This is a genomic window from Embleya sp. NPDC008237, from assembly GCF_042956465.1.
In the GTDB taxonomy this organism is placed as follows: Bacteria; Actinomycetota; Actinomycetes; order Streptomycetales; family Streptomycetaceae; genus Embleya.
Map to the genome: position 1 here is coordinate 208340 of NZ_JBIBGL010000005.1, position 57049 is coordinate 265388.

At 72.7% G+C, this 57049-nt stretch carries 47 protein-coding genes and 1 pseudogene (2 of these 48 cut by a window edge); 20 read left to right on the plus strand and 28 right to left on the minus strand.

Annotation, left to right across the window (positions count from 1 at the left end; genetic code table 11):
- Positions 1–1111: the 5' portion of a C4-dicarboxylate transporter DctA gene (gene dctA / locus ACFZBU_RS14755; RefSeq protein ID WP_391583928.1), read on the minus strand. Its footprint begins 377 nt before the window's first position; the window shows 1111 of its 1488 coding nt (coding positions 1–1111); its start codon is at positions 1109–1111; its stop codon lies off the left edge, out of view.
- Positions 1112–1410: 299 nt separating this feature from the next.
- Between dctA and ACFZBU_RS14760 the strand changes: the two genes are divergently transcribed.
- Both ACFZBU_RS14760 and ACFZBU_RS14765 read left to right on the plus strand, forming a co-directional pair.
- Positions 1411–3045, plus strand: a complete 1635-nt coding sequence (locus ACFZBU_RS14760) for an ATP-binding protein (RefSeq protein WP_391583929.1) — start codon at positions 1411–1413, stop codon at positions 3043–3045.
- Positions 3042–3761 carry a response regulator gene (locus tag ACFZBU_RS14765; protein ID WP_391583930.1) on the plus strand — a complete coding sequence of 240 codons (720 nt, stop codon included), beginning with the start codon at positions 3042–3044 and terminating at the stop codon, positions 3759–3761. The genes ACFZBU_RS14760 and ACFZBU_RS14765 overlap by 4 nt, the downstream gene beginning before the upstream one ends.
- Positions 3762–3876: 115 nt before the next feature.
- Here the strand turns inward: ACFZBU_RS14765 and ACFZBU_RS14770 are convergent, their stop codons facing one another.
- Positions 3877–4812 carry a polysaccharide deacetylase family protein gene (locus tag ACFZBU_RS14770; RefSeq protein ID WP_391583931.1) on the minus strand — a complete coding sequence of 312 codons (936 nt, stop codon included), beginning with the start codon at positions 4810–4812 and terminating at the stop codon, positions 3877–3879.
- Between the two features lie 140 nt (positions 4813–4952).
- Here ACFZBU_RS14770 and ACFZBU_RS14775 point away from each other — a divergent pair, with 140 nt between their 5' ends.
- Positions 4953–5393 (plus strand): VOC family protein, encoded by a 441-nt coding sequence (locus ACFZBU_RS14775; RefSeq protein ID WP_391583932.1) that lies wholly within the window; start codon positions 4953–4955, stop codon positions 5391–5393.
- A gap of 205 nt (positions 5394–5598) precedes the next feature.
- Positions 5599–8466, plus strand: a complete 2868-nt coding sequence (locus ACFZBU_RS14780; RefSeq protein WP_391583933.1) for a LuxR C-terminal-related transcriptional regulator — start codon at positions 5599–5601, stop codon at positions 8464–8466.
- On the opposite strand, the gene ACFZBU_RS14785 is transcribed toward ACFZBU_RS14780, so the two are convergent.
- The 4 genes from ACFZBU_RS14785 to ACFZBU_RS14800 all read right to left on the minus strand — a co-directional run bounded on the left by ACFZBU_RS14785 (position 8383) and on the right by ACFZBU_RS14800 (position 13717).
- A complete protein-coding gene (locus tag ACFZBU_RS14785) occupies positions 8383–10575 on the minus strand; it encodes an acyl-CoA dehydrogenase family protein (protein ID WP_391583934.1) in 2193 nt (730 codons plus the stop codon). The two genes, ACFZBU_RS14780 and ACFZBU_RS14785, sit on opposite strands and share 84 nt — an antisense overlap.
- Positions 10576–10872: 297 nt before the next feature.
- Entirely contained in the window at positions 10873–11445 is a 573-nt protein-coding gene (locus ACFZBU_RS14790) for a hypothetical protein (RefSeq protein WP_391583935.1), read from the minus strand.
- Positions 11446–11564: 119 nt separating this feature from the next.
- Positions 11565–13040, minus strand: coding sequence for an ATP-binding protein (locus ACFZBU_RS14795; RefSeq protein ID WP_391583936.1), 1476 nt, complete (start codon positions 13038–13040; stop codon positions 11565–11567).
- Positions 13037–13717 (minus strand): response regulator, encoded by a 681-nt coding sequence (locus ACFZBU_RS14800; RefSeq protein ID WP_391583937.1) that lies wholly within the window; start codon positions 13715–13717, stop codon positions 13037–13039. Before ACFZBU_RS14800 ends, ACFZBU_RS14795 begins: the two co-directional genes overlap by 4 nt.
- Positions 13718–13839: 122 nt before the next feature.
- Here ACFZBU_RS14800 and ACFZBU_RS14805 point away from each other — a divergent pair, with 122 nt between their 5' ends.
- Both ACFZBU_RS14805 and ACFZBU_RS14810 read left to right on the plus strand, forming a co-directional pair.
- Complete coding sequence (locus tag ACFZBU_RS14805) at positions 13840–14799, plus strand: D-alanyl-D-alanine carboxypeptidase family protein (protein WP_391583938.1); 960 nt, start codon at positions 13840–13842, stop codon at positions 14797–14799.
- Between the two features lie 463 nt (positions 14800–15262).
- A pseudogene (locus ACFZBU_RS14810) lies at positions 15263–15516 on the plus strand (lyase family protein); the annotation flags it as partial.
- 214 nt (positions 15517–15730) lie between these two features.
- Here the strand turns inward: ACFZBU_RS14810 and ACFZBU_RS14815 are convergent.
- Entirely contained in the window at positions 15731–17197 is a 1467-nt protein-coding gene (locus ACFZBU_RS14815; protein WP_391583939.1) for an acyl-CoA carboxylase subunit beta, read from the minus strand.
- Positions 17198–17752: 555 nt separating this feature from the next.
- On the opposite strand from ACFZBU_RS14815, the gene ACFZBU_RS14820 reads away from it, so the two are divergent.
- The gene (locus ACFZBU_RS14820; protein WP_391583940.1) at positions 17753–18994 is read left to right on the plus strand and encodes a cytochrome P450; all 1242 of its coding nucleotides are present in this window, start codon (positions 17753–17755) and stop codon (positions 18992–18994) included.
- Positions 18995–19121: 127 nt separating this feature from the next.
- Here the strand turns inward: ACFZBU_RS14820 and ACFZBU_RS14825 are convergent, their stop codons facing one another.
- The 4 genes from ACFZBU_RS14825 to ACFZBU_RS14840 form a co-directional block, all read right to left on the minus strand.
- On the minus strand, positions 19122–20117 hold the full coding sequence (locus ACFZBU_RS14825) for an ABC transporter ATP-binding protein (RefSeq protein WP_391583941.1): 996 nt from the start codon (positions 20115–20117) through the stop codon (positions 19122–19124).
- Complete coding sequence (locus tag ACFZBU_RS14830; RefSeq protein WP_391583942.1) at positions 20114–21220, minus strand: FecCD family ABC transporter permease; 1107 nt, start codon at positions 21218–21220, stop codon at positions 20114–20116. The genes ACFZBU_RS14825 and ACFZBU_RS14830 overlap by 4 nt, the downstream gene beginning before the upstream one ends.
- A gap of 5 nt (positions 21221–21225) precedes the next feature.
- Positions 21226–22314: an ABC transporter substrate-binding protein gene (locus ACFZBU_RS14835; protein ID WP_391584344.1), complete on the minus strand. Its 1089-nt coding sequence runs from the start codon at positions 22312–22314 to the stop codon at positions 21226–21228.
- Between the two features lie 243 nt (positions 22315–22557).
- Positions 22558–23607 carry an aldo/keto reductase gene (locus tag ACFZBU_RS14840; protein WP_391583943.1) on the minus strand — a complete coding sequence of 350 codons (1050 nt, stop codon included), beginning with the start codon at positions 23605–23607 and terminating at the stop codon, positions 22558–22560.
- Positions 23608–23831: 224 nt separating this feature from the next.
- Between ACFZBU_RS14840 and ACFZBU_RS14845 the strand changes: the two genes are divergently transcribed.
- The 3 genes from ACFZBU_RS14845 to ACFZBU_RS14855 all read left to right on the plus strand — a co-directional run bounded on the left by ACFZBU_RS14845 (position 23832) and on the right by ACFZBU_RS14855 (position 25939).
- Positions 23832–24413, plus strand: a complete 582-nt coding sequence (locus ACFZBU_RS14845) for a MerR family transcriptional regulator (protein WP_391583944.1) — start codon at positions 23832–23834, stop codon at positions 24411–24413.
- A gap of 103 nt (positions 24414–24516) precedes the next feature.
- Positions 24517–25230, plus strand: coding sequence for a TetR/AcrR family transcriptional regulator (locus ACFZBU_RS14850; RefSeq protein WP_391583945.1), 714 nt, complete (start codon positions 24517–24519; stop codon positions 25228–25230).
- Entirely contained in the window at positions 25208–25939 is a 732-nt protein-coding gene (locus ACFZBU_RS14855) for a hypothetical protein (RefSeq protein ID WP_391583946.1), read from the plus strand. Before ACFZBU_RS14850 ends, ACFZBU_RS14855 begins: the two co-directional genes overlap by 23 nt.
- A gap of 25 nt (positions 25940–25964) precedes the next feature.
- Here the strand turns inward: ACFZBU_RS14855 and ACFZBU_RS14860 are convergent, their stop codons facing one another.
- Positions 25965–27188 (minus strand): acetyl-CoA C-acetyltransferase, encoded by a 1224-nt coding sequence (locus tag ACFZBU_RS14860; RefSeq protein ID WP_391583947.1) that lies wholly within the window; start codon positions 27186–27188, stop codon positions 25965–25967.
- Positions 27189–27542: 354 nt separating this feature from the next.
- Between ACFZBU_RS14860 and ACFZBU_RS14865 the strand changes: the two genes are divergently transcribed.
- Positions 27543–27833, plus strand: coding sequence for a type II toxin-antitoxin system RelE/ParE family toxin (locus ACFZBU_RS14865; RefSeq protein ID WP_391583948.1), 291 nt, complete (start codon positions 27543–27545; stop codon positions 27831–27833).
- 105 nt (positions 27834–27938) lie between these two features.
- Here ACFZBU_RS14865 and ACFZBU_RS14870 read toward each other — a convergent pair whose 3' ends face one another.
- From ACFZBU_RS14870 to ACFZBU_RS14885, 4 genes are all read right to left on the minus strand, one after another.
- The gene (locus ACFZBU_RS14870; protein ID WP_391583949.1) at positions 27939–28571 is read right to left on the minus strand and encodes a maleylpyruvate isomerase family mycothiol-dependent enzyme; all 633 of its coding nucleotides are present in this window, start codon (positions 28569–28571) and stop codon (positions 27939–27941) included.
- A 52-nt stretch (positions 28572–28623) separates the two neighbouring features.
- Positions 28624–29991, minus strand: coding sequence for an RNA polymerase sigma factor (locus tag ACFZBU_RS14875; protein ID WP_391583950.1), 1368 nt, complete (start codon positions 29989–29991; stop codon positions 28624–28626).
- A gap of 5 nt (positions 29992–29996) precedes the next feature.
- Positions 29997–30347 (minus strand): YciI family protein, encoded by a 351-nt coding sequence (locus ACFZBU_RS14880; protein WP_391583951.1) that lies wholly within the window; start codon positions 30345–30347, stop codon positions 29997–29999.
- 270 nt (positions 30348–30617) lie between these two features.
- A complete protein-coding gene (locus ACFZBU_RS14885; RefSeq protein ID WP_391583952.1) occupies positions 30618–31223 on the minus strand; it encodes a TetR/AcrR family transcriptional regulator in 606 nt (201 codons plus the stop codon).
- A 157-nt stretch (positions 31224–31380) separates the two neighbouring features.
- On the opposite strand from ACFZBU_RS14885, the gene ACFZBU_RS14890 reads away from it, so the two are divergent.
- The gene (locus ACFZBU_RS14890) at positions 31381–32202 is read left to right on the plus strand and encodes an NAD(P)H-binding protein (RefSeq protein WP_391583953.1); all 822 of its coding nucleotides are present in this window, start codon (positions 31381–31383) and stop codon (positions 32200–32202) included.
- A gap of 261 nt (positions 32203–32463) precedes the next feature.
- Here ACFZBU_RS14890 and ACFZBU_RS14895 read toward each other — a convergent pair whose 3' ends face one another.
- The 3 genes from ACFZBU_RS14895 to ACFZBU_RS14905 all read right to left on the minus strand — a co-directional run bounded on the left by ACFZBU_RS14895 (position 32464) and on the right by ACFZBU_RS14905 (position 34839).
- Complete coding sequence (locus ACFZBU_RS14895) at positions 32464–33384, minus strand: aminoglycoside phosphotransferase family protein (RefSeq protein ID WP_391583954.1); 921 nt, start codon at positions 33382–33384, stop codon at positions 32464–32466.
- A gap of 127 nt (positions 33385–33511) precedes the next feature.
- Entirely contained in the window at positions 33512–33976 is a 465-nt protein-coding gene (locus tag ACFZBU_RS14900; RefSeq protein WP_391583955.1) for a hypothetical protein, read from the minus strand.
- 284 nt (positions 33977–34260) lie between these two features.
- The gene (locus ACFZBU_RS14905) at positions 34261–34839 is read right to left on the minus strand and encodes a TetR/AcrR family transcriptional regulator C-terminal domain-containing protein (RefSeq protein WP_391584345.1); all 579 of its coding nucleotides are present in this window, start codon (positions 34837–34839) and stop codon (positions 34261–34263) included.
- Positions 34840–34941: 102 nt separating this feature from the next.
- Between ACFZBU_RS14905 and ACFZBU_RS14910 the strand changes: the two genes are divergently transcribed.
- Complete coding sequence (locus tag ACFZBU_RS14910) at positions 34942–36162, plus strand: FAD-dependent monooxygenase (protein WP_391583956.1); 1221 nt, start codon at positions 34942–34944, stop codon at positions 36160–36162.
- A 151-nt stretch (positions 36163–36313) separates the two neighbouring features.
- Here the strand turns inward: ACFZBU_RS14910 and ACFZBU_RS14915 are convergent, their stop codons facing one another.
- Positions 36314–36931 (minus strand): TetR/AcrR family transcriptional regulator, encoded by a 618-nt coding sequence (locus ACFZBU_RS14915; protein WP_391583957.1) that lies wholly within the window; start codon positions 36929–36931, stop codon positions 36314–36316.
- Between the two features lie 101 nt (positions 36932–37032).
- On the opposite strand from ACFZBU_RS14915, the gene ACFZBU_RS14920 reads away from it, so the two are divergent.
- Positions 37033–37980 (plus strand): NAD-dependent epimerase/dehydratase family protein, encoded by a 948-nt coding sequence (locus ACFZBU_RS14920; RefSeq protein WP_391583958.1) that lies wholly within the window; start codon positions 37033–37035, stop codon positions 37978–37980.
- 291 nt (positions 37981–38271) lie between these two features.
- Here ACFZBU_RS14920 and ACFZBU_RS14925 read toward each other — a convergent pair whose 3' ends face one another.
- Both ACFZBU_RS14925 and ACFZBU_RS14930 read right to left on the minus strand, forming a co-directional pair.
- Positions 38272–38949, minus strand: coding sequence for a class F sortase (locus tag ACFZBU_RS14925; RefSeq protein WP_391583959.1), 678 nt, complete (start codon positions 38947–38949; stop codon positions 38272–38274).
- Complete coding sequence (locus ACFZBU_RS14930; protein ID WP_391583960.1) at positions 38936–39544, minus strand: hypothetical protein; 609 nt, start codon at positions 39542–39544, stop codon at positions 38936–38938. Before ACFZBU_RS14930 ends, ACFZBU_RS14925 begins: the two co-directional genes overlap by 14 nt.
- 353 nt (positions 39545–39897) lie before the next feature.
- On the opposite strand from ACFZBU_RS14930, the gene ACFZBU_RS14935 reads away from it, so the two are divergent.
- The 3 genes from ACFZBU_RS14935 to ACFZBU_RS14945 all read left to right on the plus strand — a co-directional run bounded on the left by ACFZBU_RS14935 (position 39898) and on the right by ACFZBU_RS14945 (position 45596).
- The gene (locus ACFZBU_RS14935; RefSeq protein ID WP_391583961.1) at positions 39898–42462 is read left to right on the plus strand and encodes a SpoIIE family protein phosphatase; all 2565 of its coding nucleotides are present in this window, start codon (positions 39898–39900) and stop codon (positions 42460–42462) included.
- Positions 42463–42507: 45 nt separating this feature from the next.
- Positions 42508–44664 carry a SpoIIE family protein phosphatase gene (locus ACFZBU_RS14940; RefSeq protein ID WP_391583962.1) on the plus strand — a complete coding sequence of 719 codons (2157 nt, stop codon included), beginning with the start codon at positions 42508–42510 and terminating at the stop codon, positions 44662–44664.
- 128 nt (positions 44665–44792) lie between these two features.
- Positions 44793–45596, plus strand: coding sequence for an IclR family transcriptional regulator (locus ACFZBU_RS14945; protein ID WP_391583963.1), 804 nt, complete (start codon positions 44793–44795; stop codon positions 45594–45596).
- A gap of 73 nt (positions 45597–45669) precedes the next feature.
- On the opposite strand, the gene ACFZBU_RS14950 is transcribed toward ACFZBU_RS14945, so the two are convergent.
- Both ACFZBU_RS14950 and ACFZBU_RS14955 read right to left on the minus strand, forming a co-directional pair.
- On the minus strand, positions 45670–46134 hold the full coding sequence (locus tag ACFZBU_RS14950) for a hypothetical protein (RefSeq protein WP_391583964.1): 465 nt from the start codon (positions 46132–46134) through the stop codon (positions 45670–45672).
- 572 nt (positions 46135–46706) lie between these two features.
- Entirely contained in the window at positions 46707–47618 is a 912-nt protein-coding gene (locus tag ACFZBU_RS14955) for a winged helix-turn-helix transcriptional regulator (RefSeq protein WP_391583965.1), read from the minus strand.
- A 119-nt stretch (positions 47619–47737) separates the two neighbouring features.
- Here ACFZBU_RS14955 and ACFZBU_RS14960 point away from each other — a divergent pair, with 119 nt between their 5' ends.
- The 3 genes from ACFZBU_RS14960 to ACFZBU_RS14970 all read left to right on the plus strand — a co-directional run bounded on the left by ACFZBU_RS14960 (position 47738) and on the right by ACFZBU_RS14970 (position 54332).
- Complete coding sequence (locus ACFZBU_RS14960) at positions 47738–48985, plus strand: MFS transporter (RefSeq protein ID WP_391583966.1); 1248 nt, start codon at positions 47738–47740, stop codon at positions 48983–48985.
- A gap of 940 nt (positions 48986–49925) precedes the next feature.
- Positions 49926–52046: an elongation factor G gene (gene fusA / locus ACFZBU_RS14965; protein WP_391583967.1), complete on the plus strand. Its 2121-nt coding sequence runs from the start codon at positions 49926–49928 to the stop codon at positions 52044–52046.
- 507 nt (positions 52047–52553) lie between these two features.
- Positions 52554–54332 carry a histidinol-phosphatase gene (locus ACFZBU_RS14970; RefSeq protein WP_391583968.1) on the plus strand — a complete coding sequence of 593 codons (1779 nt, stop codon included), beginning with the start codon at positions 52554–52556 and terminating at the stop codon, positions 54330–54332.
- 218 nt (positions 54333–54550) lie between these two features.
- Here ACFZBU_RS14970 and ACFZBU_RS14975 read toward each other — a convergent pair whose 3' ends face one another.
- From ACFZBU_RS14975 to ACFZBU_RS14990, 4 genes are all read right to left on the minus strand, one after another.
- Positions 54551–55189: a class F sortase gene (locus tag ACFZBU_RS14975; RefSeq protein WP_391584346.1), complete on the minus strand. Its 639-nt coding sequence runs from the start codon at positions 55187–55189 to the stop codon at positions 54551–54553.
- 196 nt (positions 55190–55385) lie between these two features.
- Positions 55386–55919, minus strand: a complete 534-nt coding sequence (locus ACFZBU_RS14980) for a hypothetical protein (RefSeq protein ID WP_391583969.1) — start codon at positions 55917–55919, stop codon at positions 55386–55388.
- Positions 55920–56185: 266 nt separating this feature from the next.
- Entirely contained in the window at positions 56186–56830 is a 645-nt protein-coding gene (gene pcp / locus ACFZBU_RS14985; protein WP_391583970.1) for a pyroglutamyl-peptidase I, read from the minus strand.
- 77 nt (positions 56831–56907) lie between these two features.
- Positions 56908–57049 carry the end of a DUF979 domain-containing protein gene (locus ACFZBU_RS14990; RefSeq protein WP_391583971.1) on the minus strand. It continues 827 nt past the right edge of the window, so only the last 142 of its 969 coding nucleotides appear in the window; its start codon lies beyond the right edge, outside the window; its stop codon occupies positions 56908–56910.

Genomic DNA, 57049 nt, shown 5'->3' on the forward strand with positions numbered 1-57049 from the left:
TGGAGGTCAGCAACAACACGGCGACCAGGCTCAGTTGTTGCCCCATGGACAGCGGTGTGTCGGTGGCCTGTGCGACGTACAGCGCGGCCAGCGTCAGGTAGATGCAGGTCCCGTCGAGGTTGAACGAGTACCCGCTCGGCACCGTCAGACCGGCCACCTGCCGCGGCACGCCCAGGTTCTCCATCTTGGTGATCACCCGGGGCAGCACGCTCTCGCTGGAGGAGGTGCCCAGCACGATCAGCAGTTCGTCCTTCATGTAGCGCAGCAGGTGCAGGATGTTCAGCCGGATCGCGGCCATCACCACACCGAGCACCACCACCACGAAGAACAGGCTCGTCCCGTAGAAGATCGCCACCAGTTTGCCCAGGCTGGTCAGCGTGTCGAGCCCGTACTTGCCGACCGTGAACGCCATCGCGCCGAACGCGCCGACCGGTGCCGCGTACATCACGATGCGCAGCACCGCGAACAGCACCCGGCCGGTCCGCTCCACGCCGACCGCGATGCCCTCCGCCGGGCGTCCGACCAGCTTGATCGCGATGCCGAAGAGCACCGCGAAGAACAACACCTCGAGCACGTCGCCGTCGGCGAAGGCGCCGACCACGCTGCTGGGCACCAGGTCGGTGAGGAAGTGCCACCAGGACTGCGCCTCGCCCTTGTCGATGTAGCCCTGCGCGGTCGCGGAGACCTTCATCGAGCCGACGTCGGCGTGCACCCCGTCGCCCGGGCGCAGCACGTTCATCACGACCAGGCCCAGGATCAGCGCGATCGTGGTCAACGCCTCGAAGTAGACCAGCGACTTCCAGCCGATCCGGCCGGCGCCGCGCAGGCTGTCCACGCCCGCGATGCCGGTCACCACGGTCACGAAGATGATCGGCGTGATGATCATCTTGATCGCGTTGACGAACGTGTCGCCCAGCGGGCGCAGCTGTTCGCCGGTGTGCGGCCAGGCGGCGCCGACCACGATGCCGGCGAGGATGCCGACCAGGACCCACACGTACAACAGCGTGTACCAGGGCCGGCGCGCCTGCGCTGCCCGGACGGGCGGCGAGTCGGCGGGCGGCGGCGGGTCGGCCGCGCCGGCGGCCGGGTCGGTCGTGGTGGCCTGGGACATGAGGGGCCTCCCGGGAGGGGTGTCGGGTCGAGCGGACGGGAACGCTGCGACACCGGAGCCGGCACCGGGCCGGGCCCCGCCTCGCCCGGCGGGCCCGGCCGGTGGTCGAACCGGTCGGGCGGCGGAAACATCGGCGAAACAGCGCGTTACGGCACGTAGATTGGCGCGACAGGGGCGGAGGTCGGTGGTTACGCGCATTACGCGCACGACGAAATTCCGGCCGAATCGTCGGAAAACGCCTGAAATGCGGACGATGGCCGTCTTGCGAGACGGGCCGGACGTCCAGTGATAATTCGCGCATGGCCAACCAGAGCATCGCTCGGCAGGTGCTGCTGTGGCAGCTCGCCCTCGTCCTGCTGCTCGTCGCGGCGGGCTCGGGCGTCGCCGTCCATGCCGTACGCCGCTCCGGCGAGCAGACCGCCCGCGAGCGCGCACTCGACGTGGCCCGCACGCTGGCCCGCGCGCCCGGCATCGCCGAGGCCGCCGGCTCCGCCGACCCGACCGCCCGGCTCCAGCCGACGGCCGAGCGGATCCGCAAGGAGAACGGCGTCGATTTCGTGGTGGTGATGAGCGTCGACGGCACCCGCTTCACCCACCCCGACCCGACCAGGATCGGCAAGACGTTCCTCGGTCACATCGACGCCGCGGCCCGGGGGCGCACCTCGACCGAGACCTACACCGGCTCGCTGGGCCCCTCCGTACGCGCCGTCGTGCCGGTCCTCGGCCCCGACGGCCGTCCGATCGCGCTGGTCTCCGTCGGAGTCACCAACCGCCGGGTCGACGCGCTGGTCGGCCAGGACGTCCCGCTGGTGCTCGCGGTCGCCGCCGCAGCGCTCGCCGTGGCCTGTGCGGCGAGCATGGCCGTGCACCACCGGCTGCGCCGGCAGACCCTGGGTCTGGGACCGGTGGAGCTGCGGCGGGTGTACGAACACCACGACGCGGTCCTGCACGCCGTCCGCGAGGGCCTGATCGTGGTGGACTCCGCCGGCCGGCTGGTGCTGGCCAACGACGAGGCCGTCCGGCTGCTCGCGCTGCCGGACGCGCCGGAGGGGCGGCACGTGGGCACCCTGGGTCTGGACCGCACACTGGCCGACACGCTCGTCGCCGGCCGCACGGTCGGCGACGAGATCCACCTGTGCAACACCCGGGCCCTCGCGGTCAACATCAGCCCGACCGGCCGGGACGGGCGGATGGTGGCCACCTTCCGCGACCACACCGAACTGCGCGCCCTGGTCGGCGAACTCGACCAGGTCAAGGGCTTCGCCGAGGCGCTGCGTGCATCCGCACACGAGACCGGCAACCGGCTGCACACGATCGTCGCGCTGATCGAACTCGGGCGCGGCGAGGAGGCGATCAGATTCGCCACCGGGGAACTGACCGCCGCCCAGGACCTGGCCGACGAACTCACCGCCGCCGTGCACGAACCCGCCCTGGCCGCACTGCTGTTCGGCAAGCACGCGCAGGCCGCCGAACGCGGTGTGCAGCTGACCGTCACCGGCGGGCCGGCGACCGACCACGACGGGCCGGACCCGCTCGACGCGCTCGCTTCCCGGTTCGAACCACGCGACCTGGTCACCGTGCTGGGCAACCTGGTCGACAACGCGATCGACGCGGCGGTGTCCGCGCCGCCGCCGCGCACCGTGCGGGTCACCGTCGGCGCCGACCCGGACGCGGTCGACGGCGGCCTGCTGCTGCGGGTCGCGGACAGCGGTCCCGGCATCGACGAACCGCTCGCCACCCGGGTGTTCGAGCGCGGGTGGAGTACCAAGGAGAGTTACGGATCCCAGGACCGCGGTCTGGGTCTGGCCCTGGTCCGGGCCACGGTGGCCCGGCATGCCGGCACCGTCGACGTCGCCCGCGGCGAGACCGGCGGCGCGGTGTTCACCGTGCGCCTGCCCGCACTGCCGGGCCAACGTCCGGGGGAGGAAGCATGATTCGCACCCTGATCGTCGAGGACGACCCGGTCCTGGCCGAGGCGCACGCGGTCTTCACCGGCCGCATCCCGGAGTTCGAGGTGGTCGGCGTCACCGGCAGCGGCACCGAGGCACTGCGCCTGTTGTCCACCCGCCGAGTCGACCTGGTCCTGCTCGACCTCTACCTCCCGGACCTGCACGGCCTCGACCTGTGCCGGACCATGCGCGCCCAGGGACACGACGCCGATGTCATCGCCGTCACCTCTGCCCGGGATCTGCGGCTGGTGCGCTCGGCGGTGTCACTGGGCGTGGTGCAGTACCTGCTCAAGCCGTTCTCGTTCGCCGCGTTCCGCGAGCGCCTGGACGGCTACGCGGAATACCGCCGCCGGATCGGCGCGGCCGGTGCCGCGCCGACCGCCACCGGACAGCGCGAGGTCGACCAGGCGTTCGCCGCGCTGCGCCGAACCTCCGAGGCGGCGCCGCTGCCCAAGGGCCTGGCCGCCGCCACCTTCGAGGCGATCGTCGCGCACCTGAGCACGGGCGCGGTGACCTCCGCCGCCGACATCGCCGACGCGGTCGGCGTCTCCCGCCCGACCGCCCGCCGCTACCTGGACCACCTGTCCGCCCGCCGCCTGGTCTCGCGCGAACCCCGCTACGGACGCGCCGGTCGCCCCGAATACATCTACCGCTGGCACACCCCACAACCGGACACGTCCGGCCCGCCCGGACCCGGATAGGCCCTGTTCGGCACGCCCGGAAGCGAGGCCATGAGCGAACACTTGGCCGCATCGGGGCCCCGCCCCGCCGATGCCGGGGTCGAGACGCTCCGACCCGGTATCGCCATCGGCCGGTTCAGGACTCGAGCGCGTCCGAGAGGCGCACGAACGTGTAGCCCTGTTGCAGGAGTTCGGGCACGGCCAGGCGGATTCCGGCGGCGGTGCCGCCGCGTGGGTGGTTCATGTGGCCGATCACCACCGAGCCCGGGCGTACGTCCCGCATCGCCTTGCGAACCTGCTCGGGGGTGAAGGTGGCGCCACCGTCGGCGTTGACGTGGAAGCTCGCGAAGCGTTCGCCGACGTCGGTGACGATCCTCGCCGCCACGTCGTCGCAGTAGGCCGTCCCGGAGCGGAAGAACCGCGGTGGCCGGCCGAGCAGTTCGGTGAGTTTGGCCCGGTTGCCGGTGATCTCGTCGTAGACCTCGCCCGCATCCCTGGTGCCGGGAATCCCGTACGCGGCGCGGCCGGACACCGACAGCGGCAGATGCCGGGTGCCGTGGTTGGCGATCTCGAAGAGCGGGTCGGCGGCCAGTTGCCGGAGCGTGGGCAGGTTCTCGTCGACCCAGCGGGAGTTGACGAACAGGGTTGCCGGGACCGACCGTTCACGCAGGAAGTCGATCAGTGCGCGGTCGTACTCGCTGCCACCCTTGCCGCCGCACGCGTCGAAGGTCAGCGCAGCGACCTTCCTGGTGCCGGGCAGGCGGGACAACGACCCCGGCACCTCCAGGCCCCAACTCGTGGGCACCTGCCTGCCGTACCGGGCGACGATCTGCTCCCGGGTCGGGACGGCGGCCGGCGGCGGGCCCGAGGGCTGCGGCGGTGTCGGCTCCGACGGGGCGGGGCGAGCCGCCGCCGGCGCCGGCGGTGCCGTCGTCGTCGGCGCGGTTGACTTCCCCGCATCCGAACACCCCGCCAGAAGCCCGCCCAACGCGGCTGCCAGCACCACCCGTCGGCCCACGTCCATCGCGCCGTCCTCCACATCCGCGCGACGCCAACCGCCGTGCGGGTTCACCCTAGAGCGTGTCCTCGATCCCGCCCCGAGCGCCACGACGCGGGAGCGAAGACGCGCCCTGGAAGATCACCCCCGCGCCCATCGTCCGGTACCCGTGTGGCACACCGCCGAGTGTCGTCGGCGCCCGCTAGCGTCGCGGTATGACTGTGTACATCTCCCTGACCCTGGACTGCGCGAACGCGCCGCTCGTGGCCGACTTCTGGAAGACGGCCCTCGGTTACATCGACGAACCGCCTCCCGCGCCGTTCGAGACTCGCGCGGAATGGTTCGCGTCGTTCGACCTGCCCGACGACGAGTCGCCGGACGACTCCGCGTGGTTGTGCGATCCGAAGGGTGTGGGGCCTCGGCTGTCCATCCTGAAGGTGCCCGAGCCCAAGACCGTGAAGAATCGGCTGCACATCGACATCCGGGTGCCCGGACACGGCTCGCCCGAGGAGAGCTGGGAGCGCATCGGCGCCGAGGCCGCGCGCTTGGTGGCCGCGGGCGGCACCATCCTGCACGAGTACACCGGCCACCACTTCCTGATGGCCGACCCCGAGGGCAACGAATTCTGCGTCGCGGCCGGCCGAGCGCCGAACTGACCCACCCGCGGCACCGTCCCGGGCCGGCACCCTCCCGGGCCGGCGCCGGGCGGCCGTGGGTCGTGGGCCGGACACGTTCGCGATTTCTCCCGCCCGTTCGTACAGGCACAAGCAACCCATCCGCTGTCACTGGCGGTCAATGGCCGGTTACCTATGGTTGACGAGGCCGGCGGCTCCGGGGTTTCATGCACCGGTGGGAGAACGTGTGCACGGCGATACTTGGGGGCTCGCAGAGGCCATGGAGTTCATCGAACGAGGGCCGGAAATCGGCAGGTTGCGCACGGCGCTCCGGGAGTGCGCCGCCGCACGTGGCGGTGTCGTCCTGGTGGACGGCGCCGTGGGTTGCGGCAAGAGCGAGATACTCGGCTGGGTCGGCGAGCAGGCCGCGGCCATCGGCGCCATGTCGCTGTCCGCGACCGGATCGGCCGCGCCCCGCGCCCGACCCCTGGCGATCCTGGCCCAGTTCCTCGACGGCCCGGCCGTACCGGCCCGACTGGCCCTCGCCCTGGGTCGGTTGGTCGAGGACGAGGACACCACCCGCGCGGCCCGGCGATTCACCACCGCGATCCACGAAGTCGCCCTGCGGCAACCGGTGGTGGTGTCCCTGGACGACGTGCAACACGCCGATGCCGCCTCGGTGCGGTGCCTGTTGCACCTGGCTCGGCATTCGGGCCGGGCCCGGGTTCTCGTACTGTTCGCCCGCTCGCTCGACTTCGCCCTGGCGGACCCGCAGTCGGACACCGAGTTCCTGCGCCAACCCGACCTGGCTCGCATTCGCCTGGCCCCGCTGACCCCGACCGGCGTGGCCGAACTGCTCGCCGAGCACCCCGACGTCCCCGACCCGAACTCGGGCCCGGACCCGGATCCGAACTCGGCCCCGGATTCGGATTCGGGATCCGCCTCGGATCGAGCCCAGTGGTACCACGAACACACCGGCGGCAACCCGCTGTTGCTGCGCGCACTGATCGCCGAGCACCGATCCGCGACCGGTGCCGCGACACCGCCGACGCCCGGCGGCCCGTTCAGCCAGGCCGTGCTGACCTGCCTGCGCCGAGGCGGGGCCGGCATGTGGCGGGTGGCCCGGGCCGCGGCCGTCCTGGACGCCGGCGCATCGGCCCAGGTGCTGTCCCGGATCGCCGACACCACGCCACGCGCCACCGCACAGGCCCTGGGCGCACTCTCCGGCGCCGGCCTGCTGGACGGGGACCGACTGCGCCGCGCGGCCCGCAACGCGCTGCTGGACAGTCTGGATCCGGCCGAACACGGCGGCCTGCATCGTCGCGCCGCCGCCGTGCTGCGCTACGAGGCTGCCCCGGCGGCCCGGATCGCCACCCATCTGCTCGCCGCCCGCGAGGCCCCCGACCCGTGGGCGGTGGGCGTGCTGCGCGAGGCCGCCGAGGAGGCGTTGGACGAGGATCGGGCCCACCGGGCGATCGCCTGCCTCGAACTGGCCGCCGAACAGTGCCGCGACCCCGCCGCGCGTGCCGAGACGCACGTCCGGCTCGCCGAGGTCACCGGGCGGCTCAACCCCCACGCCGCCGAACAGCGGTGCCTGGGCGAGCCGTTGACCGCGCTGGCCCTGGGCGACCTGCCCGCGTCGAGCATGACCCCGCTGGCCCACCAACTGTTGTCGCACGGCCGACTGGACGCGGCCCGCCGGGTCCTCGACCGGCTCAAGGAACACACCGACCCGCGGGCGGAGTGGGTCGACCACGTCGAATCGGATCTTCCGCACCCGTGGCTGTGCCACCCGCAAGCGGCCGCACCGTTACCCGATCCCGTCGAGCGCGTCGAGGCCGCCGAACACCTGTTACGGGTGTCCGGGTTGACCGACGTGACCCTGTCGCCGCTGGTCGCCGCGCTGCACCTGTTGATCGACCGGGACCACGCGAGCCGCGCGGAAGCCCACGCCCGGGCCCTGCTTGCCGAATCGATCCGGCGCGAAGCTCCGGGCTGGCAAGCCGTGTTCGGCTCGGCATGTGCCCAGGCGGCGTTGCGCCGGGGCCGGTTGCCGGAGGCGGAGACGTACGCGCGGCAGGCGATGGCGGTCCTGCCCGAGCGCGCCGGGAGTCTGTTCCTCGGCGGCCCACTGGCGAGCCTGATCTGCGTATATACCGAGATGGGCGACTATGCGGCCGCCGCACACCAGGTGAACCAGCCGGTCGGCAAGGACCTGTTCACCGGCCTGCACGGACTCGCCTACCTGCGCGCCCGGGGCAGATTCCTGCTGGCCACCGACCGGGTCCGGGCCGCACTCGCCGATTTCCTCCAGGTGGCCTGGCTGGTCCACAGCTGGGGAGTGGACCAGCCGTTCTTCGTGCCCTGGCGCACCGACGCCGCCGAGGCCCTGCTGCGACTCGACGAGACCGAGCGCGCCCGGGACCTGGTGACCGAGCAGCTACGGCTGTGCGGTCCCGGTGGCGGCCGGATCCGCGGGACCACGCTGCGGCTGCACGCGATGACCGTCGACGTCGCCGAACGCCCGGCGCTGCTGACCCAGGCGGTCGAGGCGCTGCGCCGGTCCGAGGACACGTTGGAGTTGGCCCGCACCCTGGAGGCCCTCGCCGAGTCCTATCGGGCCCTGGCCGAGCCGGTCCGCGCCGCCACCCTGCAGTCCCGGGTCTGGCACCTGACCCGGGACTGCGGCGCACGCCCGCGTGCGCGCAACATCGCGCACGCGTACGCCGACCTGTTGGAGACGAACATCGGCGGCGCGGGCGCGGATCTGAGCGAATCGGAGAAGCGGGTCGCCGCCCTGGCCGCGTCCGGGTACAGCAACCGGGGCATCTCCGAGGAGTTGTTCATCACGGTGAGCACCGTCGAGCAGCATCTGACCCGGGTCTACCGCAAACTCGACATCAAGAACCGCCGGCAACTGCCCGCCCACCTGCGCTCGCACCTGGACTGGTGTCGGCCCACCCACGAACCGCCCGGCGCAGCCCCGCGGCGCACCGACGAGCCCCGATCCACCGGGCCCGCGGCGGCCGACTCAGACGCGCACCGGCAGCCCCAATGCCCGGGCGAACAGGCCGCGGTGCAGATCGCCGGTGCCGCCGAGCGCATCCGTCGCTGACCGACGCGGCGTCGGCCCGGCCACCCCCTCGCCCACCACGCCCACCGCACCCGCGCCCAGTGCCGCCGCCGGACCCAGCAGATCCAGCACCAACGCGCCGAAGTCCGTTCCCAGTTCACCACCCAACGCCCCGGCCGCGAGGGCATGCAGGCGCGCGGTGTCGTCGCCGATGCCCCGCGCGGGCATCACCGCTGCCGCCGCCAGGAGGCGGATCGCCTGGACCCGCACGGCCAGTTCGGTCAGTCCGGCGCGCGCGGCGGAGCCACGCGGCCCCGCCGCCGAGGCCGCTTCCGGGCCCGTGCGCAGCAGCCCGATCAGGTCGACCAGTTCGCGGTGCAGCGTGGCCGCGACGTCGCCGGCCGCGACCGACTCGGCGGCGAAGGTGTCCACGATCACCGACCAACCGCCGTGCACGGCACCGATCCTGGCCGTGTCCGCGACCTCGACCCGGTCGAGCAGCACCGAGCATCCGCTCTCGCCCGCCGGGGATCGGTGCGGTCGCACGGTCACACCCGGCGTGTCGAGCGGCACCAGGAACACGGTGAGGCCGGCCTGCGGTCGCCGGCGGTCGGGGTCGGTACGCGCGGCCAGCCACACGTAGCGGGCCCCGTCCGCGTCGGTGGACCACAGCCGATCGCCGGTCACCACCCAGTCACCCCGTTCCGCGCCGCCGGCCCGCGCCGCACGCACCCGCACCGCGGCCGGGTCGAATTCGGCCCGCGTGGCCCGGTAGCCCGACGCGATGCGCAGCGTGCCCCGGCGGATCCCGGGCAACAATCGCTCACGCTGCTCCGGCGTGCCGTGCCGGGCGATCGCCGCGCCGAACGCGGTGGCGCACGCCAGGGCAGCGGTGACCGGCAGGCGATGCCGGCAGACCTCCTGGCGCAGCGCGAACCGTTCGGCGGGAGTGCCGCCGCTGCCGCCGTGCACCGCGGACCAGTCCAGGGCGAACCAGCCGTGTTCGGCCAACTCGGCCACGGTTGCCGGGTCGTCGGCCTGCTCCGGGCCCGCCGGCAGCGGTGTCGGGCGGCTCGCGACCACCTTGCGGACCGCCTCGCGCAGGGCATCGCCGTCCGGCCCCAGGCGGGGTTCGGGCAACCCGACCCCGGCATCCGGGCCGGCGTCCGCTTCGGTGTCCGGGTCGGCCTCCAACAGGCGATCGGCGACCTCGCCGCCGGGCGTGCCGAACGCACCCAGGCAGGCCAGATCGGTGTGCACCCGGCGGAACAACCACGGCGTCTCGTGGTCGTCGAAGCGGCCGGCGGCCGAAACCTGTGACCGATGGGCGTCGACACGCACCCGCGGGGCGATCCGACGCACGTGCGCGACGGCCAGTTCGGCGGCGAGCACCCAGTCGGTGGCGCCCTCGGTGTACCGGCGGACCGCGTCGGTGATCAGCAGGTCGCCGGCGTCGAGTTCGATCCGGCTGTGCTCGGCCCGCGGCCGGCCCGGGTCGCGCGCGCCGATCCGGACCTCGCGCCGAGCACCGCTCCCGGCCCGCCCGGATGCCACCGTGCGCTCGGCGGCGCCGAACGCACGTGCGGCCAGGCCCAGTCGGAGCAGGGTCAGCAGCCGATCGGCCCGATCCGCCGGGATCGCGTCGTACGCGAGGGCCGCCCCGAGTCGGGCCCGGGACCACCGGGGTACGGCCAGACCCTCGACCGGTTCGGCCGCGAGGATGCGGTACAGCCCCACCGGGCCGCCGCCGTACGGCAGGCGCAGCACGTGGGTGGCCGCGTCGCCGGCCTCGATCAGGCAGTCGGTGCCGACGTCGGCCTCGCCCCCGCCCGGCAGCGCGGTCACCACCCGGATGCCGCCGTCGCCGATCGCGCCGGCCAGGCCGGTGTTCGCGGCGAACAGCCGGGCCGCGACGAAGGCGTCCAGCACCGGCAGCGGGCATGCGGCCCGCCCGAGCGCGCGAACCAGGGCGATCGCGGCGGCCAGGGCGCCGGTGTCGCCCAGGTCGAACCAGCCGTGCACGGCACCCACGTCCCACAGCCGGTCCAGGTCCCCGGTGGGCGCGGCGCCGGCCCGGCCCCAGTGTCGGGTGATCAGCGCCGCAGCGTTCGCGGTGAACTCCCCGACCTCGTCCCGGTGCGACACGTCCATGTCGTGGCTCCCTTCGGCGATGCGTCCCGAAGACGCTTCGGGCCGTGCGGATCTGCTCCGGTGGTGTGGGCAACGCCCGCGGCCCGTCCGGGAATCGCCGGTTCGACGGGCGCGACGACGCGGCGGTCAACCGGTTGGCCCCGCCAGCGTATGAACCCGGGATCGGTGGCGGAACCCCTGACCGCCGCCCCTACCCGGGCTGGGGTTGCCGTTCCGCGTCCGGTCGGCCGAACGCGCGCCGCCGCCACATGCACCGCCCCGACCCGACTTGCGCGCCCCGGTCGCCGCAGAACCGACTCAGTTCACGATCGGGTTGGGGCAGAACCGGTTCTCCACGCGCTGGATCGGCGTACTCACCGACACCGGCGCCGCGATCCCGTTCGGAGCGTTGCGGATGTCGGCCATCGAGGCGGTGCACACCAGTTGGTCCAGGAGGAGCCCGGTGAGCGGAATGGCACCGGCCAGGTCGACCCGGAGGGTGACGCCCTGGGCGCTCACCCGCGCGGGTCCGGCGTTGCGCGGGACGGCGCTGGTCACCCCGGCCCGGCCCTCCTCCCAGCTGGGTCCCGCGAGCAGCAGGTCGATCGCGGCCTGTGGGGTGACACCGGTGAGCGAGGTGCGCAGGACGGGTTGGATGCGATGGTCGGCGATCAGGTAGACGTACAGGCTGCCGGGCTGTCCCGGCGGGGCGGGCGAGACGATGCCCTGTGCGGGCAACCCGGCCTCCACCGCACCGGTGGTGGGGATGCCGCAACCGGCGCCGACCGCGAGCAACGCGACCGCCGCCGCCAGGCCGAGCCCGGCGGACCTTCGCGGATCGGGTCGTGTCGTCCGGTGCCCTGGCCGGACGTGTCGGAGCAGCAGCCGCATCGTGGTTCCGTGCGGCTGTTTCTCCGGTGCGGCGAGGTGAGCGCGGCAGGCCCGAAGGGCGGATGTCGGGCGGCGCGGCCCCACCGGGATCCACCGCACCGGGCCTGGCCGGGCCGTCGTCATACGTCCTCCGTGGCTCGGATCCGGGCGTACCGGGGTAGTTCGACGGTGAACTCCGCGCCGCCGTCGGGTCGGTTCGCCGCCCGGATCTGTCCGTCGTGCAACCGCACGTTCTCCAGGGTGATCGCCATGCCCAGGCCGCTCCCGGCGGAGCGGGCCCGGGCGGTGTCGGCCTTGAAGAAGCGTTCGAACACCCGATCCAGCGTGTCGGTGGCCAGGCCGGGGCCGCGATCGGCCACGCGCAGCACGATCCACAGGCCGTCCGCTCGCCGCTCCGTGTCCAGGCCCACCTCGACCGGCGGCGCGCCGTGCCGCAGCGCGTTGCCCACCAGGTTGGCCACCACCACGTCGAAGCGCCTGGGATCGACCTCGGCCCGAATCCCCGCCGGCAGCTCGGTGGACACCGCGTCCGACCAGGCCCGTGCGGCCAGGCAGCGGCGCACCGCCTCGGCCACGTCGAGTTCGTCCACGTGCAGCGCGGCGGCGCCGGCGTCGAAGCGGGAGATCTCCATCAGGTCGTCGACGAGTCGGGTCAGCTTGCCGGTCTCGGCGGAGACCAGACGCAGCGCGGCGGCCGTGTCCGGATCCAGCCGCTCGGCGGCGGCGTCCTCGTCGAGCACGTCTATCACGGCGGCCATCGCCGCGAGCGGGGTGCGCAGTTCGTGCGAGACGTCCGCCGCGAAGCCGCGCGCCCGGGCCTCCATCGTGCGCAGCCGCGCCTCGTTCTGCTCCAGGGCCGCTGCGGTGTGGTTGAAGTCCCGTGCGAGTTCCGCGAGTTCGTCCCCGCCCTTGACCTGGAGCCGAGTGTCCAGGCGGCCCTGGGCCAGCCGCCGGGTGGCCCGTTGCAGGGCCCGGACCGGGCGCAGCACCCCGCCGGCCACCACCAGTGCCAGGACCAGTGCGAGCAGGACCGCCGGGATCGCGCCGTTGCGCGCGGCCCGGACCAGGGCCGCCTCCTCCTGCATCTGCGCGCGCATCGGGGTGAGCACGTAGACCTGCACGCCGGACAGGCGTCCGTCGAGCGGTTTGGCGAAGGTCACCGGCACGCCGACGGCGAGCAGGATCACGCCCTCGCGCTCCACCCGCTGGAACGCGGTCGCCGCGGTGGAGGTGGTGCGCAGCTCGGCCGGGATCGCGTTCGGTGTCAGCGTGCTGTCGGTGGCCGCCCACAGGTCCCGGTAGCCGGCCGCGACGGCCCAGTGGTCGTTGTTGCCCCGGGTGTCCACCAGCGCCACGATCCGCTCCAGCGCGGCCTGGTCCGGCGGGAACGGCACCGACGGCGCGACCGCGTCGACCCGGTCGCGCACCGAGCGCACCACCGAGTCCTGGGCGCGTTGCAACATCGCGGTACGGGCTTCCCGGTAGGTCAGCGCGGCGGTCGCGAGCGCGGCGAACGCGGCGACGAGCAGGCAGGCCGAGGCCAGTCGTACCCGCAGGCCGCGCAGCACGCGCAGCCGGGCGAGCGGCCCGATCACAGCGGCCCGAACCGGTAGCCGAAGCCGCGCACGGTCTGGATGTAGCGAGCCGGCCGGTCCGGCTCCTCGATCTTGATCCGCAGGCGCTTGACGCACGCGTCGACCAGGCGGCTGTCCCCGAGGTAGGGGTGCTCCCACACCGCCTCCAGCAGCTGCCCCCGGCTGAACACCTGGCCGGGAGAGGCGGACAGCGCGAGCAACAACCGCAGCTCGGAGGGCGCCAGGGCGACCGGCCGGCCGGCCTTGAGCACGGTGAGCGCGGTGCGATCCAGGGTCAGTTCGCCGTGTACCTCGCGGCGCCCGACCGGGGCCGCCGACTCGGTGCGGCGCAGCACCGCACGGATCCGGGCCTCCAGGACCCGGGCCTGCACCGGCTTGACCACGTAGTCGTCCGCACCCGCCTCCAGGCCCAGCACGACGTCCATGTCCTCGTTGCGCGCGGTGAGCATGATCACCGGCAGGGTGCCGGCCCGGCGGATGCGCCGGCACACCTCGAAGCCGTCGATGCCGGGCAACATCAGGTCCAGCACGACCAGGTCGGGATCGAATCCGGCCACTCCCACGAGGCCGTCCTCGCCGCTGTGCCGCACCTCGGTCGTGTGGCCTTGCCGGCGCAGGCCGATGGCCAGGCCCTCGGCCACGGCGGGGTCGTCTTCGATCAGGAGCACGCGAACCATTGGTTCAGTATCGATCAGCATCCGGCCGCGAACGCGCTTCGCGGAAGCGATCGGGCCGGTTGTGACAGAACGGTCTTCTTCCCGGCCGAGGGTGGTCATCCGCACTCGCCAGGGTCGAGGCCATGACCATACGCACTGCACTCCCCGTCCCCCGCCGTCGATCGTCGGGCGCGGTCGCGCTCGTCGTCGCCGCGCTGCTGGCCCTCGTCGCCGGCTGCGCGGGCGAGTCGACCCGGACCAACGCGGTGTCGGTGTCCACCGGGTCCGCGGCCCCGCCGACCTCCACCGTCGCCGGCGGGCCGGTCACGCTCGCCCCCACATGGCCCGAGGGCGGCCAGGCCGCCGTGTCGGTCGACGACGCCCGGGAGCCGCTCGCCTCGGGCTCCGCCAAGCGCACGCCGACCGCGAGCCTGGCCAAGGTGATGACCGCCTACCTGTTCCTCAAGGCCAAGCCGCTCGCGGCGGGGGCACCGGGGCCGTCGTTCACCATCTCGGCCGAGGAGGCGAACCGCTACCCGGAGCGACTGCGCCGGTTCGAGAGCCTGACCCCGGTCACGGCGGGCGAGTCCTTCACCGAACGTCGGGCCCTGGAGGCGCTGATGGCCGTCTCGGCGAGCAACGTCGCCCACGAGATCGCCCGTTGGGTGGACGGGGACGAGGCGACCTTCGTCGCCCGGATGAACCGCACCGCCAAGGAGCTGGGCATGCGCGACACCCACTACACCGATCCCAGCGGCTTCGACCGCGCCACCGTGAGCACCGCCGCCGACCAGGTCAGGCTGTTCAGGGTCGCGATGCGCGAACCGGCCTTCGCCGCGGTCGCCGGCGTGCGCAGCTACACCGACTCGGCGCAGATCACCAAGTCCAACAGCAACACCCTGCTCGGCCGCGAGGGCGTGCTCGCGGGCAAGACCGGCTTCACCACCCCGGCCGGCGGCAACCTCGTCTTCGCCGCCGAGCGCCGCATCGACGGCCGGCCGCAACTGGTGGTCGCCGCGGTCATGGCCCAGCGCAAGGGCAGCACCGCCGCCGCCGCGATCAACGCGAGCGAAACCCTGATCCGCTCGATCGGCACCCCGTAGCCGGACCTGCGCACACCGGCGCGACACCCGCCCCGTTCGCCCCCACCGGCCGTGTCCGGCGGTCCGGGTCGGCACCGCGCACGACCCGGCCGCCGGCCGATGTTCGACGGCCCGGTGTCCGGTCGGCTCCTGACCTTGTTGACGGCCTGGAGCACGGCCGCGCCCACACCACTGCGCTCCTTGGGCACCCGGGAGAGCACGATCGAGGTCGTGGTGGCCATGGACAGCCCCATCCCGAAGCCGGACAGCGCCATCCATGTCCCGGAGAACCCGTCGCTCTCACCCGGGGTCTCGGCCCCCGAACGCGTGTACACCGCCTACGGTCGCCCGACTGCACACGGGACCAATCCAGGACCAATTGACAGTAAACTACCAAAAGAAATCGACCTGGCATGATGGCGTGTCTCCCGATATTCCGGGCTCCGGGAATCATCGCGGGTCGCAAGCACGACTCGAGCCTCGACTGACCAGGACCGAGGTCGGCGAGGTGAGCGAACGCCCGGTCGCCGGCAGCGGCGGCTCCTCCGCGATGCCGCACAAGCGAAATCCGGTACCGGCCATCCTGATTCGCTCGGCGGCGCTGCAAGTGCCGGTAATGCAGCCGGATTGACCCGGTGTCCGGTCAACGAGGACGAGCGCGCGGCCGGTGTGTGGCACGCCGAATGGAACCTGCTGCGCGAGTGTCTGCGCCTGACCGGCGGCGCGCCGGACGCGGCGGCGCGATCGGATGCCTCGGCCGGCAACCGCCGGGCGGCGGCCCGACCGAGCAGCGGGGCGAGCCTCCCGGGCCGAGACCGAACCACCGGCGCGCCGGCTGTAGTCGGGGAGTCACGTCGATCGAGGGGCCGCGCCGGTCACGGAACTCGTCGGGAATCCGTCGATCCACGGGTAGGACCGGTGGCGCCGCACGGGGGGACGGCGCCACCGGGGCTCAAAGGGGGATGTTGCCGTGTCGACCGCGGCCGGCGGGTGCGCCGGCCAGTGCCTCCACGACCCGCTCCACGGTGTCCTTCGGTTCGATCACCTCGTCCACCACGCCGAGGTCCAGGGCCCGGCCGACGCCGCCGGAGATCCGCTCGTGCTCGGCGACCAGTGCGGCGAGGAGTTCCTCGCGCGCCGCGCCCTCCACGGCGGCGAGCCGCTTGCGGTGCAGGACGCCCACAGCCGCCTCCGCGCCCATCACCGCGACCTCGGCCTCCGGCCACGCGAACACGGCAGTGGCGCCCAGGGAACGGGAGTTCATCGCGATGTAGGCACCGCCGTACGACTTGCGGGTGACCACGGTCACCCGCGGCACCTCGGCTTCGGCGAACGCGTGCAGCAGCTTGGCACCGCGCCGGATCACCCCGCCCCACTCCTGGCCCACCCCCGGCAGATAGCCGGGCACGTCCACGAGCACCACGAGCGGGACTCCGAAGGCGTCGCACATCCGGACGAACCGCGACGCCTTCTCGGCCGACAGCGAGTCCAGGCAACCACCCTTGCGCAGCGGGTTGTTGGCGATCACTCCGACGCTGCGCCCGGCCATCCGACCGAAGCCGACCACGATGTTCGGCGCCCAGTGCGACTGGAGTTCCGTGAAGTCCTCGGGTCCCGAGCCGTCCACGATCGCGTGCACCAACGGGCGTACGTCATAGGCCCGGCGCGCCGACTCCGGCAGCAGCGCGCGCAGGTCCCGGGTACGGCCGCGGGCGGCGTCCGGATCGAACCGGCCGGGCCGGGCGAAGAACCCGGCCAGCCGACGCGCGTGGGTGTACGCCTCGTCTTCGGAACCGGCGCTCACGTGCGCCACGCCCGAACGTCTGGCGTGTGCCTCCGGACCGCCCAGGCCCGCCATGTCGATCTCCTCGCCGGTGACGCTGCGCACCACGTCCGGCCCGGTCACGAACATCCGGCCGGCCGGCGCCATCACCACGATGTCGGTCAGCGCGGGGCCGTACGCCGCGGCGCCCGCGGCCGGACCGAGCACCACGGAGATCTGCGGAACCCGGCCCGAGGCACGGGTCATCGCCGCGAACATCCGGCCCACGCCGTCCATCGACTCCACCCCGTCGGCGAGCTTGGCGCCGCCGGAATGCCACAGGCCCACCACCGGGCAACGCTCGCGCACCGCCGTGTCCACCGCCCGCGAAATGCGCTCGGCACTCGCCCACCCGAGCGCGCCGCCCATCACCGTCGCGTCGGTGCAGTACGCGATCACCCGGGCGCCGTCGATCCGACCGGACACCGCGTAGACCCCGGCCGGATCCTCTCCCGGCAGGGCCTGCACCCCGTCCGCGTCGAGCAATCGGCGCAACCGTAGTCGCGGATCGCGCGCATCGCCCGGATCCGACACCGGCGGTTGCGCCGATGTGGCTTCGCGTTGCTCCGGAATTCCGGTGGTGGCAGTGGTCGTCATGGCTTCCCCGTTTCCCGAGTCGTCGATCGACGCGAGGTTCCGTCGATCTCGACTCGTGACTGCAAGCACCCCGGACATCCGCCCGGGGATCGCACATCGCACACTCCTGCGGTCTCGCGTCGCACCCGGCCCGTCGAGTCGGTCGACGAGTCGGTCGACGAGTCGGTCGACGAGTCGGTCGACGAGTCGGTCGACCCACGACTCCCGTCGTCCTCGGGAGAGTTCCGAACTCTCGCAGCTCGTGTTGCCGGATCTCGCGCAGCGGTACTCCCCGGCGGCGCCGGCGCCGCCACGAGGTACCGACTCATTAAAGCGGCACGACCTCGACTATCGCTTGCATCGGCCTTTCGCCTGCACGCGTCCCCGCACGGGCGGATCCGACCGGCACCCGAGCCGACCCACTCCGCCCACGGTGTTGTCAGGGTGCGGAACCAGGCGTAGAAGGGAGGGGTATGCGGCGTCCTCGGACGTCGGCGTGGTTCGCGAACACGACTGCGCCGCACGCCTCGTGGGCGCGGCGACCAATCTGCACGTTCCCCTCGAAGGGAGCCCGGCATGTCGGCGGAACCCTTTCACCGATGCCCCGTGCTCGACCCCACCGCCCGCGCCGCGCATGCCGAGGCGGCCGCTCTGCGCGCTCGGGGACCGGCCGTCCTGGTCGAACTCCCGGGAGGGGTAAGGGCCTGGTCGATCACCCGGTACGGCGTGATCCAGGCGCTGACCACCGATCCCCGGGTCTCCCGCGACTTCCGCCGGCACTGGCCCGGACTGGCCGAACTGCCCGATGGCTGGCCGATGGCCTCGGTGGCGCTCCAGCAGAGTCTCGCGAACACCTACGGCGAGGAACACCGCCGACTGCGCGCCCGGCTCGCGCCGTCCTTCGCGCCCCGCCGGGTCGAGGCGATGCGGCCGCGCGTCCAGGCAACGGCGGATCGTCTGGTCGACGCGCTGGCGGCCGTACCGCCGGGCGAAAGCGTCGACGTGCGCCGAGCCCTGTCGTTGCCGCTGACCATGACCGTCATCTGCGACCTGCTCGGCGTACCGGACCACCTGCGCACCGGGCTGGGCACCGCGATCGACGCGATCCTGGACACCACCATCGATGCCACCGAGGCGGTCCTGCGGCAGGTCGAACTCCAGTGCAGACTGGTCGAGTTGCTGGAACACAAGCGGGAACACCCGGGTGCCGACCCGACCAGTGACCTGCTGATCCCGGCCGCGGCCGACCAGGAGGAATCCTCGGAGCAGCAACTCCTCGACTCGCTCTTCCTGATGCTCGGCGCCGGCTACGAGACCTCGGTCAATCTGATCACCAGCGTCCTGTCCGAATTGCTCAGCCACCCCGAGCAGTCGGCTCGGCTCCGGGCGGGGGGCATCGATTGGACCGACGTGATCGAGGAGACGCTGCGGCACGAAGGCCCGGTGATGTACATGCCGTTGCGCTATGCGATCGAGGACATCGAGTTGGGCGAGGGCGTGTCGATCCGTCGAGGTGATGCGATCGTCATCGCCTTCGCCGCCGCCGGCCGGGACCCAGCGGTGCACCCGGACGCACCCGACACGTTCGACCCCACGCGCACCGACAAGGCGCACCTCGCCTTCGGATACGGCCCGCACTTCTGCCTCGGCGCACATCTGGCCCGGTTGGAGACCCGCATCGCGGTGACCACCCTGTTCGACCGCCTCCCCCGGGTCGCTCTCGCACACCCCGACCAACCCCCGCCGCCGATCCCCTCGTTGATGGTCAACGGCCCGACGCACCTCGACATCGTCCCGACCCCGGCGGAGCCCACCTGATCCACGACCGGGGGCGTCCGAGGCTCCGTCCGCACCCGGGCGACGTGGACATCCCGACCGGGCCCGGGGTCGGCACCGACGATGCCCGTGCCCGGCGACCACCGCCGCGCGTCACCATCGGCCCGCGTCACCATCGGCCCCGCGTCACCACCGCCCCCGAGCCGTCCCCGGCCTCATCGTGATCCACTTCGCCCACGGCCCCGCCCGCTCCCCCGCCCGGACCCACCGGCCGCGGGGCGGGCGGCGGCGGAGCCGGCGTTCGATGGTCGACCGCGATCAGCGGGTCGCCGGTCAGCGGATGGTCCAGGACGACAGCGCGGATGCCGAACACCTCGGCGAGCAGTTCCGGGGTGAGCACCTCGCGCGGCGTGCCGGACGCCCGCAACGCACCGTCGTGCAGCACGTGCAGCCGATCGCACACCGAGGCCGCCGCGTTGAGGTCGTGCAGCGCGATCAGCGTGGTCCGATCCTGGGCGCGCAGCAGCGCCAGGAGCTCGACCTGATGCCGCACGTCGAGATGGTTGGTCGGCTCGTCCAGGACCAGCACGTCCGGCTCCTGTGCCAACGCCCTTGCCAGCAGAACCCGTTGCCGCTCACCACCGGACAGCGTGGAGAACCGTCGACCCTGATGCGCCTCCACGCCGGCCTGCACCAAGGCGATCAGCACCGCCGCCCGGTCGGCGGCGCTGTCGCCCGCGAACGCCTTCTGATACGGCGTACGACCCATCGCGACCACCTCACGCACGGTGAAGTCGAAGTCGTTCTCCCGCTCCTGCGGCAGCGCCGCCACATGCCGGGCCGCCGTCGCCGGGGCCATCGCCCGCAGATCCCGGTCGCCGAGCAGAACCCGGCCGGCCTGCGGCTTCAGGTGCCGATACACCGTGCGCAACAGGGTGGACTTGCCGCTGCCGTTGGGGCCGACCAGGCCGGTGATCTCGCCGCCGGCCGCGATCAGCCCGACTCCGGTCAGGATGTCCCGCCCGGAGAGGGTGACGTGCAGATCCTCCACGGTGATCCGCGTCCGTGCCGTGCCGAACCCCACGCCCGCTCCGCCGCCGGTTCCGCTGTCCGCTCCGCCACCCGCTCGTTCGCCCGCGCTGTCCCGCACGCCGCCGCCCGTCATCGCGTCTCCAGCCGTCGGTCGAGCAGGAGCAGCAGTACCGGTGCACCGATCACGGCGGTGACCACACCGATCGGCAACTCCTGGGTACTCACCGCCGTACGGGCCAACGTGTCCACCACCACCAGCAACACCGCGCCGAACAGCGCGGAGACGGGCAGCAGTCGGCGGTGATCGCCGCCGATCAGCAACCGGCACACGTGCGGAACCATCAGTCCGACGAAGCCGATCGCCCCCGAGACGGCGACCAGCACACCGGTCAGCACGCTGGTCACCGCGAACAGTTCACGCCGCAGCCGGGCGACGTCCACGCCCAGCCCGGCCGCCGTCTCGTCGCCCATCGACAGCGCGTTCAGCGCCCGGGCCCGGGCCTGCAAACCGAGCAGACCGAGCGCCACCGCGGCTGCGGGCAGCGCCAGTTGCTCCCACTGCGCCCCGCTGAGGCTGCCCATCAGCCAGAACAGCACGCCCCGCGTCTGCTGCTCGTCGCCGGCCTGCAGGACCAGGAAGCTGGTGAATCCGGACAGGAACTGGCCCACCCCGATCCCGGCCAGCACCAGGCGCAGCGGGGAGAATCCGCCGCCGCGCCGAGCCAGCGCCCACACCAGCGCGAAGGCCGCCAGCGCGCCGGCGAACGCCGAGGCGGACAGCCCGTAGCCGAGCACCCCTCCGGTGCCCGCGCCGAGCACGATCACCGCGACCGCGCCGAGCGAGGCGCCGGAGGAGATGCCCAGCAGGTACGGATCGGCGAGCGGATTGCGCACCAGTGCCTGGACGGCGGTGCCCACCAGTCCCAATCCGGCGCCGACCACCGCCGCCAACAGGGCTCGCGGCAGTCTCAGTTGCCACACGATCAGGTCACGGGTGCCGGGCTCGGGCGCCTCGCCGGTCAACCGTCGCCCCACCACCGACCACACTTCGCCGATCGGAATGTCCACCGATCCCAGCGACACGGCCGAGGTCAACGCGACGACCAGGAGCACGGCCAGGACCCCGACCACCCACGCGGTGCGCGCCGGGCGGGCCCGGTCGTCGTCGACCGGGGCGGCGGGCGCGGGCACCGCCTCGGTTCGGCGTCGGGTCCTGCGCTCGAATACCGAAACCATCGGCCCTACCCTGCGGCCGGCGCGGGTTGGACCAGTCCCGGGTGGATCGTGCTCGCGATCCGCCTGACCGTGTCGGCGTTGCGGACCCCGGCGATCGTGGTGCTCTCGGAGCCGATCCGGACGAACTTCCCGTCCCGCACCGCATTCAGGCCCTTGGTCGCATCGAACGTGCGCAGAAAGCGTTCGGCCTCGTCGAACGCCTTCGCGTTGTCCTCGGCACTGCCCTTGTTCCGTACACCCAACTGGATCCAGTCCGGGTTCTTCGCCACCACGTCCTCCCACGAGACGGGCTTGAAGTCGCCGGCGCAATCGGCGAACACGTTGCGCGCTCCGGCCTGGGTGATCACCGCGTTGGCAACCTGCTTGCCGCATACCGCGATCGGTTGCTTGGTACCGGCGTCGAAATCGAAGAAGAAGTAGGTCGGCCGCCGGTCCTGCGGCACGCCCGCGAGCGCGGCGCGCACCGTGCCCAGGGTCTGCTCCATGCCCGCGACGAGTTCTTCGGCCCTGGCGGATGTCCCGGTCACCGCGCCCAGTTCCCGGATGTCGGCCTCGACCGCGGCCAAGTCCTGTTGCGGGCCCTGGCGTTTGCTCGCACAGGCGGTGGACTTGAGATGGATGTGCTTGATGCCGGCCGCCGCGAACTCCTTCGGCGAGGGCCCCGCGCCCATTGCTCCCATGCCGCCCATGTCGGCGAAGGTGTCGATGTAGAGATCGGCGCCCGAACCGAGCAACTGCTCCTTGGGAATCACCATGTCGCCGAGCACCCGGACCTTGCCCGCCTGGGCCGAGAACTGCGCCGGCATGGTGCCCTTGCCGGGCGGGAAGCCGGTTCCGATCACCCGGTCCCCGGCGCCGAGCCAGAACAACATCTCCAGGCTGGAGGCGTTGCTGGTGACCACCTTCCTCGGCGCCTCGGCAAACGTCGTCTCGACACCGGCGCAGTCCGCCACCTTCACCGGGAAACCGGACGCCCCACCGGCACCCGGCCTCGTCGCCGCCACGGTCGGGCCGGAAGCCGCACCGTCCGCGTCCTTCGAATCGCCCCCACACGCCGTCGCGAACAAAACCACCACGGCGGCCACGCCACACACCTTGCTGCCCCGCACTGTTTCGCTCCCCGGAAGTACCGACAGTCGACCCGCAAACGCGAACCCACACACACAGTCGGCCAACCCCCGAACAAAGTTCCCCCAAACCCCAAGCCCCCGCCCCACGCCACCCCGCTCCCGGTCCGTCGAACGGGACGCCTGTCCGTGGGACCGGGATCACGGCGTGCCTTGTCGGCCGGGGTACTGCGGGTACAAGTCGTCGAAGCCGTGCGGCGCGCCGGTCGGTCAGCCGGCCGCGCGGTCGGTGAGGGGGCGTCGGCGCAGGGCGCTTCGGGCCAGTGCCGGGTGGGTCCACGCGCCGTCCGGGTGGTACACGTTCGTACCCGGCGCAACGATCGCGTCGATGCGATCGAGCGTCGCGTCGTCCAGGGTGAGAGTCGCGCCCTTGACCAACCCTTCGAGCTGTTCCATGGTGCGCGGCCCGATGATGACCGAGGTGACCGCCGGGTGCGCCGTCGGGAAGGCGACCGCGAGTTCGGGCAGCGTGCAGCCGATCTCCTCGGCCAGTTCGAGCAGTTGCTCGACGATGTCGAGCTTGGCCGCGTTCACGGGCAGTGCCGGGTCGAAGCGCCCCGGGTTGAGCCCGGCTCGACCGGACGTCAGATCGATCGGGCCGCCCTTGCGGTATTTGCCGGTGAGGAACCCGGACGCCAGCGGACTCCAGGTCAGCACACCCATGCCCAGGCGCTCGCACACCGGCAACAACGAGCCCTCGATGCCCCGGGCCAGGATCGAGTAGGGCGGCTGCTCGGTCCGGAACCGCTGGAGCCCACGACGCTCGGCCACGTGATGGGCCTCGACCACGTCCTCGGCCGGGAACGTCGAGCAACCGAACGCGCGGATCTTGCCCTGCCGCACCAGGTCGGTCAGGACCGAGAGGGTCTCCTCGACGTCGGTCGACTCGTCCGGACGATGGATCTGGTACAGGTCGATCCAGTCGGTCCGCAACCGCCGCAGGCTGTCCTCGACCGCCGTGGTGATCCAACGCCGCGAGTTACCGGCCCGGTTGATGCCTTCGCCCATCGGGAAGTGCACCTTGGTCGCCAGGACCACGTCGTCGCGCCGTCCTTCCAGGGCCTTGCCGACGATCTCCTCGGATTCGCCGGCCGAGTACATGTCGGCCGTGTCGACGAAGTTGATCCCGTGGTCCAACGCGGCGTGCACGATTCGGGCACAGTCGTCGTGGTCGGGATTGCCCACCATCCCGAACATCATCGTGCCGAGGGCCTGCACGCTGACCTGAATACCGGTGCGGCCGAGAGTGCGGTAGCGCATGATCGTGCTCCTTGTGTACGTGCGTGCGTGTTCCCACGGGCCGGCGACCGGGCGGCCCGCCGGGTGGGCGATCCCGCGGCCGCCCCACCGCGCCGGGCACGGGCCGTCCGGATGGGGGGCGGGCAATCGCCGTGGGTGCGCCCGGGCTCCCGGACGCGGACGCGTTCCCGACCGGAAATCTACGAGCTGGACTCGACTCCAGGTCAAGTCCCATCCTGAGACCCGTGACCGACACCCCCGAGGACCTGACCATCGGCCAGGTCGCCACCCGCACCGGCCTGAGCATCGACACCCTGCGCTTCTACGAGCGCGAGGGCATCCTGGCCAATCCGGTCCGCCGCAACCCGGCCGGCCGACGCGTGTACGCCGAACACGACATCGCCTGGCTGAACATGTGCATGATCCTGCGCGGCTCCGGCATGCCCATCCCCGCCATCCGCCACTACACCGAACTGGCCCGCGCCGGGGAGGGCACCGAACGCGCCCGACTGGCCATCCTCCGCGAACACCAGTCCCGGATAGCCGCCCAGATCGACCAGCTGCACAAGTGCCTCGACCTGATCGGTTACAAGGTGGGCGTCTACGAGGACTATCTCGCCGGGACGGAAACGGAGAGCGAGGCGGCGACGGAAACGGAAACACCGGCGATGCCCCGGGCGCAGATCGAGTCGGAGGCCGAGGCCGAGACCGAGAACGAGACGGCGACGGAGGCCACGACCGGGACGGGGACCGAAACCACGACCCCCACCGCCACCGAAGCCGCCCTGCCCGATACCCGGACTGCTTGCGGCCCGCCCACCCCCTGAGCCCGACCGCCCCGATCCCTGTCCGCCCGCCGCACACCCCCGAAGAGAGCCCGCCTGCTATTCTTCGATTGACCGATCAGTCATCGAATCGAAGGGCAACACAGTGCCCCGCACCGTGGACCCCGGCCGCACCGCCCAGCGCCGCGAAGCGATCACGCTCGCCGCCGCCAGGCTCTTCGCGGAACAGGGGTTCGAGCCGACGACCGTCGCCGACATCGCTCGTGCGGCCGGTCTCAGTGCGGCGAGCGTCTTCTACTACTTCCCGGACAAGCGGGCGGTGTTCCGCGCCGTGTTCGCACGGGACCTACCGCTGTCCCACGAACGCATCGCCCGGTTCGCCGATGCCGAACACCCGGCCGAGGCGATCGTCGAACTCGTCACCGAACTCGCCGCCGACGCCCGCGACCCGAGCGCCGCCGGCCTGCTCGTGGAGCTGCTGCGCCAGGTCGGCCGGGATCCGGAACTGGTCGAGGTCGTCACCCGGACCGAGGCGGTCGTCCGGGACGGCTTGGCCCGCCTGATCGCCCGCGGCATCGCCGACGGCACGATCGACACGGCACTGGACCCGAACGAGGCAGCCGGGTGGATCCAGACCGTGGTCGACGCCGTGTACCTGGGCGCCGCTCCCGACCGGGATGCCACGCCCGCACTACGCCGCACCGTCGCGCGCTACCTGGCGCCCGCGCCCGAACCAGGGCAGGACGAGGCAGGACCGGACAGGGCGAAACCGGCCGAGACAGGCCCGGACGAGACAGCACCGAACGAAGCAAAGCCGAGCAGGACAAGGAGAAGGCATGGGCCACACGAAGCCCGATGAGCAGGCCGTCACGGTGCGGATGCCGTCGGTGTGGCTCTGGCTGATCGGTGTCGGCAGCACACTGCTCGGCTTCGGCGCCGGGTTCGCGGTCGCGCCGTTCGTGGACTGGCTGATCGACCTGGTCGGCTCCGCACCCGGCCCGCTGCGGCCGGCCGCACGGCTGCCCACGCACTGGGCCGTACCGACCCTGTCCGTGCTCGGCGCGGGCCTCGGGGCCTGGATGGCCGCGGCCGCTCGCCGGGAGAGCCCGGTGGTGACCGTGGCCGAGGACCACGTCGCGATCCATCGGGACGGCTCCGGACTGCACATACTTCGCGAGCGGATCCACGCCGTCTTCACCGACGGCCGGGACCTGGTCGCCCTGGACCCGAGCGAGACCGAACTCGCCCGGGTCCAGGCGACCGACCTGCCCACCGGCCACCTGCACGACGCCTTCGCCCGGTTCGACTATCCGTGGCGCGGCATCACCGACCCGCGCGAGGCGGAGTTCACCACCTGGGTGGACGGCACCCCCGACCTCAACGAGGCCGCCCATGCCCTGCTCCGCGCCCGCAAGCGGGCCCTGACCGACAAGCAGGCCGGGGCGGCCGAGCACGCGCTGGACGGACTGCGCACCCTGGGAATCGCCGTCCGCGACCGCAAGGGTGCCCAGCAGTACCGCCCCCGCCGCTCCGGCCCGCACGACACCGCCGACCCGAATCACCACTGAAGCCTGGATCGGACCGGTGGTCGGGTCAGCTCAGGCGTTCGAGGACCATGGCCATGCCCATGCCGCCGCCGACGCACATGGTCTCCAGGCCCCACTGCTTGTCGTGCCACCGCAGGGAGTTGATCAGCGTGCTGGTGATCCGCGCGCCGGTCATCCCGAACGGGTGGCCGATCGCGATCGCGCCGCCGTTGACGTTGACCTTGTCCAGGTCGAAGCCCAAGTCCCGGTACGACGGGATCACCTGCGCGGCGAACGCCTCGTTGATCTCCACCAGGTCGATGTCGGCGACGGTGAGACCGGCGTTGCGCAGCGCCTGCCGGGACGCCTCGACCGGGCCGTAACCCATGATCTCCGGCGACAGCCCGGTCACCCCGGTGGAGACCACCCGGGCGAGCGGGGTCAGGCCCAGCTCGCGCGCCTTGGTGTCCGACATCACGATGACCGCGGCGGCGCCGTCGTTGAGCGGGCACGCGTTGCCCGCCGTCACCGTGCCGTCCGGACGGAAGACCGGCTTGAGCCCGGAGATGCCCTCCAGCGTGGTGCCCGCACGCGGACCGTCGTCCTTGCTCACCACGGTGCCGTCCGCGAGCGTGACCGGCGTGATGTCCTCGGCCCAGAAGCCGTCCGCGATCGCCCGTTCCGCCAGGTTCTGCGAGCGGACCGCGAACTCGTCCTGTTCGGCCCGGGAAATGCCCTTGTACCGCGCGAGGTTCTCGGCGGTCTGGCCCATCGCGATGTAGACGTCCGGGAGTACACCCTCCTCGCGCGGATCGGTCCAGGGCGCGGTCCCGGCGCCGGACCGCTCGGCCGAGCGCAGTTCGGCCGGTGCGAAGAGGGGGTTGCGGGTGTCGGGGAGCGAGTCGCTGCTGCCCTTGAGTGCGGCCCTGGACACCGACTCGACGCCGGCCGAGACGAACACGTCGCCCTCGCCCGCCCTGATCGCGTGCATCGCCATCCGGGTGGTCTGCAACGACGACGAGCAGTAGCGGGTGATGGTGGTCCCGGGCAGGTGGTCCATGCCCAGCATGACCGCGACGTTGCGGCCCATGTTGAAGCCCTGCTCACCGCCGGGACCGCCGCAGCCGAGCATCAGGTCGTCGATGTCGTGCGGGTCCAGGCCCGGGACCTTGTCCAACGCGGCCCGAACCATCAGCGCGGCCAGGTCGTCGGGCCGGACGTCCTTCAACGAACCCTTGAGCGCGCGGCCGATCGGCGAACGGGCGGTCGAGACGATGACTGCTTCGGGCATGACGGAATCCCTGCTGTGAGAGTGAGTGGGTCGCGACGCCCACGCCTCGTGAAGGTACCGACTGGTCGGTATCTTGACCAGAGGCCGCGCCCGCCAACCGCACATCTCCCCCCGGAAAGGCCCCGATGGCCGGAATGGCCGGAATGGCCGGAATGGCCGGACCCGCACGACCCGAGCCCCACCCGACGCCCACGCGCCGATGCTTGACAATCGACGGCCGGCGACCGCATCCCCGGAGCCGTCGATCCGCCCCCGATCTGGTCACCGCGTCGAGCACCGGCTACCGTCCCCTCAGGACCGGAACGCCACGGACCGAAACGGCACAGACCGGAACGGCAGGGGAAGGAGGGCACCGTGAAGGCGCATCCGAGCGGCCCGTACCGCGTGGAGTACACCGAAACGGCGGCCACCGTTCGCGACTCGCTTCCGCCCGAGCGCCGCGAGCAGCTCACCAAGGCACTCCGGGTCCTCGCCCGCAATCCCTACACCAAGGCGTCCGCCCCGATCGGCCCCGACGACGACACCCGGCAGGCGATGGTCGCCCCGGCGCTGCTGATCGAGTACGGCGTGCTGCGCGGGGTCATGGTCGTCGTCGTGGTGACCGTCCTGGACGGCATGGAATTCCTCGGCGACGCCGACGAATAGCCCCACCCGCCGGTCCCCGGCCGCTCGCCCGACTCGTCCGTTTCCCGGGCCGGCGCGCACCCCCTCACCGCGCGGCCCGCGCGACTTCGCCCGCACAAGCTCGCCCTACAGCGTCGCCGCGACCCGCTGCAACCCCGGCCCGGAGAGGGTGTCGAGGCCGGCCGGGCGGCCCGTGGCCAGGAGGAGCAGGTCGGCGGCGGGGCCACGAATCTCGTCGGGACCCTTGCCCGCCGACCACTGCGCGTCGGTGGCCACCACGCGCGTGCCCCGGAAGCGTTTGCGCGCACCGTAGAACGGGCTGGTCAACACATGGCCGAGCGCCGCGAGCGCCGGCTCGGTGGGCATCGTGCGCACGCGTCCGAGCGGCCTGGCGACGTCCTGTCCGTGCACGAGCGCGTCGGCCAGCGGATCCAGCGGAGCGGCCATCGGCGCCCGACGCGCCGAACCCGCGGTCTCCCGGATCTGCGCGACCAGTTCCGCCGGGGTGAACCGGACGGCCAACTCCCGGGCCTCGTCGGCGACCATCCGGTCGAAGTCGCCCCGGGCCCGAATCGCGCCCTTGATCATGTCCAGCAGCGTCGTACGCGTCGACGTGGTCAGGTGGGCGGCCACCTCGCGCACCGTCCATCCCGCACAGAGCGAGGCGGCTGCCCACTCCCGCTCGTCGAGGTCGTCGAAGAGATCGGCGAGGCTCAGTCGTTCCGCTTGTACCCATGCAAGGATCTGGTTGCGGTCCATGTCCGGTTCTCCTCGGGTCGCAGATGTTGTGCTCGGGTCGGCCATGCGGCCGTCACTCGTCGTCGGTCGCATCCGCCTCGGAGCCCTCGGGCGCCGCGGCCTCTCCGGGCTCCCCGAGCGCCCGCAACCTGCGTCGCAGGTGTGCCCGTTCGGGTTCGGTACCGGCCAGGCCCAGCGCCTCGCGGTAGGCCGCCGCCGCCTCGGCGCGGCGACCGAGGCGGCCCAGCAGATCCGCCCGGGCGGTCGCGAAGGGGTGGTAGCCGCGCAGCCTCGGTTCGTCCGCCAGCTCGTCCAGCAACGCCAGGCCCGCCTCCGCGCCGTCCCGCATCGCCACCGCCGCGGCCCGGTTGAGCGCGACGATCGGCGACGGGGTGAGAACGAGCAGGACGTCGTACAAGGCCACCACCTGCGGCCAGTCGGTGGTCGCCACGTTCGCGGCCTCGTCGTGCAGCGCGGCGATCGCGGCCTGCACGCCGTACCGCCCGGGCGGGCCGCCGCTCAGCGCGGCGACCACCAGGCCCCGACCCTCCTCGATCATCGCCCGGTCCCATCGACCCCGGTCCTGGTCGTCGAGCAGCACGATGCCGCCGTCGGGATCGGTCCGGGCCGCGCGCCGCGCGTGGATCAGCAGCATCAGCGCGAGCAGCCCGGCGAGTTCACGCTCGGCGGGCAACAACCGGCGCAGGATCCGCGCCAGCCGGATCGCCTCCTCCGCGAGGTCGAGCCGCTGCAAGTGCGGGCCGGAGCTGGCCGTGTAGCCCTCGGTGAAGATCGAGTAGATCACCTGGAGCACACCCGGCACGCGCTCCGGCAGCTCGTCCGCACCGGGCACCCGGAACGGGATGCGCGCCTCGCGGATCTTCTTCTTCGCCCGGACGATCCGCTGGGCCATCGTCGCGGTCGGCACCAGGTACGCCCGGGCCACCTCGGGCGTGGTCAGCCCGGCGAGGCAGCGCAGCGTCAGCGCGCCGCGGTCCTCGGCGGGCAGGGCGGGGTGGGCGCACGTGAAGAACAGCTGGAGTCGCTCGTCGGGCAGGTCGTCGCCGGCATCCGCCGGCGGCGCGGGATCGGCCCGATCCGCCTCCACCTGCAATACCGCCAGCCGGGCGGCGTACGTGCGGTCCCGACGCAACCGGTCGACCGCCCGGCGCCGCGCCGTGGTCAGCAGCCAGGCTCCCGGCCGGTCCGGCACGCCGTCGACGGGCCAGTGCACCAGCGCCGCCTCGATCGCCTCGGACGCGACCTCCTCGGCCAGGTCCAGGTCCCCGAAGCGGCGGGCGAGGGATGCGAGCAGCCGACCCCGTTCCTCCCGGAACACCGACTCGACGGACGCATCCACCGACGCACCCCGGCCCCCCTCGGCGGGCCCGTCGCCGGGTACTCCCGGGGGCGCCTCGGAACCGGCGGCTCGCTCGTCCATGCCCGTCAGCCCGCGAAGTCGGCGATCGGCCGCACCACGACCGCGCCGGTGCCGCGCGCACCGGGGCAACGCGCGGCCCAGTCGAGCGCGACGTCGAGGTCCGGCACGTCGATCACGTAGAAGCCGCCGAGCACCTCGCGGGTCTCGGCGAACGGCCCGTCCGTCACGGTCCGATCACCGGTGGGATCGACCCGGACGGTGGTCGCCGTGATCAGGTCCGCGAGCGACTCGCCGGACACGAAGATCCCCGCGTCCTTGACCTCCTTGTCGTACGCCATCCAGTCCTCGACGGTGCACTCGGCGGCTCCGCCGTCCGCGTCGATCGCGCCGCTGTGGATCAACAACATGTACTTCATGGTCCGACTCCTGCTCTGTCCTGTCGTTTCCGCGTCCGGCGGGTTGCCGTACACCATGACGACGAACGAGCAGCGGCCGGATCGACAGGCCCGCAAAAACTTTTTCGACCCGATCCGGACGGACCCAGGTCGAGCCCGGTCGAGCCGGGCTCGACCGACACCGTCGTCGTCCCCGACAGCCTCCCCCGGCCGCCGACGCCCCGCCTCCGCCGGGCGGCGGGTTCACCGGATCGAAACCGGGCCGCTCGGGTGCGGGATCGACCGGGCCGCTCAGCCGGCCAGGGAGTCGATCCACGCGGTGAGGCGCCGGCCCTGGCCGACCATGATCTCCGGGTCCCGAAGGGTGTTGGTGAGCAGGGACATGCCCTGGTAGGCGCCGATCAGGGAGAGCGCGAGCTCGCGCGCGTCCGCGTCGTGGCCCATCGCCCGGAACTGTTCCTCGGCCCAGGCCAGGAGCCGGCGCATCACCTCGGCGGCGCGGCGGTCCAGGTCGTCCTCGCGCTTGTCGAGTTCGGAGACCAGCGTGCCGAACGGGCAGCCATACCGCACCGCCAGTTCGCGCTGCTCCACCCAGCCGCCGACCAGCGCCCGCAACCGCTCGCGGGGGGTGGGCAGTTCGGCCAAAGCCGCGATCAGCTCGCGGAGTTGCCGTTCGTGGTCGCCGATGGCGGCCTCGACGAGTTGGTCCTTGGTCCGGAAGTAGTAGTAGACGTTGCCCACCGGCACGTCGGCCTCGGTCGCGATGTCCGCCAGGGTGGTCCGCTCCACGCCCTGCCGATGCAGCACGCGCGCGGTCGCCGTGACCAGCCGCTCCCGCTTGCCGGGTCCGGACTCGGCTCCGCGCCGGCTCTTCTTCTTCTGCACTGAGTCAGTCATCTCACTAACAAATATAGACAGCGGCCCTCCCGCTTGCTAGCGTCCTTCTTAGTTAGTCAACTAACTCACTCACCAGGCACTCCGCGGCACGCGCACACGAACACCCGCCCGCGAACACCCGCACGGAACACCCGCACACGAACACAAGGGGAACCTCATGATCGTCATCACCGGCGCCACCGGAAACGTCGGACGCGCCGTCACCGAGCAGCTCGCCGCCGCCGGCCGGCAGGTCGTCGCCGTCTCCCGCAACGCCCCCACCAGCGAGCCGCCCGCCGGCGTCCGGCACCACGTCGCCGATCTCGCCGACCCGGCGAGCCTGACCGAGGCGCTCGTCGGCGCGCAGGCGCTGTTCCTGCTCGTGGCCGGCGACGACCCGCAGGGTGTCCTCCAGGTGGCTGCGGCGGCGGGTGTGCGGCACGTCGTGCTGCTGTCCTCGCAGGGCGCGGGCACCCGACCGGAGGCCTACGGACATCCGGTCGCCTTCGAGCGGGCCGTCAAGGAGTCCGGCATGGCCTGGACCGTGCTGCGCCCCGGCGGCTTCGCCACCAACACCTTCCAGTGGATCGAGGGCGTCCGGACCCGGCGCGAGGTCGCCGCCCCGTTCGCCGACGTGGCATTGCCCCCGATCGACCCGGCCGACATCGCCGACGTGGCGGTGGCCGTCCTGACCGAGGAGGGTCACCACGGGCGCACCTACGAACTCACCGGTCCCCGAGCCCTGTCACCGCGCGAGCGTGCCGAGGTGCTGGCCGGTGCGCTCGGCGAGCCCGTCCGCTTCGTCGAGCAGACCCGGGACGAGGCCCGCGCCGGCCTCCTGCACGTCATGCCCGAGCCCGTGGCCGACGCCACGCTCGCCATCCTCGGCACGCCCACTCCCGCGGAGCAGGCCGTCGGCTCGGACGTGGAACGGATCCTCGGCCGCCCGGCCCGCACCTTCGCCGACTGGGCCGCCCGCCACGTCGCGGCCTTCCGCTGACCGGGCGGGCCGCGGTCGCCGGGCACGGCTCGTCGTCGGATTCGTAGCGCGGGCTGCTCCAATGGGCGGCCCCGGACGGCCCGTTCCGGCCGGCCTCGACCGACCACGGGAACCGACCGCGTCCACCGGGCACTTGCCCGACCCCACCATCTCCGTCCCCGTCTCCGGCGCACCACCACGGCCCGTCGCCCACCGTCCCCGCCCGGCGGATCGGCTCGCGCCGGCGGTCCGGCGGGCCGCGGTCGGGCGCGCCGTCGCGTACTACCGCCCGAGCAGCGCCTCGGCGAGGGTGACCTGTGCGGGTTCCAGTGTGCTTCGACCGTCCTCGATGTCCCACAACGCGTTCTGCAACACCCGAGCGAGCGTCCATCCGGCCGCCCGCCGCCGGTCCAGATCCAGCACCTCGGTCAGCAGGTCGAAGCGGCGGAGCAGCGTGCGGGTCGCGTCGCCCGTGGCCACGACGGCCTCCCACCGACTGTCCAGCGCCGGCCACAGCTCGAACCCCGGGTCGCCGGCGAGTGGTTCGGGGTCGATGACCAGCCACGGCTCGCGGTCGGCGGCCAACACGTTGTCGTAGTGCAGGTCCCAGTGCAGCAGTCGGTCACCGGGTTCGTCGATCAACTCGGCGACGGCGCTCGCGCAGGTGCGCACCAGGCGCCGTTCGGCGGGGTCGCGCAGAGCCGGCACCGCGTGCGGCGCCCGGTCGAGCATGTCGGCGGCGATCTGCGCCAGGTGCCGCAGCCCCGGCGGCGCCGGGACCGCGACCAGGCGCGCCGCCAACTCGGCGAGCGTGCGCATGGCGACGTCGTCGTCGGGCACCGCGGACAGGGTGCGGCTCGCGTCCAGCCGTTCCAGCAACATCGCGCCGGAGTCCGGGTCGTGGTCGAGCAGGTGCACGACACCGTCGCCGTTCCAGGTGCGCAGGCCCAGGGCGACGCCGGCGTCGTCCTCGGTGGGTTGCCGAAGCCTCAGCGCGGCGGGGGTGCCGTCCGCGCGGATCACCGGCAGCACGAGCGCGGCCATGCCGTGCGCGGTGGGGCCGTCCGGGCACAGGGTCCAGCGGTCCAGCAGGTCCGCGGCCAGTCCCGGCAGCGCGTCGAGCCAGGCGCGGGCGGAGGCGCCCTGGCGGCCGTAGGACTCGACGAACGTGGTGGGGACGTCGACGGAAATCGGGGTGCTCACAGGGGGTTTCTCCTTCGTGGGGCCGGATTTCACGCGGGTACGAAGGAGGTGACGGCGGTGCCCGGCTGCCGGGCGGGCGTCAAGACATGGTTTCACCCGGCCGGTTGTTGCGCATCGACGGCCGCGGTCAGGCCACGTCCCGCAACAGGCGACCGGCGTATACGTCGCTCACGTGGCCCTGAAGGTGTGCCCAGACCGCGACGGAGCACGGGAATTCGCCGTCCCGGTAGGCGATGAACACGGTCTCCTCGCGCCTGAACAGGCCGTGTTCGGCGTCTTGCGCCTCGGGCCAGTCGCGGACCACGGCCGCGGCGTGCTCGGCGTCGACGCAGCGCAACGGGACCACCGCGAGTTGCGCGTAGGCACCGGGCACGGTGTGCGCGATGACCTGGACGTCGCTCATGTGCCGACCGAAGGCGCGCAGGTGATCGCTGCGCTCCCAGGGTCGGTTCGAGGCCCAGGTGCCGCACGAGCAGGTCGCACGGGTGGCGACGAAGCCGAGTGCGGCGTGGTCGCCGGGGTAGGTGGTGAACTCGATCCGGTGCCGGTCGAGGCGAACCAGTGGGTCCTGGGTGTAGTTCGGCATGCTCATGAGGGTTCCCCCGAGGTGTCGTCGCGTGGTATGGCACGAGCGTAGGCAAGCCCACCGACAACGGCGAGCGGATTTCCGCACAGCCCGGGCCCGGTGCGGCTTGCGCGGTGGATGGCATGCGGTCGAGCCGGTTGCCGTTGCCGGGCCGATCCGCCCGGAGCAGGGCGGGCCGAGCCGAGCCGGCGTATGGCGCCTCGGCCCGTGGCGGCCGGCGATCGGACCGCGGCAGTCGGCCGGCGGCCTGCCACACCGCCGTTTCGACGGGCCCGGCCGGCCCCGGTGGCTCAACGGGTCGCGGGGCCGGTTTCGCCCAGGCGGTTCGCCAGGCCGTCCAGGATGAGGGCCAGTCCCTCCTCGAACGCCGACTCGTGCTCGATCGGCGGCACGGCGGGCTGTTCCGTGCCGTCACCGGGGTCGGCGTCCGCCTGCTCCTCCAGAACGGAGCCGATCGTGAAGCGGCCGGCGGCCAGCATCGCCATCCGGGCGTCTCGCTCGGGCACGCCGGAGGCGATCAGGAAGGCCATTTTGTGGGCGATGCGGTCGAGGTCGGTGCCCCCGGGGCTGCTTCCGGCGTGCAGCCGGGCACCGTCGCGACGCATCAGCAGGGTGCGGCGCAGGCTTCGCGTGTTCTCGACGAACCAGTCACGCCAGTCGTCGTCGGGTTCCGGTAGCGGAGCCGTCGCATGGGGCCTCATGGCGGCCTCGGCCATGGCGCCGAGCAGCTCCTTCTTGTTCCGGAAGTGGTAGTAGAGCGACGGCTGCTCGACACCCAGTCGCTTCGCGAGCCGTCGCGTGCTGACGGCATCCAGGCCGACCTCGTCGAGCAGGTCGAGCGCCTCGCCGACGACGGTCTCGCGGTTCATCTTCATGTTGACAACCTATCGGTGATAGGTGGACGCTGTAAATCCACCTATCACCGATAGAAAGTGGGTTCTGCCATGACACGCGGAGCCGGAACTCCCTCCTTGAAGGTCCTCATCTGCGGCGGCGGGATCGCGGGAGAGGCGCTGGCCTACTGGCTCGTCCGAGGCGGTCACCGGGTGACCGTCGTCGAACGTTTCCCGGCGCTGCGGGCCACCGGCGCCCAGGTCGATCTTCGAGGCCAGGGCATCGACGCCATACGGCGCATGGGACTCCTCGACGTCGTCGGGAGCAGGCGCGTGGACGAGGCGGGCGTGGCCATGGTGGACGCTCGCGGCAAGGCGAGGGCGACGATCATGGCCAACACCTCGGGCCGGGGCCGGCAGACGCTGACCTCCGAGTACGAGATCATGCGCGGTGACCTGGTGCGCATCCTCCACGATGCGACGAAGGAGGACGTGAACCACGTCTTCGGCGTGAGCGTGGACCGATTCGAGCAGGACGAGAAGCGAGTGGTCGCCCACTTCTCGGACGGCACTTCGGGCGAGTTCGATCTCCTGGTCGGCGCGGACGGGCAGGGATCGCGCCTGCGGCGGGCCATCCTGCCGCCCGGCGCTCCGGACCCCTACTGGCGGGTGGGCATCCACATGGCCTACTGGTTCGTCCCACGCATCGCGACGGACACCGACATCCGGGACACCTACCACGCCCCCGGCCGGATGATCATGCGCCGGAGTCACAACCCGACCGAGACTCAGGTCTACTTCATCCTGCGGGAGGACTCCAAGGAGTCCTCAGCCGTCCACCGGGAGTCGATCGAACGCCGCAAGACGTTCTGGGCCGACAGGTTCCGCGATGCGGGATGGCAGACCGAGCGCTTCCTCGAAGGCATGGAGACGGCCGACGACTTCTACTCCCAGGAGGTGGTGCAGGTACGCACCGACACCTGGTCGAAGGGGCGGGTGGTCCTGGTCGGGGACGCCGCACACTGCGCTTCCCCCTTCAGCGGCATGGGCGTCTCCGGCGGCCTGGTCGGCGCATACGTCCTGGCCGGCGAAATCAGCCGGCACGCCCATGATCTGCCCCGGGCCCTGGCGAACTACGACACCACACTGCGGCCCTTCGTCGACGAGATCCAGGCCACGGTCAAGCCGCATCTCCTGCGCCTGGCCATGCCCAGGAACAAGTGGGCCATCGACGCCTTCCACTCCGCCGCCGCACTGGCCTGCTTCCTGCGCGTCCCCGATCTCGTCGCCCGCCACTCGAAGACGGACCGAGGCGGCGACCGGCAACTCCCGAACTACCCGGACCTCGACGACGCGTAGGTCGGGTCCGGCGGACCCGGGTGGGCTCGGACCGACCCGGGCGCCGCCGACCTCGACCTCGACCACCGGTGACGGGTCCCGCCGGAGGCATCCCATCCGGGCCCCTTCCGGCAGGAGGTCGCGCCCCGACCCCCCCGCCCGCAGGCCGTCGTCACCCCGGCACTGCCGCCCACGTCACCGCGCGGTGGCCCCGACAGGCCGCCTCCAGCGCGACCCGCCACCGGTGGTCCGCCATCTCCCCCTCGCCCAGCGCACCGCGCAGTTCCAGACTGGCCAGCCCGTGCACCAGGGCACTCAGGTGGGTGGCCGTGTCGTGCGGGTCGGTCGGCGCGAAGCGGCCGGCTGCAACGCAGCGGTCGACGGCCCGCACCAGGGTGTCGAACGTGCCCTTGATCCGGGCCAGATCCGCGTCGCTCGGAAGGAAGTCGGCGATCGGCCGACCGAACATCAGGTCGTAGCGATGCGGGTTGGCCCGCGCCGCGGCCCGGTAGGCGTAGCCCAGCGCGATCAGGTCCGTCTCCGGGTCGCCGTCGACCGGCACGTCGGCGAACCGCCGCTCCAGGGCCGCGAATCCGTCCAGGAACATCGCCCGCAGCAGCCCGGCCTTGTCCTGGAAGAGGTTGTACACGGCGGTCGTCGAGGTGCCCACCTCGTGGGCGACCCGACGGGTGCTCAACGCCTGCGGGCCCTCCTGCGCGAGCAGCCTCCCGGCGGCCTCCAGCAACTCCCGGCGGAGTTCGTCCCAATCGCGCGTGCGTGGCCGTCCCATGTTGACAACAGTATCGCGACACTGTTTCATAACGCCGTATCAAAAATCACCCTCCCCGGGTCGGGCCACGCGCCACAGGGAGGACCACCTCGGGAGTCCTCATGTCCACCGGGTCCGATCTGCACGTGGTTCTCGGCGCCGGCGGCGCGGTCGGCGCAACCGTCGTCGACGAACTCGTCTCGCGCGGCCGGCGAGTGCGCGCGGTCAACCGCAGCAGCGGCCTGACGGTGCCCGAGGGCGTCGAGGTCCGCCGCGGCGACGTCACCACGACCGAGGGAGCCACGGCGGCATGTGCCGGCGCCGCCGTGGTCTACCACTGCGCGGCTCCGGCCTACACCCGGTGGACGAGCGAGTTCCCGGCGCTGACCGACGCGATCCGCGCGGGCGCCGCCGCGGCCGGCGCCAAGCTGGTGTTCGCGGACAACCTGTACATGTACGGGCCGGTGAGCGCGCCGATGACCGAGGACATGCCGTACGCGGCCGACTTTCCCAAGGGCCGGGTCCGGGCCGCGATGGCCCGGTCGCTGTCGGCCGCGCACGAGGCCGGCGAACTGCGGGTGGCGATCGGCCGGGCATCCGACTACTACGGCCCCCGAGGCGTGAACAGCGTGGTGGGCGAGACCGTGTTCGGCGCCGCGGTGCAGGGCAAGGTCGCGCGCTGGGTGGGTCCGCTGGACCAACCGCACTCGTTCGGCTACCTGCCCGACTTCGCCAAGGGGCTGGTGGTGCTCGGCGAGGACTCGCGCGCGGACGGGCACGCGTGGCACATTCCCGCCGCCGAGCCGGTGACCGGACGACAGTTCCTCGACCTGCTCTTCGCGGAACTGGGCCGCCCGAACAAGTCGGCCGCGGTGGGCCGCACCCTGCAGCGGGTACTGGGTCTGGTGAACCCGACGGTGCGCGCCCTGGGCGAGACCTGGTACCAGCGCGACCGCCCGTTCGTGGTCGACACCGGCCGGTTCACCGAGACCTTCGGCCCGCTCCCGCCGACCGCGCACGCCGAGGCGATCGCGGCCACGGTCGCCTGGTTCCGCAGCGCGCACGCCTGACGCACCCGGGTCCGACCCGCGTGCTTTCGCTCCGCCGCGCTTCGCGCCGGCTCCGGCGCCTGTCCCGATGCCGACCGGACACCGGTGATCCGGACCCCGGCGGCCCCCGGCCCCGGATGACCCGGCCCCGGGTGATCCGAACCCGATGGGCGCGGACCCCGAGTGGCCCCAACCCGGGTGGCCCGGACCCGATACGAGCCGGATCCGGGACCACCGGGTGACACCCCCGCGCCGATCCCGCCCCGCGCGAAGGGCGGGTGCGGGTCGGCATCGCGGACGGGTCGAGCAGCCCTACCGGCTGCCCGTCAGATGCGCGAAGACCACGACATTCGCGGCGTATCCGGTGTGTTTGTCGTAGCGACCACCGCAGGTGATCACCCGCAACTCCGCGGCCTCGGTCGGCCCGTAGACCACGTCGTCGGGAAAGGCGTCCTTCGGGTAGGACCGGACCGCGTCGATCGCGAAGACCGCCGTCCGGCGGTCCCGCCGCTGCACCTCGATCCGGTCCCCCACCCGGAGCAGGCCCAGCTTGAAGAACACGGCCGGGCCGGAGCGGGTGTCCGCGTGGCCGACGGTGATCGCGTTTCCGCGGGCGCCGGGGGTGACACCGTCGCCGTACCAGCCGACCAGGTTCTTGTTGCCCACCGGCGGGGTGGCCAGCCGGCGGTCCGGACCGATGCCCAGCACGCTCGTCGGCGCGTTGACGCCGATCGCCGGGATCCTGATCCGGGTCGGCGCCGACGCCGTCAGCGGCGCGGCGTCCACCCGGTGCGGCGCGTCGTTCGGGGTCCGGGCCTGGACCGGCACCCGGGCCGCGTCCGCGACGGGAGCCGGCGGCCGCTCGACCGGGCCGTCGGATCCGTGCTGGACCAGCCACAGTCCGACGGCGACCGCCAGCGCGGTCGCCCCGGCCGCGAACGGGCCGGAGCGACGCGCGCGCTGCGCCGGCGCGGGCTCAGTTCGTCCCATCGCCCGTGGCACGGCGACGACGGGCGAGGTAGAGGCCGAAGCCGCCGAGCGCTGCGCCCGCGACCAGTACGCCGGCCGCCACCTCACCCGCGTCGACCTGCGAACTGCCGCCACCACCACCGGCGTTGACGCTACCTGCGGGCCGGCCGCCACCGGTGGTCGTGCCGGCGGGGCAGTCGACCCTGAAGACCTTCTGCTTGCCGGCCCCCTGCTCGCCCTCGAAGGTCCACACCAGCTTGTACTGCCCGTTGGGCAGCGACAGGTTCGGGGTGTGACCGGTGCCGTCCGCAAGGGTGATGGTCCCGCCCAGCACGGATCCCGCGCTGTTCGCCGGCTGCGGGGCGATCGTGTAGGTGACCGACTGGAGCGTGTCGAAGTTGAACGCCGCCAGGTTGAACAGGCACACCTTGGGTTCGTTGCGCTGGTCCGTCGGCGACGTGGTGCTCATGTGCACCTTCACGTCGCCGTTGTCCCCCGGCGCCATCGGCAGCGCATGTGCGGCGCCGGTACCGGCGAGCGTGGCGGCACCCAGCGCGATCGCCGCGACGGTCAGCCGCCGGGTGCGGGTGGACGGACTATGGCACGGGGAAGGCATCACTGTGGGCTCCACGAAGAGGACGGATGAAAGTGGTCGCATCACCTGAAGATGGGACATTCCGACGGTGCCTTCCGCATCCGCCCCCACCGCGACGACACACACCACCCCGTCCCGGATTCACCCGTATGTCGCAGCACGTACACCGTCCGTCGTCCCGCCCCGGCCCGGACGCCCGGCCCGGCGACACCCGGGCGGCCTGTGTGGCAATATGCCGGATCCGCTCGTGAATACGCCGGTTTGACATCGGGTTCGGGCAGGCGTAATCCGAGACATATGTGCGCGCAAGCAGCGGAGCGGCCGCCGCGCCGCACGGTACGAAGACGCCCGGTGCCCGGACGTGGGTGGCGCCCATGACCGGCACGGTGCCGGGGCCCGGCGCCGGGCCCCGTCCCCTTCGTGCGGTGCACAGCGAGGCCGACCTCGACCAGGAACGCGAGGCGGTCCTGGCCGACTGCTCCACGTGCCTGGACAGCGCCGTCCGGGGCACCGGCGCCTACGCCGGGGTGGTCTACCTGCGTTCACCCGATCGGCGCTCGCTGGTCCTGGCCAAGGTCGCCGGACTGGCCCTGTCCCTGCTCGGGCCGTGGAGTCGGGTCCCGGTCACCGGCGCACTGCCCGCCCCCGAGGCCTACCGCACCGGCCGCATCGTCTTCCTCGCCGACGACGGCGACACCATGCGGCGCTTTCCACAGCTGGCCCTGGGCATGCCGTACGCCTACGCGTCCGCCTCGGCGCCGGTCCGCGCGGGCACCGAGACCTTCGGCGTGGTGTGTGTGATGTGGCCCGCCTCCCCCGGACGCGGCCTGCCCCCCTCGCGGCGGCGCAGTCTGCGCACCGCGGCCCAGCGCCTGGGCAACGCGCTCGGCGCACGGGTCGCCCGCGGTGTGCCCGTCGACTACGACGGCCCACCCACGGTGACCCTGCTGCCCGCCAACACGTTCCCGCTGATCCGGGTGGGCCTGTTCGACTGGAACGTGGCCACCGGCGACTTCGACGCGGACGAGGAGTTGTGCGAGCTGTTCGGCGTCGACCCGGCCGACTTCGATCGACGCGCGACGACCCTGGCGGCTCGGGTGATCTCCGGCGGCGGGCAGGAGTTCCGCGACGCCGCGCGGCAGGCCGTGGCGACCGGCCGGGTACTGGCCTGGCGGCTCCACGTGGCCGGCTCCGACGGCGCCGGCCGGCCGCTGGAGGTGTGGGGCCGGGTTCCCGACGAGGTGTCCGGCGACCGGTCGCGACACCTGGTGGGCGCGGTGTTGGACCTGGGTGCCGGCGCAGCCGCCGCGGAGGCGGTGGAGCGGCTGCGCGACGGCGTCTTCTCGCTCGACCCGGGCGGCCGGATCACCTACGCCAGCCGCAACCTGGCGGACCTGCTCGGTGTCCGGCCGGAGGACCTGCTGGGCCGGACCCCCTGGGAGGCCCTGCCCTGGCTGGCCGACCCGTCCTACGAGGACCGCTACCGGGCGGCGATGCTCTCCCAGCAGCCCGGCTCCTTCCTGGCCCACACCCCGCGCGACCGCTGGCTGGCGTTCTCGCTCTACCCCGACCCGTACGGGCTGACCGGCAAGGTGGTCCCGGTGGGCGCGCCACCCGGCGCCGGTGGTCGGGCGACCGAGGCCGATGCCTCCCGCCCCGAGACCGAGCCGCCCCGGCTGGGGGCGATCTACCACGTGCTCCAGATGGCGGGCGCGCTCACCGAGGCGGTGTCGGTCGGCGAGGTGTGCGAGGTGGTCGCCGACCAGATCCTGCCCGCCTTCGGCGGCCGGGAGCTGGCGATCTACATCGTCCGGGACAAACGCTTCTTCCTGGCCCTGCAGACCGGCTACCCCGAGAACTTCCTGGACCCGTTCGAGGGCGTGCCGCTGGACGCCTCGCTCCCCGGTGTCGAGGCGCTCACCCGCGGCGTGCCGATCTTCTTCGAATCGGCCGAGGAACTGGCAGCGGCGTATCCGGGCATCCCGCTCGACGAGATGTCCGCGTGGGCGTTCCTGCCGCTGATCGCCTCGGACCGGTCGGTGGGCAGCTGCATCCTCGGCTTCGACCGCAACCACCTGTTCACCCCCGAGGAGCGCTCGGTGCTCACCGCGCTCAGCGGCCTGATCGCCCAGGCGCTGGAACGGGCCCGGCTCTACGACGCGGAATTCACCCTCGCCCGCGGCCTCCAGCACGCCCTGCTGCCGCACCGGCTGCCCGACCTGCCCGACCTGGAGGTGGTGGCCCGCTACCTGCCGGGCACCCAGGGCATGGAGATCGGCGGCGACTGGTACGACGTGATCGACACCGGGCGCGGAGTCGGGCTGGTGATCGGCGACGTCGAGGGGCACAACGTGGCCGCCGCCGGCACCATGGGCCAACTGCGGAGCGCCGTCCGCGCCTTCGCCACCGGCGGACAACGACCCGACGAGGTGGTGCGGTGCACCAACCGGCTGCTCGCCGATCTGGATCCCGGCCTGTTCGCCAGCTGCTGCTACATCGAACTGGACCCCGCCACCGGCAACGCCGAGGCGGTTCGCGCGGGCCACCCGCCACCGCTGCTGCGCGGCCCGGACGGGCGCACCCGGGTCCTCGACGTGGCCGGCGGCACCCTGCTCGGGGTGGACCCGGCCGCCGAGTATCCGGTGACCCGGGTGACCCTGGAGCCGGGCTCGGTCCTGGCCCTGTACACCGACGGCCTCGTCGAGGAGTCCGGCACCGACCTGGACCTGGGCATCGACCGGATGCGCGCGTCGTTGTCGCAGGCCCCCGACGCGGGCCTGGCCGAGCTCGCGGACCGGATGTTGCGCGACGCGGGCCGATTGACCGAGCGGGCCGACGACGTGGCCGTGCTGCTGACCCGGCGGCCGACGACCCGGCCCGCCGCGCCGGGGTCGGCCGAACCGGCGCCGGGTGCGGGGGGCTCGGCCGATCTGCGCTGAGCGGCAAACGCGCGACCATGGAATGAGGAGGAACAGGAGGGCTCGATGGGCACACCCAACCCGGCCGGTGCCGACGATGCCGGTGCCGACGCGTCCTCCGTGCCGTGGGGCGCGGACCGGGCGCTGCTCGACCACCTGCTCAACCGGGCACCCATCGGCATGGCGGTGGTCGATCGGGAGCTGCGCTGCGTGTGGCTGAACGACCAGCTCGAACGCAACGGCGGGATCCCGCGTCCGCTGCGCCTGGGCCGGCGGCTCTCCGAGGTGCTGCCCGGCCTGCCCGCCGAGACCATCGAGGCGCGGATGCGCGAGGTGCTGGAGACCGGGGTCCCGCTGATCGACCACGAGTACCAGGGCCGCACCGCGAGCGACCCGGACCACGTGCACGCGTACTCCACCTCGTTCTTCCGGCTGGACGACAGCACGGGATCACCGGCGGGGGTGTGCTACCTCGTCATCGACGTCACCGACCGCTGGCGGGCCCGGCAGCGGCTCGCGCTGCTCAGCGACATCGGGGCCCGGATCGGCACCACCCTGGACGTCGCGCGCACCGCGCAGGAACTCGCCGACGTCGCGGTCCCCGACCTGGCCGACTTCGTCGCGGTCGACCTGCTGGAACCGGTGCTCGGCGGGATCGAGCCCGCGCCCGGCCCGGTCAGCCGGGACAACCCGGAGCTGATCCGTCTCGGGCAGCGCTCGGCGCGCGAGGGCCGGGACGGCAGGACCGACGGCGACCCGGCCGAGTCGATCGCCCGGATCGGCGAGCGTGCCCCGGTCGCCCGCAACTCCCCCGGCGCACGCTGCCTGGTCGACGGCAAGGCGGTCCTGGAACCGGTCCTGGACCCGGTGATCCTGCCCTGGCTGGCCGAGGACAAGGTGTCCACGGAGCGCACCCGCACGGTGGGCCTGCACTCGATGATGGTGGTCCCGATCCGGGCCCGCGGCACGATCCTGGGCATGGCGCACTTCTTCCGCCGGGACACCCCGGACCCGTTCGAGGGCGACGACCTGATCCTGGCCGAGGAGTTCGTCTCGCGCGCCGCGGTGTGCATCGACAACGCACGCCGCTTCACCCACGAGCACGCCGCCGCACTGGCCCTGCAGCGCAGCCTGCTGCCGCACGGGCTGCCCCGGCAGACCGCGGTCGAGGTGGCCAGTCGCTACCTGCCCGCCGACGATCGGGCCGGGGTCGGCGGCGACTGGTTCGACGTGATCCCGCTGTCCGGCGCCCGGGTCGCCCTGGTGGTCGGCGACGTGGCCGGACACGGCACGCACGCCGCGGCGACGATGGGCCGGCTGCGCGCGTCGGTGCACACTTTGGCCGACCTGGACATGCCACCGGACGAGTTGCTCGCCCATTTGGACGACCTGGTCATCCGGTTCGTCGACGAGGAGGGCACCGGTGAGGGCGGCGTGGACACCACCGCACTGGGCGCCAGCTGCCTGTACGCGGTATACGACCCGGTCAGCCGGTTGTGCACGTTCGCCCGCGCCGGGCACCCGCCGCCCGCCCTGGTCCGCCCCGGCGGCGCGGTGGAGTTCCTCGACCTGCCCGCCGGGCCGCCGCTGGGCCTGGGCGGCCTGCCGTTCGAGTCGGCCGAGTTCGAGCTGCCCGAGGGCAGCCTGCTGGTGCTCTACACCGACGGCCTGATCGAGACCCGCGATCGGGACGTGGACTTCGGCATGGATCGGCTGCGCGCCTCGCTCGCCGAACCGGACCGGCCCCTGGACGAGCTGTGCCGCTCGGTACTGAACACGCTGACCCACAATCCGCCGCCGGACGACGTGGCCCTGCTGATCGCGCGCACCCGCACCCTGGACTCCTCCAGGGTCGCGTCCTGGGAGCTGCCCGCCGACCCGGCCATCGTGGCCCAGGCCCGCACGCTGACCGGCCGACAACTCGCCGAGTGGGGACTGGAGGACATCGCGTTCACCACCGAGCTGGTGATCAGCGAACTGGTCACCAACGCGATCCGGTACGCGTCGGGGCCGATCCGGCTGCGGCTGATCCGCGACGCCACGCTGATCTGCGAGGTCTCCGACGCCACCAGCACCAGCCCCCGGCTGCGGCACGCGCGCACCTCGGACGAGGGCGGGCGCGGACTGTTCCTGGTCGCCCAGTTCACCCAGCGCTGGGGCACCCGCTACACGGGCGACGGCAAGACGATCTGGACGGAGCAGTTGTTGCCCGCCCCGCTGTGAGCCCGGGGCCCGTCCTCGATCCCGCGTCGGGGCCCGCGACGCCCCGGCGTCGACGGTCGGCGCTCCCTGGCGTCGCCACGAGCCCGGGGCTCTCGGGTGTCACCGCGAGCCCTGCTACGGTTTTTCGCATGTCAGGAACCATCCCCCGCGAATCAGGAAGTGGGCAGTCGTATCGCGGGCGCAACTCCACCGCGGACCGCGCCCTGGACATCCTTCTGCTGTTCGGTGACGACCGCCTCGCGCTGTCCGCGAACCAGGTCGCCGAGCACCTGGGCGTCGCCCGCTCCACCGCGTACCGCTATCTGCAGAGCCTGACCGCCAACGGGTTCCTGGAGGAGAACGACGGCGGCTCCGGGTTCCGGCTCGGGCCCCGGGTGATGGACCTGGCCCGGCTGGCCCGCAAGGGCGTCGGTCTGTCCGACCTGGCCCGTCCGGTGCTGCGCGCCCTGGCCCGTGCGGTCGGTCAGCCGGTGCTGTTGACCCGCCGGGCCGGCGATGCGGTGGTCTGCCTCGAACGCGAGGAGGCCGTGCACACGTTGCGGCTGTCCTACGAGCGCGGACAGGTGCTGCCGCTCAACGCCGGCGCCGCCGCACTGACCCTGCTGGCCTGGGCCGACCACGCCGAGCTCGACCGACTCCTGGCACGCCCGCTCCCCCGGTTCACCGACGCCACCGTGACCGACCCCGAGCGACTGCGCGCGCGACTCGCCGAGATCCGCGCCCGGGGCTACGCGGTGGCACGCGGCGAACTCGACCCGGACGTGCTCGGCATCGGTGCTCCGGTGCGCCGCGAGGACGGCGACGTCGTGGCGGCCGTGAGCATCGCGGCACTGTCCCACCGGGTGCCCGACGAGCAGGTACCGGACTACGTGTCGGCCGTGGTCGCCTCGGCGGGCGAACTGTCCGTCCAGGTGGCTCGGATGGGGCTGTAGGACGACGCGGCAACGACGGCGGGCGCGAACCGGGAACCGGCCCTGCCGCCGGAGGGCGGAGCGCGGCGCGTGGTCAGCGGCGCGGTTCGGGACCGCCCTGGGCCGGGTCCGGTGGCGGTGCCGCGATGCCCGGGGAGCCGAAGGTCAGGTTGGTGAAGTCCCGTCCCTGGACGACCGGGCCCTGCTGGGTGCCGCCACTGATCGTGTTGTGCACCGCACCCGCCGCCTCCTCCGGCAACAACGGCGCCAACTCATCGAGCAGCGTACGCAGTTCCGCCGCCGCCACCGGATCGGCGCGGAGCAGGCGACGCAGCCGGGTGCGCCACTCGGCCTCGATGTCCGCGATCACCGGATCGTCGCCGGACTCCCGGGCCACGGACAACTCGCGTCGGGAGGAGTCCAGTTCGCGTTCGACCACGATCCCCTGGGCCGGATCGCCCCGGCCGAACAGGGCGGCGATCCGGGCCCGGGCCTGCGCCCAGGACTCCGACACCATCAGCCCGACCATCGTGGTCGCGCCCGATGCCGCCAAGGTCATCAACTCTGCCTCCACACCGACCCCCCGCAGTTGTGGCCGCCGGGCGGGCCGACCGACGCGCATCGCCCACCCCCGAACCGCGTCGTCGCCGAGTCCGCCGACGCGGGCCCGCCGTTGGGCGCATTCTTGCCCACATCCGGCTCCGAACACGCCGATTCCGCCGAAGTCGACCGCAAAGCACCGCGGTGCGGATCATGCCCGACGGGGGGCGGCATCCCCACGGCGTCTCGATTCCGCCCCGCGTCGAACCCCGGGGACGGCGGTCGGGCCGCCGGCTCGCACGGTGCGCGCCGGCGACCCGAGGTGGGTCGAGCCGACCCAATCGTCGGGCGCGCAATGGGTGTCGGGCGCCGGCATGGCGAGGTCGATCAGGTGGAGCGCGATGCCGGCCGATGTCCTTCGTTTTGGGGGACTTTCACTTGCGGGCGGGAGTTTCGCGGTACTGGTATGCGCATGCTGCGAGGCTAGGAAGGGGCCGCGAGGGGCGCGTCCGTCACATGTACCGGGTCGGGGATCGTCGGGAGGTGGCGGTTTCGCCGTGTGGGTGCCACCTGCGGGTGAGCGGGGACGTCCTACCGATCGACTCGTTGACCGGCGCGCGTGGTCCGGGTCGGGCGGGTGTCGATCAGGGTGAGCGCGTCCTCCACGGAGCCGGCCGGGTCGGGCAGCGGGTAGAGCACGCCGCGGACCGTGCGGGTGTCGTCCAGGAGCAGCGTTAGGCGCTTGAGCCGGTCCACGCCCGCCGCCCGGAAGGTGGGCAGCCGCAGTGCGGCGGTCAGTTCCAGGTCGGCATCCGAGAGCAGCGGGAACGGGATGTTCGCGTGCCGGGCGAACGAGGCCAATTGGTCCGGGCGTTGGGTGCTCACGCCGCGTACGGTGGCGCCGCGGTCGGTGAATTCGGCCAGCCGGTCGCGGTAGGTGCACGATTCCAGCGTGCAGCCGGGCGCGCCGGGGATCCGGTCCCAGCCGGGCGGATGGCCCTGGAGGCCGGGGGCGTAGGCGCCGGGGAAGCAGTACAGGACCGTCCACGCGGTGTCCGCGATCGGGTCGATGCGCTCGTCGGCGGCGGTGCGCAGGGTCAGTGCGGGCAGCCGGGTGCCGACCAGGGCGTGCGCCTGACGGGCCTCGGCCGAGTCGGATTCGCCGGTGGCGGTGAGCGTGCCGTCGCCCAGGACGTGCCGTGAGCCCCAGTTCTGTAGTGCGACCAGGACGGGGAGCAGGCCGCGACCGGATTCGGTGAGGTGGTACTCGTAGCGCGGCGGGTGCGGGTGGTAGAGCCGCTTCTCCAACACCCCGTGCTCCACCAGTGCCTTGAGCCGTTGGGCCAACACCTTGCGGCTGATCCCGACCTGCTCGTGCAGCGCGCCGAACTGGTGCACGCCCGCCGCGACATCGCGGATCAGCAGCAGGGTCCACCAGTCGCCGACGATGCCGAGCGCCTGGGTGATGGCGCAGTCGGCATCCGTCAGATCCGTGTATCGCATGTGACCTCGCCTTGCCTGGTACGACCCGTTCACTATAGTGAGTTTCCATTGGTTACTCACTTGCTCGTCCGGCGAGCCCGGCTCGGCCGCCCGGCGGGCCGGGCATTCCGGGGGCGCAGATGAGCGAAACGACGACGAGCGAGGCCGGCCCGACCATCACCCGCACGGCCGGCGCATTCCGGCGCTACTGGACCGCCACGACCGTCAGCCACGTCGGCGACGCGGTGACCGCCGTCGCACTGCCACTGATCGCGCTCCAGGGCCTGCACGCGAGCAGCCTCCAGGTCAGCCTGATCACCGTCGCGCAGTACACCGCGTGGATCCTGATCGGGCTCCCGGCCGGAGTGATCGTGCAACGACTCCCGCTGCGCGGCACGCAGGTCGCGATGGATGTGCTGCGGGCCGTCGCGGTCGCCTCCGTCCCGCTCGCGTGGGCCCTGGGGGTGCTGCACCTGTGGCAACTGATCGTGGTCGCCTTCGTGGTCGGCCTGGCGAGCGTGGTCTTCGACGTGGGCAACGCGACGCTGCTCCCGTCGATCGTGAGCAAGGAGGAGTTGACCGCCCGCAACAGCCTCACCTCGGGCTCGGTTTCGGCCACCCAGCTCGGCGGCCCGTCCCTGGGCGGCGTGCTGGTGCAACTGTGCGGCGCCGCGAGCGGGTTGCTGGTGGACGCGGTCAGCTTCCTGGTGTCGGCGGTGCTGCTGCGCGGCCTGCCGCGCCCGGCCCGGACCACGTCGACCACCGCCGGGCCCTCGGTGTCCGCACTGATCTCCGAGGGGCTGCGCTACGTGCGCCGGCACCCGGTGATCCGCCCGTGCGTGGCCGCCGCGACCACCGTCAACTTCGTCTGCGGCGCGCTGCTGGCGCTCGTCCCGGCGTTCCTGGTACGCACCCTGGACGCGCCGGCCGCGCTGGTGGGCGTCCTGATCGCCTCCGAGGGGATGGGCAGCCTGCTCGCCGCGGCGCTGACCCCGCGCCTGGTGGCCGGGGTGGGCAGCGCCCGTGCCCTGATCGGGGCCGCGCTCTTCGGCGCCGTCGCGCTCGGGTTCGTGCCGTTGGCCGGCCACGGTCTCGGTCTGCTCGTCTTCGCGGTGGCGAACGCGGGCTTCGGCGCCGGGGTCGTGGTGCTCAGCATCCTCACCCGCACCCACCGCCAGACGGTGACCCCGCCGGACCTGCTGCCGCGGGTGATGGCCACGGTCCGGTTCGTGTCCTGGGGCGCGATCCCGATCGGCGCGCTGACCGCCGGTCTGATCGCAACCTGGCTGGGCAACCGGGCCGCCCTGGCCACACTGTGCGGAATCGCCTTCCTGACCCCCCTCGTACTGTGGTCGAGCCCGATCCGTACCCAACGAGACCTGACCTGAGGCCGGCCGCCCGTGGGGCCCACCGGGCCGCGACCGGGACCGAGGCCGGCAGCGGGCCGGCGCCGAGGTCGGGGCCGGCCCGTCCACGGCGGCGGCCAGGTGTCGGTGCGGGCCGCGACCGCCGTCGGCCGGTGCTCAGCGACTGCGCTGCCGACGCCCGATCCCGGCGCCGCACGCCCGTCCACGGCCGCGGCGGGTGTCGATGCGGCCGCGCCACGCCCCCGGCCGGGGGCTCACGCTGTGCTCTCGCCGATCCCGGCGCCGCGGGCTCGTCCGCGGGCGGGACGGGAAATCCAGGTGACCGTGCGGCAGTTCCTGATCTAGGTTGGGGGCATGGATGTGACCTGCAAGCGGATCGGTGAGCCGCGCCACGCGTTCGGCAGCCGCCCGCGGAGCGCGCATCCGACGACGAACCGGGAGCCGTGGAAGGGCCGTTGGCCCGATCGCTCCGGGTCGCCTCGCGGCTGAACCGCCACCGGTAGGCGGTGTGACGACCACGGTCGTCGCACCCACCGGCCCGCGACCGAACAGCCGCCCCCGAGCCGACCCGAAGGCCGCCGCCCCGCGCCGAGCCCGGTCCGTCCCGGCTCCGCCGGCGTCCGCACCCTGATCCCCCACCGACCGACCGACCGTGCCACGCCCCGCGCACGCACCGGACCGGCACACCGTCCCGCCCTGTACCGGCGTGCGGTGTCGCCGACCGGCGCGTGCGCGGTGCGCGCAGGGGTCGATGGGGTGTGTCCGGTAGCGCGCGCACCGGTCCCGGCGGCCACCGCGCCCCGGCATGCCTGCCATCCGACGAAATCCGTCCCCCTCCGTGCCGTGCACCCACCGCACGCGGCCGTGCCGCGCGCCGGGCCGGCCCGGCGGGGCGACGGGTCGATGGCGGCTGCCCGGATTCGTCACCATCCATCCCGTCGAGCAGGAGAGAAGACCCGTCATGACCACAACCGCCCGCGACCTCGCCGGCATCCGCAACATCGGGATCATGGCCCACATCGACGCCGGCAAGACCACCACCACCGAGCGCATCCTGTTCTACACGGGCGCCTCGCACCGGATCGGCGAAGTGCACGACGGCACCACCACGACGGACTGGATGCCGCAGGAGCGCGATCGCGGCATCACCATCACGTCCGCCGCGATCACCTGCGACTGGACCCTGGACGGGGTCAGTCACCGGATCAACCTGATCGACACACCCGGCCACGTCGACTTCACCGTCGAGGTGGAACGCTGCCTGCGCGTGCTCGACGGCGCGGTGACCGTCTTCGACGGGGTCGCCGGCGTCGAACCGCAGTCCGAGACGGTGTGGCGGCAGGCGGACCGCTACCGGGTGCCCCGGATCTGCTTCGTCAACAAACTCGACCGCACCGGCGCCGAGTTCCATCGTTGCGTCGAGATGATCGGCGAACGGCTGGGCGCGGTCGCCCTGGTCGTGCAGGTGCCGATCGGCGCCGAGGCCGACTTCCGCGGCGTGGTCGACCTGGTCCGCATGCGGGCCCTGCTGTGGTCCGCCGAGAGCGGACTCGGCGAGGCGTACGAGGACGTCGAGATCCCGGCCGCGTACCTGGCGACCGCGCTGACCTGGCGCGGCCGACTGCTGGAGACCGTGGCCGAACACGACGAGGCGATGTTGGAGCCGTACCTGGCGGGCGAGGAGCCCACCGAGGCGCAGCTGCACGCCGCGATCCGGCGGATCACCATCGCCTCCGGTCTCGACGAAGGCCGCACCGTCACCCCGGTTCTGTGTGGAACCGCCTTCAAGAACAAGGGAGTTCAGCCACTGCTCGATGCCGTCGTACGCTACCTGCCGTCGCCGCTGGACGTGGACGCGATCGTGGGACACGCGGTCGACGCGGACCGGACCGAGGTCGAGCGCAAACCGTCGGACGAACAGCCGCTCGCGGCACTGGCGTTCAAGATCGCGAGTGATCCGCACCTGGGCAAGCTGACCTTCATCCGGGTGTACTCGGGCCGACTCGCCGCCGGCGACCAGGTGCAGAATCCGGTCAAGGGTCGCAAGGAACGGGTCGGCAAGATCTACCGGATGCACGCCGCCAAACGAGAGGAGATCGCGTCCGTGGGCGCCGGCGACATCGTCGCGGTGATGGGGCTGCGGCAGACCACCACCGGCGAGACCCTGTGCGATCCGGCGCACCCGGTGATCCTGGAATCGATGGACTTCCCCGTACCCGTGCTCGAAGTGGCCATCGAACCCAGGTCCCGGGCGGACCAGGAGAAACTGGGCGTCGCCATCCAGCGCCTGGCCGAGGAGGATCCGTCCTTCCGGGTCAAGACCGACCGGGAGACCGGCCAGACCATCGTCTCCGGCATGGGCGAACTGCACCTGGAGGTGCTGGTCGACCGGATGCGGCTGGAGTTCGACGTCGCCGCCGACGTCGGCCGGCCCCGGGTCGCCTACCGCGAGACGGTGTGCGCGGCGGTGGCCGGGCACGACTACACCTATCGCAAGCAGACCGGCGGCAAGGGCCAGTACGCCAAGGTCCGGATCGCGATCGAACCACTGGAGGGAGAGGGCTACGAGTTCGTCGACAAGATCACCGGCGGGCGCATCCCGAAGGAGTTCATCCCGTCGGTGGACGCGGGTTGCCGCGCCGCGATGGAGTTCGGGGTGCTGGCGGGCTACCCGCTCACCGGGCTTCGGGTCACCCTGCTCGACGGCGACTTCCACGACGTCGACTCGTCCGAGATGGCCTTCCGGATCGCCGGATCGCTGGCTTTCAAGGAGGCCGCGCGACTCGCGCTGCCGGCGCTGCTCGAACCGACCATGGCGGTCGAGGTGACCACGCCCGAGGACTACCTGGGTGAGGTCATCGGCAATCTCAACGCCCGGCGTGGACAGGTCGCCACGATGACCGAGCGTTCCGGCGCCAAGGTGGTCACGGCGCTGGTGCCGCTCGCCGAGATGTTCGGCTACGTGGGCGACCTGCGCGGCCGGACCTCGGGTCGGGCGAGCTACACGATGGAGTTCGCCGCGTACGCCCGAGTCCCCGGGCACGTCGCGGAGGCGATCCTGGCCAAGGCGGGCACGGCGTAATCGCCGACGGGGGAGCGCAGTTCCGCTCACCACGCGGAACTCCGCGCCTCCGGAGCAGGCCTCCCGTCGCGACCGACGCGACGGGAGGCCGCCCACGCTGCGCGGCATCGGCAGCAGGCATCGCCACGTGACGACCCACCGACTGCGCGAGTCCCGCGCCGACAGGCACGAACGCCCTTGCTGCTGTGCCGGCACAGCCAACGCCCGCCGCCCGGGCACCGGCAGGTGACCCGGCGCGCGACCCGGCGCCCGATCCACAGCAGCGGGCCGGCTGAGCTGCGGCCTCCGGTCGAAGCCGGTCCGAGACGGTTCGAGCTTGTTCGATCCGGTTCATGCCGGTCCGGGCCGGTCCGGGCCGGTCGATGCCGGTCGATGCCGTCGAAGCCCGGACACCCCAAGATCATTGTGCCCGTCATGTGCGCGAGGGGCGGATGTCGCCCAATCGCCACCTACGGCCCATAGCGTCTGCCGCGGCATCCGCCGATGCCCCAGACTGGAGGAACGCACATGGCGACCGAGGACCACTCGAACCGACCCGACGACCACCCCACTCCGCAGTTGCCCGAATGGGCCGACCCGGAGGTGGCCGAGGACCGGCTCGACCCGCAGGGTGTGTCCCGGCGTGGTCTGATCGGTCGGGCCGGCCTGTTCGGAGCCGGCTTCCTCGGCGCGTCGGCACTCGGCGCGGTGGGTGCCGGTTCGGCCGCCGCGGCCGAGTCCGACGATGCGGTGCAGGCGAGTTCGCGACCGGGCCAGGACGGCCCGCCCGGCAAGTTCGTCTACCTGGTGGGCGACCACCACGTACACACGGTCTACAGCCACGACGCCAAGTACGGCTTCGCCCAGTCGGCCGCGCAGGGTCGGCAGTTCGGACTGGACTGGATCGTCTACACCGAGCACGCCAACTTCGGCCACGCCAACGCCGGCGGCGCGGAGCGCGAGCACGCGGAGATCGTCAAGGCCCGCCAGGAGAACCCCCGGGTGCTGATCTTCCAGGGCCTGGAGTGGTACGTCCCCGCCGCCGAGCACGCCACCGTGATGGTCGCGCCCGGCCGGAACGAGGTGGAACTGCTCCGCCGATTCGAGCTGACCTTCGACGCCAAGCTCAACAAGTTCGACGTGGGCGCCCCCGGCGACCCGGTCACCGCGGCCAACGAGGCCAAGGCGGTGGAGGCGATCCGCTGGCTCGGGCAGCGCCGGCGTGAGGGCTTCGTCGAGGACGTCCTGGTGCTGGCCAACCACCCCAGCCGGCTGGGCATCGTCTCGCCGCACGAACTGCGCGCGTGGCAGGACGCGGACCCCTCGATCTTCCTCGGCTTCGAGGGCGCGCCCGGTTCGCAGGCCAACGCCGACCCCGCCTGGGTGAAGTACCGCGAGGGACAGTCGGGTCCGGGCACCTTCCAGCGCGGCGAGTACCAGAACGCGCCGTCGCCGCAGAGCTGGCCGAGGTACCCGATCGAGAGCTACCGCACACACGGCGGCTTCGACTGGATGACCTCGACGGTCGGCGGCATGTGGGACGCGCTGCTCGCCGAGGGCCGGCTGTGGTCGGTCACCTCGAACTCGGACAACCACCGCACCATGTTCGACACCCACGCGGACGGCGCCTACCCGCCCGGCAAGGGCTTCGACGACCTGGGCTCCAAGCCGCTGCCGGTGGACACCGGAGTCCCGCAGCCCGGCAGCGACTTCTGGCCGGGTCAGTTCAGCCGCACCCACGTGGGTGTCGAGCGCTTCGGCTACCGCGACGTGATGGCCGGCCTGCGGGCCGGTCGGGTGTGGGTGGACCACGGCCAGCTTCTGGACGGCCTGGACGTATGGATGGTCGCGGACAACGGCCACACCGAGCCGGTCACCCTGGGCGGCCGGCTGCCGCTGGCGGCCAACCGCGGCGCCACCCTCTACATCCGGATCACCACCGCGAGCCGGCCCAACTACCACGGCGAGGTGCCCCGCCTCGCGCACGTGGACGTGATCACCGGGACGGTCACCGGCAAGTCCCGCGACGCGGACTCGTGGCAGGCCCCGGACACGCGGGTGAGCAAGCGCATCGACGTGTCCGGCCGCACCGGCACCTACACCCTGAAGGTGCAACTGCCGCGCCGGAACAAGCCGTACTACGTCCGCCTGCGCGGCAGCGACGGCAACCGGCACGGCGTGGGCCCGTTCGGCGCCGGCGTCGACCCGGCCGGCCCGATCCAGCACCCGAACAACGACGGCGACCCGTGGCGCGACATCTGGTTCTACAGCAACCCGATCTTCGTCGACGTCAAGGGTTCGCACTGAGGCAACCACCCGCACGCGGTACGGCGGGGCAGGGCCCGGCCGGAATCGAGGCGGGGGCCGGGGTCGGGGCGGGGGCCGGGGCCGGGGCGCTCGGCCCGGGCCCGGCCCCCGGTCCCGGCTTCGGCCTCGCCCCCGCCGCGCTGTGCGCCCCCACCGTTCGCCCTGCCGCGCTGTTCGCCCCGCCCCGACGGCCATCCGGTCGGCGGGGCGGCGGCGTTTCAGGACGTGTGTCGTCGCGGGACCAGGCCGGTCAGGTGCGCGAACGCGACGACATTGCCCAGGTAGCGCCGCTCCGCCCGGTCGAAGCCCGCCCCGCAGGTGATCAGCCGCAACTCCGCACCCTTCGCGGCGCCGTAGACGCGGCGGTCGGGGAACTGCTCGGCGCGGTAGACCTCGATCGCGTCCACGGTGAAGATCGCCGTGTCGCCGTCGGCGCGATCCACCTCGACGGTGTTCCCCCGATGCAGCTCGCCGAGGTGGTAGAAGACCGCCGGGCCCTCCCGGGTGTCCACGTGCCCGGCCACGATCGCGGTTCCACCCGCACCGGGCGCGGTGCCGTTGCGATACCAGCCCGCGAGGTTGACCTCGTCGTCGGGCGGGGCCGCGAGTCGGCCGCCGTCCTCCAGGCCCAGACCGGTCAGCGGTGCGTCCACCGAGATCGCCGGGATCCGCACCCGGATCGGCGCCGCGGACGCCAGCGGGGCCAGCGGCGGCGGATCGTTCGGCGCCGGGCGTGGCTCGTCCGGATAGGCCCGGGCCTCGCCGGGCTGCGGCGGCGGGTCGGCGGCCCCGGCGCCGTTGACGATCAACGCGGCGCCGAGGCACATCGCGACGACGCCGGCGCCCACCGGCCCCATGGTGCGCCTGCGACCTTCGTCGGGCGGGGCCGAAGGGTCCACTGCTGCTCCTGACGGGGTTGCTCCCGGCGTGCCCGGGCGGGGCCGCGGCCCGAAGTCACCCGTGTGGTCGGTGGGTTCCACCCGCGTTCCCGCACCGCCGCGACCGGGGCCGGGCGGTGCGGGAACGCGGTGGTCCGAGCGGTGAGGGTTCCGCTCAGACTCGGTCCGTGCCGCGTCGGCGACGCAGCACGACGACGCCCGCACCGGCGGCGAACAGGCCCACGCCGAGCGCGATTCCGCTGCCGCCGGCAGTGCCGGACGTACCACCGGCACCGGTGTGCATGCTGCCCGAGGGGGGCTGGGCGTACTTGCCGTCGGATCCGGCCGCGCCGCCGTGCGCGGCCTGGGCGGCGTCCGCCCGGCCCTTGTCGGATCCGCTCTCGCCGGCGGGGATCTTGACGTCCGGGCAGGCCTTGGCCGCGGCCGAGGTCGCGGCGCTCATCTCGTTCCTGGTGCGGTCGAGCTGCTCCTGCCGGGACTTGTCGGGCCGCCCGGCCGCTGCCTTGGCGAAGTCCGCGACCGCGGCGTCGTACTGCAATTGGGCCTTCGCCGCCGCGGCGACCGCCTTGGCGCAGTCCGCCGGGTCGACCCGAGTACGGGCGGGGGCCGCGTGGCCGGCCGTGGGAGCGGCCAGCGCGAGACTCGCGCCGAGAAGCGCGGCGCCCGCAAACCTGGTGATCGAACGCATGATGCAACCTCCGGCGAGCCCGGACGCGGTAGCGACCTACCGCTGGGACAGCCGTGCTCGCGACTTCCAGATAAGCCGGGCGCACGGCCCCTCGCATGCCGAGAATGCCGCCACGGAGCCGAGTGGATACACTGTGTCACCCGATGGGCCCCGGGTTTCCGCTCCCCACCCGGTATCGGGACCCGGTTCGCACGGTCGCCCGCGGACTGGCCGAATGGGTGACCTTCGGCGCTCGACCCCATCCGGCGCCCCTCCCCCGGCGGGGTTCAGTGGGTGGCGCCGCCCGGGGCGGTGATGTCGTCCGTGCGGGTGGCGGCCGTGGTCACGATCGCGCGCAGGCCGGCGGTGATGGTGGGCAGCGGGAGTGAGGGGACCACCCGATCGGTGGCCTGGTCGGAGGAGAACGGCACGTGCACGAAGCCGCCGCGGGTGGTGGGGCGTTCGGTGGCGAGCAGATGCATCAGGCCGTAGAAGACGTGGTTGCAGACGAAGGTGCCGGCCGTCTGGGACACCGATGCGGGCACACCGGCCGCGCGGGCCGCCGCCACGCACGCCTTGACCGGCAGCGTGGCGAAGTACGCGGCGGGGCCCGCCTCGACGACGGGTGTGTCGATCGGCTGCCGGCCGGCGTTGTCCGGGATCCGGGCGTCGTCGATGTTGACCGCGACCCGCTCCACGGTGACGTCCGGCCGGCCGCCGGCCTGGCCCACGCACAGCACCAGGTCGGGATCGACCCGCTCGACGGCTGCCCGCAGTTCCGTCAGCGCCACCCCGTACACGCAGGACAGCTTCACCACCGTCACCGCCAGGCCCGGTTCGGGCGCCTCCGCGAGCAGTCGCACGGCCTCCCACGAGGGATTGGTGGCCTCGCCGGCGAAGGTGTCGAATCCGGTGACGAGTACGCGGGTCATGACTGTTGTCTCCTGGGACGGCCGAGCGAACGGAACGAGGCGAACGGAAGGAGGCGGGGCACAGGGGCCGGGCGGGCTCAGAACGCGAAGGCCGACATGATGCCGATGTTGACGACCAGCAGCGCGCCCGCGGTGGGCAGTTGCGCCTTGATCGGCCCGTACTGGTCCTTGAGTCCCAACAGGGCCGCGGGCACGAGGTTGAAGTTGGCCGCCATCGGG

What these genes read in the sequence shown, in the direction of transcription:
- ACFZBU_RS14760 (WP_391583929.1), top strand. Translation starts at nt 1,411, where the DNA reads ATGGCCAACCAGAGCATCGCTCGGCAGGTGCTGCTGTGGCAGCTCGCC.
- ACFZBU_RS14765 (WP_391583930.1), top strand. Translation starts at nt 3,042, where the DNA reads ATGATTCGCACCCTGATCGTCGAGGACGACCCGGTCCTGGCCGAGGCG.
- ACFZBU_RS14775 (WP_391583932.1), top strand. Translation starts at nt 4,953, where the DNA reads ATGACTGTGTACATCTCCCTGACCCTGGACTGCGCGAACGCGCCGCTC.
- ACFZBU_RS14785 (WP_391583934.1), bottom strand. Translation starts at nt 10,575, where the DNA reads ATGGACGTGTCGCACCGGGACGAGGTCGGGGAGTTCACCGCGAACGCT.
- ACFZBU_RS14790 (WP_391583935.1), bottom strand. Translation starts at nt 11,445, where the DNA reads ATGCGGCTGCTGCTCCGACACGTCCGGCCAGGGCACCGGACGACACGA.
- ACFZBU_RS14800 (WP_391583937.1), bottom strand. Translation starts at nt 13,717, where the DNA reads ATGGTTCGCGTGCTCCTGATCGAAGACGACCCCGCCGTGGCCGAGGGC.
- ACFZBU_RS14805 (WP_391583938.1), top strand. Translation starts at nt 13,840, where the DNA reads ATGACCATACGCACTGCACTCCCCGTCCCCCGCCGTCGATCGTCGGGC.
- ACFZBU_RS14815 (WP_391583939.1), bottom strand. Translation starts at nt 17,197, where the DNA reads ATGACGACCACTGCCACCACCGGAATTCCGGAGCAACGCGAAGCCACA.
- ACFZBU_RS14820 (WP_391583940.1), top strand. Translation starts at nt 17,753, where the DNA reads ATGTCGGCGGAACCCTTTCACCGATGCCCCGTGCTCGACCCCACCGCC.
- ACFZBU_RS14825 (WP_391583941.1), bottom strand. Translation starts at nt 20,117, where the DNA reads ATGACGGGCGGCGGCGTGCGGGACAGCGCGGGCGAACGAGCGGGTGGC.
- ACFZBU_RS14830 (WP_391583942.1), bottom strand. Translation starts at nt 21,220, where the DNA reads ATGGTTTCGGTATTCGAGCGCAGGACCCGACGCCGAACCGAGGCGGTG.
- ACFZBU_RS14840 (WP_391583943.1), bottom strand. Translation starts at nt 23,607, where the DNA reads ATGCGCTACCGCACTCTCGGCCGCACCGGTATTCAGGTCAGCGTGCAG.
- ACFZBU_RS14855 (WP_391583946.1), top strand. Translation starts at nt 25,208, where the DNA reads ATGGGCCACACGAAGCCCGATGAGCAGGCCGTCACGGTGCGGATGCCG.
- ACFZBU_RS14860 (WP_391583947.1), bottom strand. Translation starts at nt 27,188, where the DNA reads ATGCCCGAAGCAGTCATCGTCTCGACCGCCCGTTCGCCGATCGGCCGC.
- ACFZBU_RS14870 (WP_391583949.1), bottom strand. Translation starts at nt 28,571, where the DNA reads ATGGACCGCAACCAGATCCTTGCATGGGTACAAGCGGAACGACTGAGC.
- ACFZBU_RS14875 (WP_391583950.1), bottom strand. Translation starts at nt 29,991, where the DNA reads ATGGACGAGCGAGCCGCCGGTTCCGAGGCGCCCCCGGGAGTACCCGGC.
- ACFZBU_RS14880 (WP_391583951.1), bottom strand. Translation starts at nt 30,347, where the DNA reads ATGAAGTACATGTTGTTGATCCACAGCGGCGCGATCGACGCGGACGGC.
- ACFZBU_RS14885 (WP_391583952.1), bottom strand. Translation starts at nt 31,223, where the DNA reads ATGACTGACTCAGTGCAGAAGAAGAAGAGCCGGCGCGGAGCCGAGTCC.
- ACFZBU_RS14890 (WP_391583953.1), top strand. Translation starts at nt 31,381, where the DNA reads ATGATCGTCATCACCGGCGCCACCGGAAACGTCGGACGCGCCGTCACC.
- ACFZBU_RS14900 (WP_391583955.1), bottom strand. Translation starts at nt 33,976, where the DNA reads ATGAGCATGCCGAACTACACCCAGGACCCACTGGTTCGCCTCGACCGG.
- ACFZBU_RS14905 (WP_391584345.1), bottom strand. Translation starts at nt 34,839, where the DNA reads ATGAACCGCGAGACCGTCGTCGGCGAGGCGCTCGACCTGCTCGACGAG.
- ACFZBU_RS14915 (WP_391583957.1), bottom strand. Translation starts at nt 36,931, where the DNA reads ATGGGACGGCCACGCACGCGCGATTGGGACGAACTCCGCCGGGAGTTG.
- ACFZBU_RS14920 (WP_391583958.1), top strand. Translation starts at nt 37,033, where the DNA reads ATGTCCACCGGGTCCGATCTGCACGTGGTTCTCGGCGCCGGCGGCGCG.
- ACFZBU_RS14925 (WP_391583959.1), bottom strand. Translation starts at nt 38,949, where the DNA reads ATGGGACGAACTGAGCCCGCGCCGGCGCAGCGCGCGCGTCGCTCCGGC.
- ACFZBU_RS14930 (WP_391583960.1), bottom strand. Translation starts at nt 39,544, where the DNA reads ATGCCTTCCCCGTGCCATAGTCCGTCCACCCGCACCCGGCGGCTGACC.
- ACFZBU_RS14935 (WP_391583961.1), top strand. Translation starts at nt 39,898, where the DNA reads ATGACCGGCACGGTGCCGGGGCCCGGCGCCGGGCCCCGTCCCCTTCGT.
- ACFZBU_RS14940 (WP_391583962.1), top strand. Translation starts at nt 42,508, where the DNA reads ATGGGCACACCCAACCCGGCCGGTGCCGACGATGCCGGTGCCGACGCG.
- ACFZBU_RS14945 (WP_391583963.1), top strand. Translation starts at nt 44,793, where the DNA reads ATGTCAGGAACCATCCCCCGCGAATCAGGAAGTGGGCAGTCGTATCGC.
- ACFZBU_RS14950 (WP_391583964.1), bottom strand. Translation starts at nt 46,134, where the DNA reads ATGACCTTGGCGGCATCGGGCGCGACCACGATGGTCGGGCTGATGGTG.
- ACFZBU_RS14955 (WP_391583965.1), bottom strand. Translation starts at nt 47,618, where the DNA reads ATGCGATACACGGATCTGACGGATGCCGACTGCGCCATCACCCAGGCG.
- ACFZBU_RS14960 (WP_391583966.1), top strand. Translation starts at nt 47,738, where the DNA reads ATGAGCGAAACGACGACGAGCGAGGCCGGCCCGACCATCACCCGCACG.
- fusA (WP_391583967.1), top strand. Translation starts at nt 49,926, where the DNA reads ATGACCACAACCGCCCGCGACCTCGCCGGCATCCGCAACATCGGGATC.
- ACFZBU_RS14970 (WP_391583968.1), top strand. Translation starts at nt 52,554, where the DNA reads ATGGCGACCGAGGACCACTCGAACCGACCCGACGACCACCCCACTCCG.
- ACFZBU_RS14975 (WP_391584346.1), bottom strand. Translation starts at nt 55,189, where the DNA reads ATGGGGCCGGTGGGCGCCGGCGTCGTCGCGATGTGCCTCGGCGCCGCG.
- ACFZBU_RS14980 (WP_391583969.1), bottom strand. Translation starts at nt 55,919, where the DNA reads ATGCGTTCGATCACCAGGTTTGCGGGCGCCGCGCTTCTCGGCGCGAGT.
- pcp (WP_391583970.1), bottom strand. Translation starts at nt 56,830, where the DNA reads ATGACCCGCGTACTCGTCACCGGATTCGACACCTTCGCCGGCGAGGCC.